Source organism: Marinobacter sp. (assembly GCF_034669625.1).
Classification (GTDB): domain Bacteria; phylum Pseudomonadota; class Gammaproteobacteria; order Pseudomonadales; family Oleiphilaceae; genus Marinobacter.
The window spans coordinates 1-57,671 of the sequence record NZ_JAXMOY010000008.1; the positions used below are offsets into that span (position 1 = coordinate 1).

At 54.6% G+C, this 57,671-nt stretch carries 45 protein-coding genes and 1 tRNA gene (1 of these 46 running past the window's edge); 31 read left to right on the forward strand and 15 right to left on the reverse strand.

Features of this window, described 5'->3' with window-relative positions:
- The coding region (fur, locus tag VOI14_RS08805) for a ferric iron uptake transcriptional regulator (protein ID WP_323751675.1) at window positions 1-385 on the forward strand (385 nt) is incomplete at its 5' end.
- A gap of 72 nt (window positions 386-457) precedes the next feature.
- Here the strand turns inward: fur and recN are convergent.
- Entirely contained in the window at window positions 458-2,137 is a 1,680-nt protein-coding gene (gene recN, locus VOI14_RS08810) for a DNA repair protein RecN (RefSeq protein ID WP_323751676.1), read from the reverse strand.
- Between the two features lie 259 nt (window positions 2,138-2,396).
- On the opposite strand from recN, the gene grpE reads away from it, so the two are divergent.
- The 7 genes from grpE (at window position 2,397) to greA (ending at window position 12,323) form a co-directional block, all read left to right on the forward strand.
- Complete coding sequence (grpE, locus tag VOI14_RS08815) at window positions 2,397-2,993, forward strand: nucleotide exchange factor GrpE (protein WP_323751677.1); 597 nt, start codon at window positions 2,397-2,399, stop codon at window positions 2,991-2,993.
- Window positions 2,994-3,085: 92 nt separating this feature from the next.
- Window positions 3,086-4,999 (forward strand): molecular chaperone DnaK, encoded by a 1,914-nt coding sequence (gene dnaK / locus VOI14_RS08820; protein ID WP_323751678.1) that lies wholly within the window; start codon window positions 3,086-3,088, stop codon window positions 4,997-4,999.
- A gap of 77 nt (window positions 5,000-5,076) precedes the next feature.
- Window positions 5,077-6,210: a molecular chaperone DnaJ gene (gene dnaJ / locus VOI14_RS08825; RefSeq protein ID WP_323751679.1), complete on the forward strand. Its 1,134-nt coding sequence runs from the start codon at window positions 5,077-5,079 to the stop codon at window positions 6,208-6,210.
- Window positions 6,211-6,221: 11 nt separating this feature from the next.
- Window positions 6,222-7,025: a 4-hydroxy-tetrahydrodipicolinate reductase gene (gene dapB, locus VOI14_RS08830; protein WP_323751680.1), complete on the forward strand. Its 804-nt coding sequence runs from the start codon at window positions 6,222-6,224 to the stop codon at window positions 7,023-7,025.
- Window positions 7,026-7,406: 381 nt separating this feature from the next.
- Window positions 7,407-8,537, forward strand: a complete 1,131-nt coding sequence (carA, locus tag VOI14_RS08835) for a glutamine-hydrolyzing carbamoyl-phosphate synthase small subunit (protein ID WP_323751681.1) — start codon at window positions 7,407-7,409, stop codon at window positions 8,535-8,537.
- An 80-nt stretch (window positions 8,538-8,617) separates the two neighbouring features.
- Complete coding sequence (gene carB, locus VOI14_RS08840) at window positions 8,618-11,836, forward strand: carbamoyl-phosphate synthase large subunit (protein WP_323751682.1); 3,219 nt, start codon at window positions 8,618-8,620, stop codon at window positions 11,834-11,836.
- Between the two features lie 4 nt (window positions 11,837-11,840).
- On the forward strand, window positions 11,841-12,323 hold the full coding sequence (greA, locus tag VOI14_RS08845; protein WP_323751683.1) for a transcription elongation factor GreA: 483 nt from the start codon (window positions 11,841-11,843) through the stop codon (window positions 12,321-12,323).
- Window positions 12,324-12,388: 65 nt separating this feature from the next.
- Here greA and yhbY read toward each other — a convergent pair whose 3' ends face one another.
- A complete protein-coding gene (yhbY, locus tag VOI14_RS08850) occupies window positions 12,389-12,697 on the reverse strand; it encodes a ribosome assembly RNA-binding protein YhbY (protein ID WP_133007431.1) in 309 nt (102 codons plus the stop codon).
- A gap of 276 nt (window positions 12,698-12,973) precedes the next feature.
- On the opposite strand from yhbY, the gene ftsH reads away from it, so the two are divergent.
- The 13 genes from ftsH to pnp all read left to right on the forward strand — a co-directional run bounded on the left by ftsH (window position 12,974) and on the right by pnp (window position 27,555).
- Window positions 12,974-14,917 (forward strand): ATP-dependent zinc metalloprotease FtsH, encoded by a 1,944-nt coding sequence (gene ftsH / locus VOI14_RS08855; protein ID WP_323751684.1) that lies wholly within the window; start codon window positions 12,974-12,976, stop codon window positions 14,915-14,917.
- A gap of 94 nt (window positions 14,918-15,011) precedes the next feature.
- The gene (folP, locus tag VOI14_RS08860) at window positions 15,012-15,842 is read left to right on the forward strand and encodes a dihydropteroate synthase (protein WP_323751685.1); all 831 of its coding nucleotides are present in this window, start codon (window positions 15,012-15,014) and stop codon (window positions 15,840-15,842) included.
- On the forward strand, window positions 15,842-17,185 hold the full coding sequence (glmM, locus tag VOI14_RS08865) for a phosphoglucosamine mutase (protein WP_323751686.1): 1,344 nt from the start codon (window positions 15,842-15,844) through the stop codon (window positions 17,183-17,185). Before folP ends, glmM begins: the two co-directional genes overlap by 1 nt.
- A gap of 81 nt (window positions 17,186-17,266) precedes the next feature.
- Entirely contained in the window at window positions 17,267-18,025 is a 759-nt protein-coding gene (tpiA, locus tag VOI14_RS08870) for a triose-phosphate isomerase (protein WP_323751687.1), read from the forward strand.
- A 24-nt stretch (window positions 18,026-18,049) separates the two neighbouring features.
- Entirely contained in the window at window positions 18,050-18,412 is a 363-nt protein-coding gene (secG, locus tag VOI14_RS08875; protein ID WP_323751688.1) for a preprotein translocase subunit SecG, read from the forward strand.
- A 9-nt stretch (window positions 18,413-18,421) separates the two neighbouring features.
- Window positions 18,422-18,506, forward strand: a tRNA-Leu gene (locus VOI14_RS08880).
- Between the two features lie 316 nt (window positions 18,507-18,822).
- A complete protein-coding gene (gene rimP, locus VOI14_RS08885; protein ID WP_323751689.1) occupies window positions 18,823-19,284 on the forward strand; it encodes a ribosome maturation factor RimP in 462 nt (153 codons plus the stop codon).
- Window positions 19,285-19,337: 53 nt separating this feature from the next.
- Window positions 19,338-20,831, forward strand: a complete 1,494-nt coding sequence (gene nusA, locus VOI14_RS08890; protein ID WP_323751690.1) for a transcription termination factor NusA — start codon at window positions 19,338-19,340, stop codon at window positions 20,829-20,831.
- A gap of 20 nt (window positions 20,832-20,851) precedes the next feature.
- Window positions 20,852-23,392, forward strand: a complete 2,541-nt coding sequence (infB, locus tag VOI14_RS08895) for a translation initiation factor IF-2 (protein WP_323751691.1) — start codon at window positions 20,852-20,854, stop codon at window positions 23,390-23,392.
- Window positions 23,392-23,823 carry a 30S ribosome-binding factor RbfA gene (gene rbfA, locus VOI14_RS08900; RefSeq protein WP_323751692.1) on the forward strand — a complete coding sequence of 144 codons (432 nt, stop codon included), beginning with the start codon at window positions 23,392-23,394 and terminating at the stop codon, window positions 23,821-23,823. Before infB ends, rbfA begins: the two co-directional genes overlap by 1 nt.
- On the forward strand, window positions 23,820-24,743 hold the full coding sequence (gene truB, locus VOI14_RS08905; protein WP_323751693.1) for a tRNA pseudouridine(55) synthase TruB: 924 nt from the start codon (window positions 23,820-23,822) through the stop codon (window positions 24,741-24,743). Before rbfA ends, truB begins: the two co-directional genes overlap by 4 nt.
- A 77-nt stretch (window positions 24,744-24,820) precedes the next feature.
- A complete protein-coding gene (rpsO, locus tag VOI14_RS08910; RefSeq protein ID WP_323751694.1) occupies window positions 24,821-25,090 on the forward strand; it encodes a 30S ribosomal protein S15 in 270 nt (89 codons plus the stop codon).
- A gap of 350 nt (window positions 25,091-25,440) precedes the next feature.
- On the forward strand, window positions 25,441-27,555 hold the full coding sequence (pnp, locus tag VOI14_RS08915; RefSeq protein WP_323751814.1) for a polyribonucleotide nucleotidyltransferase: 2,115 nt from the start codon (window positions 25,441-25,443) through the stop codon (window positions 27,553-27,555).
- Between the two features lie 117 nt (window positions 27,556-27,672).
- Here the strand turns inward: pnp and VOI14_RS08920 are convergent, their stop codons facing one another.
- The 3 genes from VOI14_RS08920 to VOI14_RS08930 form a co-directional block, all read right to left on the reverse strand.
- On the reverse strand, window positions 27,673-28,542 hold the full coding sequence (locus VOI14_RS08920) for an alpha/beta hydrolase (RefSeq protein WP_323751695.1): 870 nt from the start codon (window positions 28,540-28,542) through the stop codon (window positions 27,673-27,675).
- Window positions 28,512-30,377, reverse strand: a complete 1,866-nt coding sequence (locus VOI14_RS08925) for a DUF4105 domain-containing protein (protein ID WP_323751696.1) — start codon at window positions 30,375-30,377, stop codon at window positions 28,512-28,514. Before VOI14_RS08925 ends, VOI14_RS08920 begins: the two co-directional genes overlap by 31 nt.
- 83 nt (window positions 30,378-30,460) lie before the next feature.
- The gene (locus tag VOI14_RS08930; RefSeq protein ID WP_323751697.1) at window positions 30,461-30,925 is read right to left on the reverse strand and encodes a DUF3015 domain-containing protein; all 465 of its coding nucleotides are present in this window, start codon (window positions 30,923-30,925) and stop codon (window positions 30,461-30,463) included.
- A gap of 290 nt (window positions 30,926-31,215) precedes the next feature.
- On the opposite strand from VOI14_RS08930, the gene VOI14_RS08935 reads away from it, so the two are divergent.
- Window positions 31,216-31,662: a hypothetical protein gene (locus tag VOI14_RS08935; RefSeq protein ID WP_416361404.1), complete on the forward strand. Its 447-nt coding sequence runs from the start codon at window positions 31,216-31,218 to the stop codon at window positions 31,660-31,662.
- Window positions 31,663-31,725: 63 nt separating this feature from the next.
- Here the strand turns inward: VOI14_RS08935 and VOI14_RS08940 are convergent, their stop codons facing one another.
- The 6 genes from VOI14_RS08940 to VOI14_RS08965 all read right to left on the reverse strand — a co-directional run bounded on the left by VOI14_RS08940 (window position 31,726) and on the right by VOI14_RS08965 (window position 37,625).
- Window positions 31,726-32,427 (reverse strand): ABC transporter ATP-binding protein, encoded by a 702-nt coding sequence (locus tag VOI14_RS08940; RefSeq protein ID WP_323751699.1) that lies wholly within the window; start codon window positions 32,425-32,427, stop codon window positions 31,726-31,728.
- Window positions 32,428-32,436: 9 nt separating this feature from the next.
- A complete protein-coding gene (livG, locus tag VOI14_RS08945) occupies window positions 32,437-33,192 on the reverse strand; it encodes a high-affinity branched-chain amino acid ABC transporter ATP-binding protein LivG (RefSeq protein ID WP_323751700.1) in 756 nt (251 codons plus the stop codon).
- Window positions 33,193-33,197: 5 nt separating this feature from the next.
- The gene (locus VOI14_RS08950) at window positions 33,198-34,469 is read right to left on the reverse strand and encodes a high-affinity branched-chain amino acid ABC transporter permease LivM (RefSeq protein ID WP_323751701.1); all 1,272 of its coding nucleotides are present in this window, start codon (window positions 34,467-34,469) and stop codon (window positions 33,198-33,200) included.
- On the reverse strand, window positions 34,469-35,392 hold the full coding sequence (livH, locus tag VOI14_RS08955) for a high-affinity branched-chain amino acid ABC transporter permease LivH (protein ID WP_323751702.1): 924 nt from the start codon (window positions 35,390-35,392) through the stop codon (window positions 34,469-34,471). The genes VOI14_RS08950 and livH overlap by 1 nt, the downstream gene beginning before the upstream one ends.
- 96 nt (window positions 35,393-35,488) lie before the next feature.
- Window positions 35,489-36,601: a branched-chain amino acid ABC transporter substrate-binding protein gene (locus VOI14_RS08960; RefSeq protein WP_323751703.1), complete on the reverse strand. Its 1,113-nt coding sequence runs from the start codon at window positions 36,599-36,601 to the stop codon at window positions 35,489-35,491.
- A 112-nt stretch (window positions 36,602-36,713) separates the two neighbouring features.
- Window positions 36,714-37,625 carry a tetratricopeptide repeat protein gene (locus VOI14_RS08965; RefSeq protein ID WP_323751704.1) on the reverse strand — a complete coding sequence of 304 codons (912 nt, stop codon included), beginning with the start codon at window positions 37,623-37,625 and terminating at the stop codon, window positions 36,714-36,716.
- A 215-nt stretch (window positions 37,626-37,840) separates the two neighbouring features.
- Between VOI14_RS08965 and VOI14_RS08970 the strand changes: the two genes are divergently transcribed.
- Window positions 37,841-38,335, forward strand: coding sequence for a MarR family transcriptional regulator (locus VOI14_RS08970; RefSeq protein WP_323751705.1), 495 nt, complete (start codon window positions 37,841-37,843; stop codon window positions 38,333-38,335).
- A 140-nt stretch (window positions 38,336-38,475) separates the two neighbouring features.
- Here VOI14_RS08970 and lon read toward each other — a convergent pair whose 3' ends face one another.
- Window positions 38,476-40,926 (reverse strand): endopeptidase La, encoded by a 2,451-nt coding sequence (lon, locus tag VOI14_RS08975; RefSeq protein WP_323751706.1) that lies wholly within the window; start codon window positions 40,924-40,926, stop codon window positions 38,476-38,478.
- 134 nt (window positions 40,927-41,060) lie between these two features.
- Here lon and trxA point away from each other — a divergent pair, with 134 nt between their 5' ends.
- Entirely contained in the window at window positions 41,061-41,924 is an 864-nt protein-coding gene (gene trxA, locus VOI14_RS08980; RefSeq protein ID WP_323751707.1) for a thioredoxin, read from the forward strand.
- A gap of 68 nt (window positions 41,925-41,992) precedes the next feature.
- Here trxA and VOI14_RS08985 read toward each other — a convergent pair whose 3' ends face one another.
- Window positions 41,993-43,357 carry a lysine 2,3-aminomutase gene (locus tag VOI14_RS08985; RefSeq protein ID WP_323751708.1) on the reverse strand — a complete coding sequence of 455 codons (1,365 nt, stop codon included), beginning with the start codon at window positions 43,355-43,357 and terminating at the stop codon, window positions 41,993-41,995.
- Between the two features lie 666 nt (window positions 43,358-44,023).
- Between VOI14_RS08985 and aceE the strand changes: the two genes are divergently transcribed.
- Together aceE and aceF are read left to right on the forward strand one after the other, a co-directional pair.
- The gene (gene aceE / locus VOI14_RS08990; RefSeq protein ID WP_323751710.1) at window positions 44,024-46,687 is read left to right on the forward strand and encodes a pyruvate dehydrogenase (acetyl-transferring), homodimeric type; all 2,664 of its coding nucleotides are present in this window, start codon (window positions 44,024-44,026) and stop codon (window positions 46,685-46,687) included.
- Between the two features lie 10 nt (window positions 46,688-46,697).
- A complete protein-coding gene (gene aceF / locus VOI14_RS08995; RefSeq protein WP_323751711.1) occupies window positions 46,698-48,362 on the forward strand; it encodes a dihydrolipoyllysine-residue acetyltransferase in 1,665 nt (554 codons plus the stop codon).
- Between the two features lie 563 nt (window positions 48,363-48,925).
- Here aceF and VOI14_RS09000 read toward each other — a convergent pair.
- Window positions 48,926-50,065 carry a DcaP family trimeric outer membrane transporter gene (locus tag VOI14_RS09000; protein WP_323751712.1) on the reverse strand — a complete coding sequence of 380 codons (1,140 nt, stop codon included), beginning with the start codon at window positions 50,063-50,065 and terminating at the stop codon, window positions 48,926-48,928.
- Window positions 50,066-50,281: 216 nt separating this feature from the next.
- Here VOI14_RS09000 and VOI14_RS09005 point away from each other — a divergent pair, with 216 nt between their 5' ends.
- From VOI14_RS09005 to astB, 3 genes are all read left to right on the forward strand, one after another.
- Window positions 50,282-51,496 (forward strand): aspartate aminotransferase family protein, encoded by a 1,215-nt coding sequence (locus tag VOI14_RS09005; protein ID WP_323751713.1) that lies wholly within the window; start codon window positions 50,282-50,284, stop codon window positions 51,494-51,496.
- Between the two features lie 64 nt (window positions 51,497-51,560).
- Complete coding sequence (gene astA, locus VOI14_RS09010; RefSeq protein WP_323751714.1) at window positions 51,561-52,658, forward strand: arginine N-succinyltransferase; 1,098 nt, start codon at window positions 51,561-51,563, stop codon at window positions 52,656-52,658.
- Entirely contained in the window at window positions 52,639-53,979 is a 1,341-nt protein-coding gene (gene astB, locus VOI14_RS09015) for an N-succinylarginine dihydrolase (protein WP_323751715.1), read from the forward strand. Before astA ends, astB begins: the two co-directional genes overlap by 20 nt.
- Window positions 53,980-53,986: 7 nt before the next feature.
- Here the strand turns inward: astB and VOI14_RS09020 are convergent, their stop codons facing one another.
- Entirely contained in the window at window positions 53,987-54,607 is a 621-nt protein-coding gene (locus tag VOI14_RS09020; RefSeq protein ID WP_323751716.1) for a TetR/AcrR family transcriptional regulator, read from the reverse strand.
- A 166-nt stretch (window positions 54,608-54,773) separates the two neighbouring features.
- On the opposite strand from VOI14_RS09020, the gene VOI14_RS09025 reads away from it, so the two are divergent.
- Together VOI14_RS09025 and VOI14_RS09030 are read left to right on the forward strand one after the other, a co-directional pair.
- On the forward strand, window positions 54,774-55,865 hold the full coding sequence (locus VOI14_RS09025) for an efflux RND transporter periplasmic adaptor subunit (RefSeq protein WP_323751717.1): 1,092 nt from the start codon (window positions 54,774-54,776) through the stop codon (window positions 55,863-55,865).
- Window positions 55,865-57,671, forward strand: partial view of an efflux RND transporter permease subunit gene (locus tag VOI14_RS09030; RefSeq protein WP_323751718.1) — the 5' portion only. The gene runs 1,220 nt beyond the window's last position; only the first 1,807 of its 3,027 coding nucleotides appear in the window; the start codon lies at window positions 55,865-55,867; its stop codon lies off the right edge, out of view. The genes VOI14_RS09025 and VOI14_RS09030 overlap by 1 nt, the downstream gene beginning before the upstream one ends.

The following is a 57,671-nucleotide window of genomic DNA, read 5'->3' on the forward strand; positions in this document are numbered from 1 at the left end:
TCTTAAGGTAACTCTTCCGAGAGTTAAGATCTTCAATATCCTTGAGAATGCTAAAGAGCATCATTTGAGTGCCGAGGACGTCTATAAAAAATTGTTAGACCAAGGCGACGACGTGGGATTGGCAACCGTGTACCGGGTGCTGACTCAGTTCGAAACTGCTGGACTGGTTCTCAGGCACAATTTCGAAGGCGGTCATGCCGTGTTCGAGATGGCTGGAGAGGATCACCATGACCATATGGTGTGCACCCAGACTGGCGCGGTTGTCGAGTTTGTTGATGAAGTGATTGAAGAGCGTCAGAAGAAAATTGCCGCAGAGCATGGCTACGAAATCGTGGATCACAGTCTGATTTTGTACGTTAAGCCAATAAAATCTGGCGAAAAGTAAGTGCAATAAATAAAAAAGGGGCCGGTATATACGGGCCCCAAAAACTCTCGAAATCGAGAGGGGATTCTTTACTTAGTGATGGGTCGCCTGGCCCTTCACCACCATCTCTTTAGCATGCGCAATCGTTTGTTCTGTCATGTCTACGCCGCCCAGCATGCGGGCAACCTCATCAATTCTGCCTTGGTCGTTGAGCGCTTCGATGCGAGAGAACGTGGCCTCTTTCTCGGTAAACTTACTGACAAACAAGTGTTGATGGCTTTGAGCCGCGACTTGAGGCAGGTGGGTGACGCAGAGCACTTGGCCGTTGCTTCCTAGTGATCTCAGCAAGCGGCCAACCACTTCTGCGGTACCGCCGCCGATGCCCACATCCACTTCGTCGAATACCAGTGTCGGAGTGGTCGAGGTTTGAGCCACAACTACCTGAATGGCGAGGCTGATACGCGACAATTCGCCGCCGGATGCCACTTTCGCCAGTGGTCGTGCCGGTTGTCCGGGGTTGGCGCTGACCAGAAACTCAGTGTCTTCCAGGCCGTGCGGGGAAGGCTCAGCACCTTGGTTACGGTTCAAGTGAGTGACAAATTGCACGGACGGCATGCTCAGTTGTGCCAGTTCGTGGGCAATTCGATGGTCGAGCTCTGCGGCTGCCTGCTCGCGTTTGGCTGACAGTTGCTCGGCAACGGAGTCAAATTCGGTCTTTTGGGCTTCCAGTTCAGCTTCGAGCTGCTCAAGGCTGCCCGCACCGCTATCCAGTTCATCCAACTCGTCGCGCAGGCGTTGGTGCAGTTCGGGCAATTCGTCAGGTGCACTGCGGTGCTTGCGAGCCAGCTGATAGACCGCGCTTAAGCGCTCTTCCACCTCGGTTAACCTGGCGGGGTCCACTTCGTAATCATCAACAAACCGGCGCAGGTTATCGCCAGCTTCGGATATTTGGATCTGGGCTTCGTTGAGCATTTGTAGGGTGTCAGCAAGCTCCGGAACGTCAACCGGCAATTGCTCCAGCAGCTGCAGCGCCTGGCGGAGCATATTGGCTGCGCTGGACTCTTCCTCCGTGCATAGCTGAGCGGCCTGATGGCTGCAGTGCAAGATAGCGTCGGCCTGACTAAGCTGGGCTTGTTCCTGCTCCAGCGCTTCTTGCTCGCCGTCTTCCAATCCAAGCCGGTCCAGTTCTTCCACCTGATATCGCAGCAGTTGAAGCTTGGCTTCGGTTTCATCGGCGTTTTGTCGGCGCTGGTTAAGCTTTTGCTGTGTTTGGTGCCAGTTTTTCCAGGCACATTTGGTTTGCTCGGCCAGGTCTTCCGCCCCGGCGAATTCGTCTAGCAGTTTGCGGTGGGTGTCTTTTCGAAGCAGGGATTGGTGTTGGTGCTGGCTGTGGATATCCATCAGCAGCCCGCCCAGTTCTTTCAGTTGAGATAGCGGCGAGGGCTGACCGTTAATAAAGGCTTTGGAGCGGCCGTCTTTACTGATGGTGCGGCGCAGGATGCACTCGTTCTTTTCATCGAGGTCGTGGCTTTCCAGCCATTTTCCAGCATCGGGGATGTCGGAAATGTCGAAGCAAGCGGTGATGTCGGCGCGACTAGCACCGTGGCGCACGGCGCCTGCGTCTGCGCGGCCGCCCATGGCGAGGCCCAATGCATCCAGAACAATGGATTTGCCAGCGCCGGTTTCTCCGGTCAGTGCTGTCATGCCCTTGTTGAACTGTAGTTCAACGCGTTCGGCGATGGCGTAGTTGGAAACGGTAAGTTGTGTAAGCATGCCGATACCTCTGCTTGGGCCCCGGGAGGGCTTCAAAAATAATACTGTTCGCTTATACAGTTGCTGTGAATATATACAGTGATTTTGGGGTTTGCAAATTTCGACTGGTAAAAAATAGAAAGAATCCCTTGTTGAAAAGGTTGAATCTGATGGGCTGAACCCCATATCGGTTCGCAAAGCATATATTTCCTGCCGTTTTGATCGGTAGGCTCTATTCGCCGCGTGCCTTCGGGCGCTGGAAAACGTATTGGGAGTGATCATGAGTGCTGACGATAAGCGCAACGAGCAAGTAGAAGAGCAGGTTGAGGTAGATGAAGTTGCGGCCAACGCTGAGCAGGATGCTCAGGCTGAGACTGGTGAAGGTTCTGAGCTGGATGCGCTGAAAGCCCAGTTGCAGGAATATCAGGATCAGGCTTTACGTGCTCAGGCAGAGATGCAGAATGTTCGTCGCCGGGCAGAGCTGGACGTTGAAAAGGCGCACAAGTTCGCCTTGGAAAAGTTCGTGAAGGAGCTGTTGCCCGTTGCTGACAGCCTGGAAAAGGCGGTTGAGAGCACCGAAGGTCAGGAAGAATCTGGCGAGTTGGTCGCTTCGATTCGCCAGGGTGCGGAAATGACGCTGGGTTTGTTCCTCGGCAGTCTTAAAAAGTTCAACGTCGAGCAGCTGAACCCGGTTGGCGAGCCGTTTGACCCGCAGCAGCATGAAGCAATGTCGATGGTGCCAGCGCCTGACGCCGAGCCAAACAGTGTCGTGGCGGTTGTGCAGAAAGGTTATCTGCTGAACGGGCGTGTTGTTCGCCCGGCTATGGTTGTGGTGGCTAAGGCAGAAAGTGCACCAAAAATCGACGAGCAGGCTTGAAAAACTGAATAAAGCGCCAATATAGCGATTAAACAGAAGCAGCCGAAGTGGCAGCGCTTCGGGCAGATTTCAGCAAGATTTGGAGTGAATTTATGAGCAAGATTATCGGTATTGACTTGGGAACCACCAACTCCTGCGTGGCTGTAATGGACGGCGACAAGGTCAAGGTTATTGAAAACGCCGAGGGTGATCGCACCACCCCTTCCATCATCGCATACACCGATGACGGCGAAACGCTGGTTGGTCAGTCCGCCAAGCGTCAGGCGGTCACTAACCCGCACAACACTCTGTACGCCATCAAGCGTTTGATCGGTCGTCGTTTTGAAGACGACGTGGTACAGAAAGATATCAAGATGGTGCCGTACAAAATCGCCAAGGCCGACAACGGTGATGCTTGGGTTGATGTTAAGGGTCAGAAAATGGCTCCGCCTCAGGTTTCCGCAGAAATTCTGAAGAAAATGAAGAAAACTGCCGAAGACTATCTGGGCGAAACAGTGACTGCTGCTGTTATTACCGTTCCGGCTTACTTTAACGACAGCCAGCGTCAGGCAACCAAAGATGCCGGTAAGATTGCTGGTCTGGAAGTTAAGCGGATCATCAACGAGCCGACTGCGGCTGCTCTGGCCTACGGCATGGACAAGCAAAGTGGCGACCGTACTGTAGCCGTATATGACTTGGGTGGCGGTACCTTCGACCTGTCCATCATCGAAATTGCCGATGTAGACGGTGAGCACCAGTTCGAAGTGTTGGCCACGAACGGCGACACCTTCCTGGGTGGTGAAGACTTCGACTTGAAAGTCATCGAATACCTGGCAGACCAGTTCAAGAAAGACAGTGGTATCGACCTGCGTGGTGACTCCCTGGCTATGCAGCGCCTGAAAGAAGCTGCGGAGAAAGCCAAGATTGAATTGTCCAGCAGCCAGCAGACGGATGTGAACCTGCCGTATGTAACTGCAGATGCGTCTGGTCCTAAGCACATGAATGTCAAGCTGACCCGTGCCAAGCTGGAATCTCTGGTAGAAGACCTGGTTCAGCGCAGCCTTGAGCCGTGTAAAGTGGCTCTGAAAGACTCTGGTCTGAGCGCTTCTGAAATTGATGAAGTGATTCTGGTCGGTGGTCAGACCCGTATGCCGCTGGTTCAGGAAAAGGTTAAAGAGTTTTTCGGCAAAGAGCCGCGTAAAGACGTAAACCCTGACGAAGCTGTAGCTATGGGTGCTGCGATTCAGGGTGCGGTACTGTCTGGTGACGTGAAAGACGTTCTGCTGCTGGACGTAACTCCGCTGACCCTCGGTATCGAAACCATGGGTGGCGTAGCGACTCCGCTGATCGATAAGAACACCACGATCCCGACCAAGAAGTCTCAGACTTTCTCTACGGCGGACGACAACCAGACTGCGGTAACCATTCACGTAGTTCAGGGTGAGCGTAAGCAAGCGGCACAAAACAAGTCGCTGGGTCGCTTCGACTTGGCTGACATCCCGCCTGCACAGCGTGGTGTTCCGCAGATCGAAGTTACCTTCGACATTGATGCCAACGGTATTCTGAACGTATCAGCGAAAGACAAGGCGACTGGTAAAGAGCAGTCCATCGTGATCAAGGCCTCTTCTGGCTTGAACGATGATGAGATCGAAAAGATGGTCCAGGACGCTGAAGCCAACGCTGACGAAGATCGCAAGTTCGAAGAGCTGGTTCAGGCTCGCAACCAGGGCGACGGCATGGTTCACGCTGTTCGTAAAACCCTGAGCGAAGCTGGCGACAAGGTTAGCGATAGCGAGAAAGAATCTATCGAAGCCGCGATCAAGGATCTCGAGGAAGCGCTGACTGGCTCCGATAAGGATGCTATCGACGCCAAGACCCAGAAGCTGACCGAAGTGTCCTCTGAGCTGGCGCAAAAGATGTACGCGGATCAGGCTGAACAAGCCCCAGGCCAGGAAGGCGAAGAAGCTCAGGCAGCTGACGATGCCGTCGATGCCGAGTTCGAAGAAGTCAAAGACGACAAGAAGTAAATCCTAAGTACATCAGGTAGTTGGAAAGCGCGGGCCGATGTCCGCGTTTTCCGCGTTATAGCAACAGGATTTTAAGTATGGCCAAACGCGATTATTACGAAGTACTTGGGGTCTCCCGGGGCGCGGAAGATAAAGAAATCAAGCGGGCGTATCGTAAGCTCGCGATGAAATACCATCCCGACCGTAACCCGGATGATGCAGACGCCGACGACAAGTTCAAAGAGGCCAGCGAAGCCTACGAAGTGTTGATGGATGGCAACAAGCGCGCAGCCTATGACCAGTTTGGTCATGCTGGCGTCGACGGCCAGGCCGGTGGCGGCGGTGGCTTCGGCGGTGGTGGCAACTTCTCTGACATCTTCGGGGATGTGTTTGGTGACATTTTCGGCGGTGGCGGCGGTGGTCGCGCACGCAACACCCGCGGCTCCGACCTGCGTTACACGCTGGAGTTGGATCTGGAAGAGGCGGTCAAAGGCAAAGACGTCAAGATCACCATTCCCGGCCATAAAGAGTGTGACAGCTGTGACGGTAGCGGTGCAGAAAAAGGCTCTCGCCCCGAAACCTGTGGTACTTGTCAGGGTATGGGGCAGGTGCGGATGCAGCAGGGCTTCTTCACTGTTCAGCAGGCGTGTCCGGCGTGCCGTGGTTCCGGTCAGGTTATCAAAAACCCGTGTAAGTCTTGTCATGGACAAGGCCGCGTAAGGCAGGAGAAAACCCTGTCAGTGAAAGTGCCGCCGGGTGTTGATACTGGTGACCGCATTCGTTTGTCAGGTGAAGGTGAAATGGGCGTCGACGGTGGGCCTCCTGGAGATCTGTACGTTCAGGTCGCTGTTCGCGAACACTCGATTTTCACCCGCGATGGCCGCAACCTATACTGTGAAGTGCCCATCAGCATCGTAGATGCCGCTTTGGGTGGCGAGCTTGAAGTGCCGACACTGGATGGCCGTGTGAAGCTGAAAATCCCGGCTGAAACCCAGACCGGTAAGCTGTTCCGTCTACGCAACAAGGGTGTTAGCCCCGTGCGCGGCGGTCCGGCAGGCGATCTGCTATGTCGTGTGATAGTTGAAACGCCGGTTAATCTGACCAAGCGCCAGAAAGAATTGTTGGGCGAATTCCAGGCAACGCTGGATGAATCCAATGGTTCCGAGCATGCGCCGAAGAAAACCTCTTGGTTCGAGGGTGTGAAAAGTTTCTTTGATGAAATGAAATTCTGAGGACAGAGCAGATGCGGGTAGCAATCATCGGCGCCGCCGGGCGCATGGGTAAAGTGTTAATTGAAGCGGTGGATGGCACCGAAGGGCTGGAACTTGGCGCGGCAGTTGTCGAGCCGGATAGCAGCCTTATCGGTGCGGACGCCGGCGATATGACGGGTGTTGGCAAAACCGGCGTTAAGCTGGCCGCCAGCCTGGCGGATGTGAAGGACGACTTCGACGTATTGGTTGACTTCACCTTCCCGGATCTGACCCTCGAAAACGCCGAGTTCTGCAAAGACAACGGCAAAATGCTCGTGATCGGCACCACCGGCATGACCGACGCTGAAAAAGAGCAGCTTGCTCAAGCGGCCGAATCAGCTCCGGTCGTATTTGCGCCGAACATGAGCGTCGGCGTAAACGTAGTGCTTAACCTGTTGAAGACGGCGGCTGCGACACTGGGTGACGACTACGACGTGGAAATCATCGAAGCGCACCATCGCCACAAAAAAGACGCGCCCTCTGGAACCGCGCTGCGCATGGGCGAAGTTGTTGCTGACGCGCTGGGGCGTGACTTAAAAGAGTGTGCCGTCTACGGTCGTGAAGGCTTCACCGGCGAGCGCACCCGTAAAGAAATCGGCTTCGAAACTATTCGGGCTGGCGACGTGGTAGGCGATCACACCGTCCTGTTTGCCACTGAAGGTGAGCGCATCGAAGTGACCCACAAAGCCAGTAGCCGTATGACCTTCGCCAAAGGTGCCATGCGCGCCGCGTTGTGGCTGAAGGATAAGCCGGCCGGTTTGTACGATATGCAGGATGTGCTAAATCTGAAGGCTTGATCCTAAAATGTTTGACCAGCTAGCTCTGAGGCTGGGGTTCGCAGGTCCGCGTTCTGAAAATTTCGAAGGCCAGGGGTGGCCGGAGAGACGTGCATATGGATGTGTTTGTAGCGGTTTTCGGAATGCGGGCCTGTGAGCGCCGGCCGTTGTCGGGGTTTGTTGTGTTCGAGACCGCCTGCAGCAGGCCAGATAGTAATTCGAGATGGACAAAAAACGGCAGATTTCGTAGAATAAGCTGATTTTTTTGCACCAAGCGTACCTTTGAAAAGTTTCTAGAAAAGCGGGACCGAGCTAACACTCAGTCTCGCTTTTTTGCAACCTGACTTTGCGCTTGCGTTCCTGTTCGTGACGAACTTACGCCACTCGATGAGGATACAAGCCTTGAGCACACCAGCAATCCTTGCACTCGCAGACGGAAGCCTGTTTTACGGCACCGCCATCGGCGCAGACGGAGAAGCCAGCGGCGAAGTGGTATTTAATACCGCAATGACCGGCTATCAGGAAATCCTGACTGATCCGTCCTACTCGCGCCAGATCGTCACCTTGACGTATCCCCACATTGGTAACACCGGCGTTAACGAAGAAGACGTGGAATCTGACCGCGTACACGCCGCTGGCCTGATCATTCGAGACCTTCCGCTGGTCGCCAGCAGCTGGCGTAGTCAGGGTAGCCTCGAAGACTACCTGCGAAGCAACAATATTGTTGGCATTGCTGACATCGACACCCGCCGCCTGACTCGCATTCTTCGGGACAAAGGTTCCCAGAATGGAGCCATCCTGGCCGGCGAAAACGCCACAGCTGAGCGCGCACTTGAACTGGCAAAAGCTTTCCCTGGCCTTAAGGGCATGGACTTGGCCAAAGAAGTGACTTGCGAAAAATTGTATCAGTGGAATCAGTCCGAGTGGGATCTGGTCAGCGGATATGGTGAGCAAGCTGACGCCAAGTTCAAAGTGGTCGCTTGGGATTACGGCGTGAAGTACAACATCCTGCGCATGCTGGCTTCTCGTGGTTGTGACATTACCGTCGTGCCGGCCCAAACTCCGGCATCCGAAGTGCTGGCGATGAACCCGGACGGCATCTTCCTGTCGAACGGCCCTGGAGACCCAGAGCCATGCGACTACGCGATCAGCGCGATTAAAGACGTGTTGGAAACCGATATTCCGGTTTTCGGCATCTGCTTGGGTCACCAATTGCTGGCGCTGGCCAGTGGTGCCAAATCCATGAAAATGGGGCACGGCCATCACGGTGCCAACCACCCGGTACAAGACCTGGAAAAAGGCACGGTCATGATCACCAGCCAGAACCACGGTTTTGCGGTGGACGAGACGACCTTGCCTTCGACGGTTCAGGCGACCCACAAATCATTGTTTGACGGCACCCTGCAGGGCATTCGCCGGACTGATAAATCGGCGTACAGCTTCCAGGGTCACCCTGAAGCTAGCCCGGGTCCTCATGACGTGGCACCCCTGTTCGACGAGTTTATCCAGTTGATGGAAGGACGATCCGCCTAAAGGTGGATCACCACGGATAACGACAGGCGCCGCGTTCTGCGCTGCAAGAATTCAAAAGTTGCTGACAGGTTTACCGAGACATGCCAAAACGTACCGACATCAAAAGCATCCTGATCCTGGGCGCTGGCCCCATCGTGATCGGGCAGGCGTGCGAGTTCGACTACTCTGGAGCTCAGGCTTGTAAAGCCCTGCGTGAAGAGGGTTACCGGGTTATTCTGGTGAACTCCAACCCGGCTACCATCATGACCGACCCCGCCATGGCCGATGCCACCTACATCGAGCCGATCAACTGGAAAACGGTCGAAAAGATCATCGAGAAAGAAAAGCCTGACGCTTTGCTGCCAACCATGGGCGGCCAGACCGCGCTGAACTGCGCGTTGGATCTGGAAAAGTACGGTGTTCTTGAAAAGCACGGCGTCGAGATGATCGGTGCAAATGCCGATACCATCGATAAAGCCGAAGACCGTAACCGCTTCGATCAGGCGATGAAGAAAATCGGCCTTGAGTGCCCACGCGCCTCCATTGCCCATTCCATGGAAGAAGCCTGGGAAATCTCCAAAGAAATCGGTTTTCCCTGCATCATTCGTCCGTCTTTCACCATGGGCGGTTCCGGTGGTGGCATCGCGTACAACAAAGACGAATTTGAAGAAATCTGTACTCGTGGTTTGGACCTCTCCCCGACCAATGAGCTGCTGATCGATGAATCCCTGATCGGCTGGAAAGAGTACGAGATGGAAGTTGTTCGTGACAAAAACGACAACTGCATCATCGTCTGCGCCATCGAAAACTTCGATGCCATGGGCGTGCATACCGGTGATTCCATCACCGTTGCCCCGGCTCAGACTCTGACTGACAAAGAATACCAAATCATGCGGAACGCCTCGTTGGCGGTGCTGCGTGAGATCGGCGTTGAAACCGGTGGTTCCAACGTCCAGTTCGGCATTAACCCTGATACCGGCCGCATGGTCGTGATCGAGATGAACCCGCGTGTATCTCGTTCCTCGGCGCTGGCGTCGAAAGCAACGGGTTTCCCGATCGCCAAGGTTGCCGCCAAGCTGGCGGTTGGCTACACGCTCGATGAACTGCAGAACGAAATCACCGGTGGTGTCACGCCGGCTTCGTTTGAGCCGAGCATCGATTACGTGGTTACCAAGATCCCTCGCTTCACCTTCGAGAAGTTCCCGCAGGCTGACGCTCGACTGACCACACAGATGAAGTCGGTTGGCGAAGTAATGGCCATTGGTCGGACCTTCCAGGAGTCTATGCAGAAAGCGTTGCGCGGCTTGGAAGTAGGTTCGGAAGGCTTCGACGAGAAGCTGGAAGATCTGAACTCGGAGAACTCCCGCGAAACACTGACCACCGAGCTTAATGTGCCGGGCGCAGAGCGTGCGTGGTATATCGGTGATGCCTTCCGTGCCGGAATGACCGTTGAAGAAGTGTTCAGGCACACCAAGGTTGATCCTTGGTATCTGGTGCAGATTGAAGACCTCATCAAAGAAGAAAATGCTCTGAAGACTGCAGGCAAGGCGGATATCGATTACGCCACCTTGTTCCGTCTGAAGCGCAAAGGCTTCTCTGACGCACGATTGGCGAAGCTGCTCGGCATCTCTGAAGCCAGTATGCGTAAGCTGCGCCACGATCTGGGCGTACGTCCGGTTTATAAGCGTGTGGATACCTGTGCGGCCGAATTCGCGTCAGACACCGCATACATGTACTCCACTTACGAAGAAGAGTGTGAGGCAGACCCTTCCGATCGCGATAAGATCGTGGTTATTGGTGGTGGTCCTAACCGTATTGGTCAGGGCATCGAATTCGACTATTGCTGTGTTCACGCCGCGCTTGCGATGCGCGAAGACGGCTATGAAACCATCATGATCAACTGCAACCCGGAGACCGTGTCGACTGACTACGACACCTCGGATCGCTTGTACTTCGAGCCGATTACTCTGGAAGATGTGCTCGAGATTATTGCCGTTGAGAAGCCGAAAGGCGTGATTGTTCAGTACGGCGGTCAAACGCCGCTGAAGCTGGCGCGTGGCCTTGAAGCGGCAGGTGTACCGATTATCGGTACCAGCCCGGACGCCATCGACCGGGCGGAAGATCGTGAACGGTTCCAGCAGATGATCCAGCGTTTGGGTCTGAAGCAGCCTGAAAACGCCACCGTTCGCAGTCACGAAGAAGGCATTATTGCCGCTCGTGAAATTGGCTACCCGCTGGTCGTTCGCCCCTCCTATGTGTTGGGTGGACGTGCTATGGAGATCGTCTACGACGAGACCGAGTTGGTTCGCTATATGCAAAGCGCAGTGTTGGTGTCCAATGACAGCCCGGTGCTTCTGGATCACTTCCTGAACGCGGCTATCGAGGTGGACATCGACGCTATCTCCGACGGTACCGACGTAGTCATCGGTGGCATCATGCAACACATTGAGCAGGCGGGTATTCACTCCGGTGACTCCGCGTGTTCACTGCCGCCTTACAGCTTGCCTAAAGATGTCCAGGACGCGATGCGTGAAGCCGTCAAAAAGATGGCTATTGAGCTGGAAGTTATCGGTCTGATGAACGTTCAGTTGGCCTGGCAGGATGGCGAAATCTATGTAATCGAGGTGAATCCTCGGGCATCCCGTACCGTGCCGTTTGTGTCCAAAGCTATTGGCTTGTCTCTGGCGGCGGTTGCAGCCCGAGTCATGTCCGGCAAGACGTTGAAAGAGCTGGAATTCACGCAGGAAATCGTGCCGACCTACTACGCGGTGAAAGAGTCTGTCTTCCCGTTCAACAAGTTCCCGTCGGTTGACCCGATTCTTGGGCCGGAAATGAAATCGACTGGTGAGGTGATGGGGCTGGGTGACAGCTTCGATGAAGCTTTCGCCAAGGCGTCGTTGGCAATCGGTGACGTTCTGCCAACTGAAGGCACTGCCTTCATGTCAGTGAGAAATGTCGACAAGCCGGGTGCCATCGAGGTTGCTCGTGAGCTGATTGAAGCTGGCTTCAAGGTCATTGCAACAACCGGTACCGCAAAAGCGCTGGAGCAGGCGGGTATTACGGTTGCGCACGTCAACAAGGTTCGTGAGGGTCGCCCGCACATTGTTGACGCGATCAAGAACGGTGATGTGCAGTTGATTATCAACACCACCGAGGGCCGCAAGGCTATCTCTGATTCGTCGCAAATTCGTCAGTCGGCGTTGCAGAGCAAGGTGACCTATACAACGACTCTGGCAGGTGGCGAAGCCTACTGTCGAGCCATTAAGTTTGGTCCGGAGCGCGCAGTTCGCCGCCTCCAGGACTTGCACGCAGGGAAGTAACGATATGTCTAATGATAGAGTTCCTATGACCAAGCTGGGCGAAAGCCGCTTGCGTGAGGAGCTGAAAAAGCTGAAATCTGAAGATCGCCCGCGGGTGATTCAGGCTATTTCTGATGCTCGCGAACATGGCGACTTGAAAGAAAATGCCGAATACCATGCTGCTCGTGAGCAGCAGAGCTTCATTGAAGGTCGCATTCAGGAAATTGAAGGCAAGCTTTCGGTGGCTCAGGTGATCGACGTGACCACGATGGAAAACACCGGTAAGGTGATTTTCGGTACCACAGTCGAGTTGGTAAACATGGATACCGATGAAGAAGTGACCTACAAGATTGTTGGCGAAGATGAAGCCGACATCAAAGCAGGGAAACTTTCGGTATCCTCGCCGATTGCGCGGGCTCTGATCGGTAAAAGCGAGGGCGATGTGGTAGCAGTCCGCATTCCGTCCGGTACGGTTGAGTACGAAATTGCCGAGGTGCAGTACATCTAAGGTATTGCAGGCAAAGAAAAGCCGGCCAGAGTAAAGCTCTGGCCGGCTTTTTTATGGCTAAATACTTATTTGTTTCTGAGCAGGTTGGAAAGCTTTGGGTTTGGCTTTTTGGACCGGCGCAGAATAACAGCGATTTTGCCAATGGTTTGTACCAGTTCGGCTTTCGCGCTTTTGCACAGAGCCTCAATGGCCTCCTGGCGCGCTTCACGGTCCTGGGTGGCGACCTTGATCTTGATCAGCTCGTGATCGTTTAGGGCGCGATCCAGCTCGTCTTGGAGTCCTTCGGACAGGCCTTTGTCGCCGACAATGATCACGGGCTTCAGGTTGTGGGCGATGGCCCGGTATTCCCGGCGCTGTTCCGATGACAAACTCATGATGTATTCTCTTTATCAATGCTATTAACAAAAGGTCAGCGGCTTAAAAGCTGACAACGGCGTATAATAGAGTGATTGTAACAGATACATGCCTGCTACAAATGGCTGTAATCACTTACAGGTGTTGTTTGTCGTTTTAGTGGCGGGGAACGTTTTCCCGGAATCTGTGTCTTTTACGGATAGGCCGCTTCTGGTTTACGAGCGTACATTTGGTGTAAGGTGTTCGAAAAGGGTTGGTGGCCAGGCCGCGACTCTGCAATTCACAGGTGATGATCCTTGAACGATATGGCAAAAAATTTAGTTCTATGGCTAGTGATAGCCGCTGTGCTGCTGATGGTGTTCCAGAATTTCACGCCCACCACCAGCGGGCAACAAGTTAATTATTCCCAGTTTGTCGAAATGGTCCAGCAAGGACAGGTTCGTCAGGTGACGGTAGACGGACTGGAAATTCAAGGCATTCGTGGTGACGGCTCTCAGTTCCAGACAGTTCGTCCTCAAGTGCCCGACAACAAACTGATGGACGACTTTCTTGCGAATCAAGTTGAGGTAATCGGTAAAGAACCAGAGCGCCAGAGCCTGTGGACCCAGCTATTGGTGGCTGCATTCCCGATTCTGATTATCATCGCATTGTTCATGTTCTTCATGCGTCAGATGCAAGGCGGTGGCGGCGGCAAAGGCCCTATGTCCTTTGGTAAAAGCAAAGCCCGTCTGCTCAGTGAAGATCAGATCAAAACGACCTTTGGTGACGTGGCCGGTGTTGAAGAGGCCAAAGAAGACGTCAAAGAGTTGGTTGACTTCCTGCGTGACCCAAGTAAATTCCAGCGTCTGGGCGGCCGTATTCCTAAGGGCGTTCTGATGGTTGGCCCTCCGGGTACGGGTAAAACGCTGCTGGCCAAGGCCATCGCAGGCGAAGCCAAGGTGCCGTTCTTCTCTATCTCGGGTTCAGACTTCGTTGAGATGTTTGTCGGTGTGGGTGCGTCACGTGTTCGCGACATGTTCGAACAGGCGAAAAAGCAGAGCCCCTGCATTATCTTCATCGACGAGATCGATGCCGTTGGTCGCCATCGTGGCGCCGGCATGGGCGGCGGTCACGATGAGCGTGAACAGACGCTGAACCAGTTGTTGGTTGAAATGGACGGCTTTGAAGGTAACGAAGGCGTTATCGTAATTGCCGCGACCAACCGTCCTGACGTGCTGGACCCGGCGTTGTTGCGCCCGGGCCGTTTCGATCGTCAGGTAGTGGTTAGCTTGCCAGACATTAAGGGTCGCGAGCAGATCCTGAAAGTGCATATGAAGAAAGTGCCATTGGCAGACGGGATTGATCCGGAGGTGATCGCTCGCGGTACTCCAGGATTCTCTGGTGCCGACTTGGCGAACCTTGTGAATGAGGCTGCATTGTTTGCCGCGCGCCGTAACCTGCGCTTGGTCTCCATGGAAGAGCTGGAGCTGGCAAAAGATAAGATCATGATGGGCGCTGAGCGTAAGTCCATGGTGATGAATGAAAAAGAAAAGCTGAATACTGCCTATCACGAGGCGGGTCATGCGATTGTGGGCCGTGTGGTCCCCGAGCACGATCCGGTGTACAAAGTGAGCATTATTCCTCGTGGCCGAGCGCTGGGTGTGACTATGTTCCTCCCTGAAGAGGATAAGTACAGTCATTCTAAACGGTACTTGATCAGTTCGATTTGTAGCTTGTTTGGTGGACGTATCGCTGAAGAGCTCACGTTGGGTGTTGATGGCGTAACAACCGGTGCATCGAACGACATTGAGCGTGCTACCAGCCTTGCACGCAATATGGTCACTCGTTGGGGCTTGTCCGATAAGTTAGGGCCGTTGCAGTATGACACAGACAGCGAAGAGCCGTTCTTGGGTCGCTCAGCTGGCCAGTCCCATACGGTGTATTCGCCTGAGACGGCGCAGCGCATTGATGAGGAAGTGCGGAACATCGTTGACACCTGCTACGAGACTGCCAAGCAGATTCTGGTCGAGAATCGTGAAAAACTAGACATGATGGCTCATGCTTTGATGAAGTATGAAACGATCGATCGCTTCCAGATTGACGACATCATGGAAGGGCGTGATCCTCGCCCCCCGAAAAACTGGGGTGACAATGGACCGTCGGCTGGCGGAAAGCCGGAAAGTGCCGAGCCAGCACCTGAGCCCAAAGATTCGGGTGACGATAGTCAGCCTGAAGTAGGGCGTCCGGCTGGCGAGCACTGATTCGCGCTGAAGCTCTAAGTAATATCCGACGCCGCCCTTCTACTGGGCGGCGTTTGTTTTTGTCCTGTCGGAAGATCTATCCGGAACCTGCGCTATGAATGTTAACTTTGCTGGCCGCCAACTAAGTCTGTCTGAATGTCATGTCATGGGCATTCTGAATGTCACGCCTGATTCTTTCTCGGATGGCGGTCGGTTCAACAATGTTGGTGCCGCTGTGCTTCGTGCGAAGCAAATGGTTGCTGACGGAGCCACCTTTGTTGACGTGGGCGGCGAGTCGACCCGGCCGGGCGCCGCGCCGGTTTCTACGCAGCAAGAGTTGGATCGGGTTTGCCCGGTAGTCGAGGCGATTGCTCGCGAGTTAGATGTGGTGGTTTCGGTGGATACCAGTAACCCGGTGGTCATGTCGGAGACGATTAAAGTCGGCGCCGGTTTGATCAATGATGTTCGGGCCCTTCAGCGGGAGGGTGCGCCAGAGGTGATCGCTCAGGCCGGTGTGCCGGTCTGTTTGATGCACATTCAGGGTGAGCCGGATACCATGCAGGATTCGCCGTTTTACCGGAATGTGCGCAGGGAAGTGAGTTCGTTTTTGACCGAGCGCGTACGTGTGGCGGAAGCCGCCGGTGTACTGCCAGAGAATATTATCCTCGATCCGGGATTCGGCTTTGGCAAAACGGTTGAACATAATGTTCAGCTGTTGGCGGGCCTGGAGCATATGCATATGCTTGGTCATCCGCTGTTGATCGGCATCTCCAGAAAATCGATGCTCGGAGTCATCACGGGCCGGGATGTTAATGAAAGGTTGTCTGCCAGCCTCGCAGCCGCGACAATATCGGCCATGAAAGGCGCGAGCATTCTTCGGGTGCATGACGTCAGGGAAACTGTAGACGCCGTTAAAGTGGTTGCGGCGGTTAAGGAGGCAATGTGATGTCCCAGCGGAAATATTTTGGCACCGACGGTATTCGAGGTCGCGTGGGTGAGCAGCCGATCACGCCAGAGTTCATGCTCCACCTTGGGTGGGCAGCGGGTCAGGCGTTTAAGAAAGCGGGCCAGCGCAACAGTGTCTTGATTGGCAAGGATACTCGGTTGTCTGGCTACATGTTTGAATCTGCTTTGGAGGCGGGGCTTTCTGCAGCTGGGGTAGATGTGAAGTTGCTGGGTCCCATGCCTACGCCGGCGATTGCTTATCTGACGCGCACCTTTCGTGCATCGGCGGGAATTGTGATTAGTGCCTCTCATAACCCGCACCACGATAACGGTATCAAGTTCTTCTCTGCTGCGGGAACCAAGCTGGATGATGCTCTGGAATCCGAGATCGAGCGCTGGCTGGATAGGCCGATTGAAGTCTGTGAGCCAAAAGAGTTGGGCAAGGTAAGTCGGATTGACGACGCGCCTGGACGCTATGTCGAATTCTGTAAGAGTACTGTCCCCAACGAATTTACGTTGGAGGGGCTGCATGTCGTGCTTGATTGCGCGCACGGGGCCACCTATCACGTCGCGCCAAAGGTGTTTCGCGAGCTGGGTGCCAGGTTAACGGTCATTGGCGCCGAGCCGGACGGTTTGAATATCAACCTGAACGTGGGTTCCACGCATCTGGAAAGCTTGAAGCAAACTGTCGTCGAGGCCAGTGCTGATTTGGGTATTGCTTTCGATGGCGATGGCGACCGGGTGCTGATGGTCGATCGGGATGGCTCGGAAGTGGATGGTGATGAGTTGCTTTACATTCTGGCTTCCCGGCGCCGAGCAGAGGGGCGTCTGGACGGCGGTGTGGTTGGCACGCTGATGACGAATCTGGGTGTTGAGTTAGCGCTGAAAGAGCTGGATATACCGTTCGAGCGGGCCAAGGTAGGCGATCGTTATGTCATGGAGCGCTTGCTGGCGAATAACTGGCTGGTCGGTGGCGAAGGCTCTGGGCACATGGTGATCCGGGATTGTATTGGCACCGGCGATGGTGTGGTGTCTGCCTTACAGGTGCTGTTGGCGATTGGCAATTCAGGTAAAACATTAGCAGAGCTGCGCAGTGGCATGAGCAAGCTCCCGCAAACCATGATCAACGTAAAGGTTGCGCAGCGCTTCGACCCGCTTAGTCGGGAAGATATTGCTGATGCAATGCGTCAGGCAGAAGAGGAGTTGGGAGATTCCGGCCGGATTCTCTTGCGCGCGTCGGGTACCGAGCCGTTGATTCGTGTTATGGCTGAGGGTAAGGATGCAGCCGAAATTACGCGGGTCGCTGAGAGCCTGGCAGAAGTGGTTGAGCGGTCAACCAGCTGATTCAAAACGGGGCGGTTGTGCAGACGAAATCTCTGCTGTATAGTTCGCCCTCGCTTACGCTCAGGACGTTTGAGAGTTCATATGCGCCGTAAAATTGTAGCTGGAAACTGGAAGATGAACGGGTCGAAAGAACTCGTGCAGCAACTGGTTGGCGTAATTTGTGATCGTGCGGTCGGGCTGGTTGATGCTGCTGAAGTGGTTGTTATTCCACCGGCGCCTTATGTGTCGCTGGTTCAGCGGCAGGCCGATGGTAAGCTTGCTCTGGGTGTACAGAATGTCAGTGAATGGCAGTCTGGTGCTTATACCGGAGAAGTGTCAGCTGAAATGGCGAAAGACTTGGGCTGCGGCTATGTGCTTGTAGGGCATTCCGAGCGGCGTCAGCTTTTTGGTGAATGTGATGTTGTGGCGGCCCGTAAGGTTGGTCGCGTGCTCGAAAGCGGTTTGACCGCGGTGCTCTGTGTAGGTGAAACGCTGGAGCAGCGTGAAGCCGGTGACGCCGAGCAAGTGGTTGCCGGGCAGGTCAAAAGTGGTTTGGCCAGTGTTGCGGGTGATCAGTGGGCAGGAATTGTAGTCGCTTATGAGCCAGTATGGGCCATAGGTACGGGCAAAACAGCCACGGCTGAAGATGCTCAGGCAATGCACGCGGAAATTCGAAGCGTCCTGAAAGGTATGGGTGCGCCCGCGGAAGAGATTTCGGTACTTTACGGCGGTAGTGTAAAAGCGGATAATGCTGCCGCTCTGTTTTCAGAGCCCGATATCGATGGTGGTCTTATAGGTGGTGCTTCCCTTAAGGCTGAAGAATTTATTAGTATCTGTCGGTCATTCCCGGCGGGTAGCTAAGCTCAAACGAATACGAGAGTCTGTATGGATTGGATGGAAACACTTGTAGTTGTTGTTCACGTCGTTATCGCCGTGGCGCTGGTGGGTGTCGTCCTGATTCAGCAGGGCAAGGGCGCGGATGCCGGTGCAGCCTTTGGTGGCGGTGCATCCCAGACGGTATTTGGTAGTCAGGGTAGCGGCAGTTTTCTGACCCGTGTAACCACCTTGATGGCGATTGTGTTTTTTGTAACAAGTTTCTCGCTGGCTATTTTTGCCAAGCAGCGTGCTGAAGTGGCCGGTGAAGCTGGCATCCCGATGCTTCAGGAGTCCTCTGCTGAGCACGTTCCAGCTATGGGTGAAGGCGAAAATAGCGAGACGAAAGAAGACGAGCTCCCTGAGTTCGAGTAAAGAGTTTTTGCCCAGGTGGTGAAATTGGTAGACACGCCATCTTGAGGGGGTGGTAGCGAGAGCTGTGCCGGTTCGAGTCCGGCCCTGGGCACCAATTTTTAATAAAGACGGCTTGGTTTATCCAGGCCGTCTTTGTTTGGTCAGTCCTTGACCGCTCCGCTTCGTATCTCTATACTTCGGCGGATATTGGAGTCGGTGATTCGTCCTGACTTCCAGGCAGGCCAGGTGTCTGTCGGCAGATAGCCGTTTTGGGTTTGGCTTTCTGCGAATTCTTGCAACAAAAAGCCCCGATCTCAGGGGCTTTTTGATTAAGGGGCCTGGCGCAAGGGCCCTAGTGCATAAAAGGGCTGATCAACAGCCCTTTTTTTGTTTTTGTACATTGAAAATTCTCAAGACGGAGGCGGCGACACTTGTCAGCCAAGCTTAAACAACTCGAAGACATACTGCGCCCGGTAGTAGAAGGGCTCGGATATGAATTTTGGGGTATCGAATTTCGTTCCCGTGGCTATCAGTCGATGCTTCGGGTTTTTATCGATGACGCCGAAAACGGCATTGGCATTGAAGACTGCGAAAAAGTGAGTCGGCAAGTCAGTGGCGTAATGGATGTGGAAGACCCCATCCAGAGTGAATATACGCTGGAGGTTTCATCCCCGGGGATGGATCGCCCGTTGTTTCGTCTTGAGCATTATCAGGCACATGTTGGGCATAAAGTTCAGCTCAAGCTCCGTATGGCTTTTGAGGGGCGCAGAAAATTCCAAGGCCTGATCAAGGGTGTGGAAGGTGATGAGGTTGTTATCGTGGTGGATGATCACGAGTACCTGTTGCCGTTCGACAGTATTGATAAAGCCAATATCGTTCCGGTTTTTGAATAAGTGTATTCAAGAATTCTTAGATGTATTGATTATTTTGAAGGCAGGGCAATCGCATGAGTAAAGAGATCTTGCTGGTAGTGGAGACCGTCTCGAACGAGAAGGGCGTCGACAAGGACGTAATTTTTGAGGCCATCGAGCTTGCGCTCGCCACTGCTGCCAAAAAGCGTTATGAAGATGAAGAGGCGGATATCCGCGTTTCCATCGATCGCCGTACCGGCGAATATGAAACTTTCCGCCGCTGGTTGGTGGTAGACAACGACGCGGTTCCCGCATTGGGCACCGAGCTGACCATGCAGGAAGCGGAAGAAATTGATTCCTCGCTTCAGCCAGGTGATATGTACGAAGAGCAGACTGAATCTGTGGCTTTTGGTCGTATCGGTGCACAGGCTGCAAAGCAGATTATCTTCCAGAAAGTGCGCGAAGCAGAGCGCTCCAAAATTGTTGATAGCTACCGCGATCGCGTAGGCGAACTGGTTTCGGGCACGGTCAAGAAGGTAACCCGGGATAACGTGATCGTGGATCTGGGCAGCAACGCCGAAGCCCTGTTGCCTCGTGAACATCTGATCGCTCGTGAAACCTTCCGCATGGGGGATCGCGTGCGAGCCCTGCTGCTGGAAATTCGCGTTGATCATCGTGGTCCGCAATTGATTCTGAGCCGTTCCGACGCCCAGATGCTGGTTGAATTGTTCCGCATCGAAGTGCCCGAGATTGCTGAAGAGCTGATCGAGATCCGTGGCGCTGCCCGTGATCCCGGTTCACGAGCCAAGATTGCCGTGAAAACCAACGACCGCCGTATTGATCCGGTTGGTGCGTGTGTGGGTATGCGTGGTTCGCGAGTTCAGGCCGTTTCTAACGAGTTGGGCGGTGAGCGTGTCGATATCGTGCTTTGGGACGATAACCCGGCACAGCTGGTCATCAATGCCATGGCGCCTGCTGAAGTTGCTTCGATTGTGATGGACGAAGATCGCCATACCATGGATGTTGCGGTTGCTGAAGACAATCTGGCCCAGGCCATCGGTCGAAACGGGCAGAATGTCCGTTTGGCGACGGAGCTGACTGGCTGGACTCTGAATGTGATGACTGAAGAAGAAGCTGGCGAGCGTCAAGAGCAAGAGCTTGGTCGCCTGCTGGATCACTTTACTCAGCATCTAGATGTTGACGAAGAGTTTGCAAGTGTACTGATCGACGAAGGTTTCTCCTCCATTGAAGAAGTCGCATACGTGCCGATGGAAGAAATGTTGGCCATCGACGGTCTGGATGAAGACACCGTGACGGAACTTCGCAAGCGTGCCAAAGATGCCTTGTTGAATCAGGCATTGGCCAGTGAAGAAGCCCTTGAAGGATCAGAGCCTGCCGAAGACCTCCTGGAAATGGACGGCATGGAGCGAGCACTGGCATTTAAGCTCGCCGGTATGGGCGTTCGTACGATGGAAGATCTCGCGGAGCAGTCAGTTGATGACCTGCTTGAGATCGAAGGTATAGATGAAGAGCGTGCAGGTCAGTTGATTATGACGGCACGTGCACCCTGGTTTGAAGACCAGGCCTGATTCGGGAGAGGAGGACCAGTATGAGTGATGTAACGGTAAAACAACTGGCCGCAGATGTAGGCGCTCCCGTGGATCGTTTGCTGAAGCAGATCGTTGAAGCTGGGCTTAAAGCCCGGAGCGAAAACGATGCTGTGTCTAGCGATGAGAAACAGCAGTTGCTGGATTATCTGAGAAAGAACCACGGCGATGACGAAGCAGAGCCGCGGAAGATCACGCTCAAGCGCAAGACAACGACCACGTTGAAAGCGGGTAAAGCCAAGACAGTTAATGTGGAAGTGCGCAAGCGTCGTACTTATATCAAGCGTGCTGAACTGCAGCCTGAGCCGGAAGCCGAAGCGCCGAAGCAGGAAGAGCCAGTAGAGCAGCCGGTAGCGCAAGAGCCGGTTCCACAAGACGCGCCGCAAGTGGCTGCCGAGCAGGCGCCAGTTCAACCTGAAGCTGAAGCGCCGAAGGAACAGGCCGAAGCTGCAGAGGCGCCTAAAGCGCCTGAAACTAAAGAGCCGGAACCGGTCGTTGAAACTGCGCCTGAGGACATTCCGATGCCTCCGCCAGAAGAAGATGGTCGGGATCGCAAGCCGAAGAAGAAGAAAGAGAAAGTGCGTGAGCGCGGAGATGATGATGACGGCAAGCCGAAGAAGAAGCAGGCTGGCCATCGCGGTCCACGTAGCCGTCCAGAGGAGCCTCTGGTGATTTCCGAGGATGACGATTCCGTTCCTCGCAAACAGCTACGGGCCAAAAAGAAAACGAAAGAAAAGCGTCATGCTTTCGAGAGGCCAACCAAGCCCATGGTAAGAGAAGTACAGATTCCAGAAACGATCACTGTTGGTGATCTCGCCCAGCGTATGGCTGTTAAGTCCGCTGATGTCATCAAGACCCTGATGGGTATGGGCGTGATGGCCACCATCAACCAGCCTCTGGATCAGGAGACTGCGGTCCTGGTGACGGAAGAATTGGGTCACAAGCCAGTAAGTATCAGTGATGATGCACTTGAAGAAGAAGTGCTGAACACCATCACAGATCAGGACGAAGGTAAGGAGCTGATTAAGCGTGCTCCGGTTGTGAGCGTCATGGGTCACGTTGACCACGGTAAGACCTCGCTGCTTGACTACATTCGTCGCACAAAAGTAGCCGCTGGCGAATCAGGTGGTATTACACAGCACATTGGTGCTTACCACGTTGAAACCGACCACGGCATGGTGTCCTTCCTGGATACTCCGGGTCACGCCGCCTTTACAGCGATGCGTGCTCGTGGTGCCCAGTGCACCGATATCGTCATCCTGGTTGTGGCGGCCGATGACGGCGTTATGCCGCAGACTAAAGAAGCGGTAGAGCACGCCAAGTCGGCGGGCGTTCCTTTGGTTGTCGCCATCAACAAGATGGACAAAGAAGAAGCAGACCCAGATCGCATCAAAACCGAACTGTCAGCTCTGGACGTTATTCCGGAAGACTGGGGCGGTGATGTTCAGTTCGTGCCGGTTTCCGCTCATACCGGTTCTGGTATCGACAACCTTTTGGAAGCGGTATTGCTGCAGGCCGAAGTCCTTGAGCTGGAAGCTTCTCCGGATGCGTCTGCCAAAGGTGTTGTTGTTGAATCCAGCCTTGAGCGTGGTCGTGGTTCGGTTGCGACCGTTCTGGTTCAGAACGGTACTCTGCGCCAAGGTGAGATGGTTGTTGCCGGTTCCTTCTTCGGTAAGGTTCGCGCCATGACCAACGAAGCTGGCAAGCCCGTTAAGTCGGCAGGCCCTTCAATCCCGGTTGAGATTCTGGGTCTGAACGGTACTCCGGATGCCGGTGATGAGTTCTACGCTGTGTCCGACGAGAAGAAGGCCAAAGAGTTGGCTGAGCATCGTCAGACGCGTGAGCGTGAGAACCGTCTGCAGCGCCAGCAAGCTGCCAAGCTTGAGAACATGTTCGAAAACATGGGCAAGGATGAGGTTAAAACTCTCAACGTTGTTCTGAAGACGGACGTGCGCGGTACCCTTGAGGCGATTACCAAGGCCTTGCGTGATATGGGTAACGACGAAGTTCAGGTCAAGGTGGTCTCTTCCGGCGTAGGCGGCATCGCTGAAACCGATATCAGCCTGGCTATGGCCACTAATGCGGTTATCTTCGGCTTCAACGTTCGTGCCGATACTGCGGCTAAGCGACTGGTCGAGAAAGAAGGTCTGGATCTTCGTTACTACAGCATCATCTATAACATGCTGGACGATGTTAAAGCGGCTCTGACGGGCATGCTGAAACCAGAATTCCGCGAAGATATCGTGGGTATCGCCGATGTGCGTGACGTGTTCCGCTCGCCGAAGTTCGGTCAGGTTGCCGGCTGCATGGTTACCGAGGGCAATGTCCACCGCAACAAGCCGATTCGCGTACTGCGTGACAACGTGGTGATCTTTGAAGGCGAGCTGGAATCTCTGCGCCGCTTCAAGGATGACGTGCAGGAGGTCCGTAACGGTATGGAGTGTGGTATCGGCGTTAAGGGTTACGATGTGAAAGTGGGCGACCAGATCGAAGTCTTCGATCGCGTTCGCGTTGAACGTCAGCTCGAGTCTACGGGGGCCTGATGGCACGGGATTACAGCCGCATAGATCGCATTGGCGATCAGATGCAACGTGAGCTGGCCCAGATCATCCAGCGTGAGGTGAAAGACCCTCGCGTTGGCATGATCACGGTGAACGATGTCAAAGTCAGCCGTGACTTGGGCTATGCAGACATCTACGTTTCGCTGTTGTCGACCGATGAACTGACAGAGCAATCTCCTGAAGTTCAGGAGTCTCTGAAGGTGCTGAACAAGGCATCCGGTTTTTTGCGAGGCCATGTGGGACGGGCGATGAAATTGCGTGTCGTACCCATGCTGCGCTTCCACTTCGACAGTTTGCTTGGCCATAGCCGTAAGCTGGATCAGCTGATCCGCCAAGCTGTGGGCGACCAGCCTGCCGTTGTTCGGGATGACAACGACGAATCTGATATGGACAGTTCGGAGCGTGACGCTTGAGTCGAAGACGTAAAGGTCGTGACGTAAATGGCATTCTGGTGATCGATAAGCCCCAGGGTGTCACCTCTAACGGTATTCTTCAGCAGATCAAGCGCCTCTATGGGGCCGCGAAAGCAGGTCATACCGGTGCACTTGATCCCCTGGCCACTGGCGTACTGCCTTTGTGTTTCGGTGAGGCCACCAAGTTTTCCCAGACGATGTTGGACAGTGACAAAGCCTATATCACGACGGCTCGTTTAGGTGTTCGCACAGAGACTGGGGATTCGGAAGGCGCTGTTGTTGAAGAAAAACCGGTTCCCTCTTTGACGGAAGCCGAGGTGGAGGCCGTTCTGGAAAACTTCCGGGGCGATATCCAGCAGGTTCCGTCCATGTATTCTGCGCTCAAGCATCAGGGCAAGCCTCTGTATGAGTATGCTCGTGAAGGCATTGAAATCGAGCGTCCGGCGCGGCCTGTTACCATTTATGAACTGAAGCTGTTGGCGGTTCGTGACAACGAACTTGATCTGGCGGTAACCTGCACCAAGGGTACGTACATCCGCTCATTAGTCGAGGATATCGGCGAACAGTTGGGGTGCGGTGCTCACGTGGTGGCTTTGCGCCGCACTTTGGCAGCGGGTTACACCCTTGAAAACGTTCAGAATGTCGAAATGCTGGAAGCCATGCGTGAGCGCGGCGAGAGTCTTGATGGGTTGTTGTTACCCCCGGAAAGCGCATTGACCATGTTCCCGGAACACCGGCTTTCAGGCCCTGCGTTGGTGTCGATATTGAACGGCCAACCAGTTAGAATATCTGGTCAGCCCTTTGAAGGTTTCGTGCGTGTTTACGGCGATCATTCTTTTGTCGGGTTGGTTGAAGCACAACCGGAAGATGAAGACACCGTGCTGGTGCCTCGTCGACTGGTCAAGAACAACGACAGATAAGCTGTCGCTGTTTAGCCGGGCTGTAGAGATGCGCGGTTCGGCCGGATTTATCAGCATCGCAAACAATGAGGTGTAATATGGCACTTTCTGCCAGTGAGAAAGCTCAAATCGTTACTGATTTTCAGCAAGCTGAAAGCGACACCGGTTCCCCTGAAGTTCAGGTGGCTCTGTTGACCGCTAACATCAACAAGCTGCAGGATCACTTTAAGGCCAACAAGCAGGATCACCATTCCCGCCGTGGTCTTATCCGTATGGTAAACCAGCGTCGTAAGCTGCTGGACTATCTGAAGCGTAAAAATGCTGACCGTTACCTTGAGTTGATCAAGCGTTTGGGTCTGCGTCGCTAATCGGATTTAGTGACCTGAAGGCTGGCCCGGGGATTCCCGTGGCCAGCCGAGTTTTCTCCCCCGCTGTCTGTGTTTGTCGGTGAGACAGCCAGATGGCCATCTGCTGCAGTTGATTTGTCCGTGACACCAAAGGATTTTCCCTGTCGTAATGGAAAGCCGATATTGAAAGCAGGTTGTCGAAAAGCCGGGGCATAGCCGGGTTTTTGCGACAGCCTGTTAGCTTTCAGACGGGTTGCCTTTTGGTTCACAGTTCAGGCTGCTGCGGCATAAATGGAAAACACGGGCTATGATGAATCATTCAGTCATTAGCCACGTATTAAACAGTTGAAAAGCAGGAGTAAATTGTGGATCTGCAACCACGTACGAAAACATTTGAAATGGGTGGACACACCTTCACATTGGAAACCGGCCGCGTTGCTCGTCAAGCAACGGGTTCTGTTGTTGTTACCTGTGGTGATACCTCCGTTCTGGGAACCGTTGTTGGTGTTCGTGAAGCGAAGCCGGGTCAGCCTTTCTTTCCGCTGACCGTCAACTACTCCGAGAAGACATACGCTGCGGGCAAAATCCCCGGTGGCTTCTTCAAGCGTGAAGGTCGTCCTTCCGAGAAAGAAACTCTGACGTCGCGTCTGATCGACCGTCCGATCCGTCCTTTGTTCCCGACTGGCTACATGAACGAAGTGCAGTTGATCCTGACGGTTATGTCGACCGACAAGAAGCAGGATCCGGATATTGCAGCCATGCTGGCCGCTTCTGCTGCCTTGGCTATTTCTGGTATTCCTTTTGACGGCCCTATCGGTGCTGCCCGCGTTGGTTTCACCAACGACAAAGGCTACTTCCTGAACCCGTCTTTTGAAGATCTGGAAACCTCTCTTCTGGACATGGTTGTTGCAGGTACTGACGAAGCGGTCCTGATGGTTGAATCCGAAGCCAAAGGCCTGTCTGAAGATCAGATGCTGGGTGGCGTTCTGTATGCTCACCAGGAAATGCAGACTGCGATCAATGCGATCAAAGAGTTTGCTGCTGAGAACGGCAAGCCACGTTGGGATTGGCAGCCAGAGCCGGAAGACACCGGACTGCTGGACGCGATCAAAGCGGACTTCGTTGGTCAGATCGAAGAAGCGTATGCGATTCACGACAAGATGGCTCGCTACGCGCGTTTGGGCGAAATCAAAGCCGCTGCAGTTGATAAGCTGGCTGGTGAAGAAGAAGGCCAGCCTTCCGCTGATCTGGTGAAGAAGTACTTCGGCAAAGTCGAGAAGACGGTTGTTCGTCAGCAAGTTATCGATGGCAAGCCGCGTATCGACGGCCGTGATAACAAGACCGTTCGTCCGATCGAAGTGGAAGTGGGCATTCTGCCTTCTGTTCACGGTTCTGCGCTGTTCACCCGTGGTGAAACTCAGGCGATCGTTACTACGACTCTGGGCACCACCCGTGACGTTCAGACCATCGACGCACTGGAAGGCGAGCGTAAAGACCCGTTCATGTTCCACTACAACTTCCCTCCGTACTCTGTCGGTGAAGCCGGCCGTGTAGGTACTCCGGGTCGTCGTGAAGTGGGCCACGGTCGTTTGGCCAAGCGTGGTGTGTTGGCGGTTATGCCGACCATCGAAGAATTCCCGTACGCCATCCGTTCTGTTTCCGAGATTACGGAATCTAACGGTTCCAGCTCCATGGCTTCCGTTTGTGGTTCCAGCCTCGCGCTGATGGACGCCGGTGTTCCGATCAAGGCGCCGGTTGCCGGTATCGCTATGGGTCTGGTTAAGGAAGGCGAGAAGTTCGCTATTCTGACCGACATTCTGGGTGACGAAGATCACTTGGGCGATATGGACTTCAAGGTTGCTGGTACCAAAGAAGGTATCACGGCTCTGCAGATGGATATCAAGATCAACGGTATCACTGACGAGATCATGGAACTCGCTCTGGAGCAGGCACAGGCTGCGCGTTTGCACATCCTAGACGAGATGAACAAGGTTATCTCTGAGCCGCGTTCCAAGCTGTCTGATCGTGCACCGAGCATCACCACCATCAAGATCCATCCGGACAAGATCCGTGACGTGATCGGTAAGGGCGGTTCTGTGATCCGTTCTATCTGCGATGAGACCGGTGCGTCTATCGATCTGGATGATGACGGTAATGTGAAAATCTACGCGGACAACGGTGAAGCAGCTCAGGCGGCGATGAATCGTGTTAAGGAAATCACCGCTGAGATCGAAGTGGGCGCTATCTACAAGGGCCGTGTTGAGCGGATTGTGGACTTCGGTGCGTTTGTGAACATTCTGCCTGGCAAGGATGGTCTGGTGCACATTTCCCAGATCTCTGATCGCCGTATCGAGAACGTGACTGACGAGCTGAGCGAAGGTCAGGAAGTTCTGGTTAAGGTTCTGGATGTGGACAATCGTGGCCGCGTTAAGCTGTCCATGAAGGAAGTTAAGGAAGGCGAGCAGGCAACTGAATTCGCTGACTAAGATTTCTTAGTTTGTCTTGAGAAAACCCGCCTTTTGGCGGGTTTTTTCGTTTCTGGCTATTACTCAACCACGCACGGACCTTAGTCAGTGGCTTCGAAACAAACGATAGCTTCGAAACTAGAGGCTCTCTCCCATAAACTCCAGAGCCGCCTCACGGTATGCAGGAATCACGAATGTGGCTGCATGGGGGGTATCCGTCCGGAGGAATTCTTTTGGTTGTTCAGCGGCATCATAGAGTCTTATGCCGTGGTGGAACGGGATGATGCCGTCGCGGGCGCTGTGGATGATCATGATAGGGACCGGTGAGATGGCGGGTATTCGGTCTACGCCTTCGTACTCTTCGGGGATGGTCCAGCTCAGGGGATATTGGAACGGCCAGGTTAGCCAGAAGGTGTCGAGTTTTTCCCGGGCGATGTAGCGGAAGCCGGAGAAAGTGCCATCAAGGATTACGCCGTTCAGTTCAGGTTGTTCATTACGTTGTACCCATTCGCTGGCAAGGGCGGTCCCGAGTGCGCCGCCGAGGCTTTGGCCGAGGATGAAGAGTGGCTGACCGGTATGGCGTTCGGCTAGCCAGCGTAGACCGGTTTCCACGTCGTGCAGGGCGCCTTCGATGTCTGGGGCTCCGGTGGATTGGCCGTAGCCGCGGTAGTCTAGGGTGAAAAGGTTGTAGCCTTCCGGCGGTAGCCAGGCGATGTTGAGTATGTGAGCACTCACGTTTTGGGCATTGCCGTGTAGGTAGTAGATGGTGCCTTTGGCGGGTTCGTCAGTGTGCGCGGGGAGCCACCAGCCGTGGAGGGTTTCTCCGTCTTCGGTGTTTAGAAAAACGTCTTGGTATTCCAAGTTAAGCCGGTCCGGGGTGATGTAGGTGGTGTTGTCCGGATAGAAGAAAACACTGCTGCAACCGGTGTGCAGCAGTGCCAGAAATGCCAAGAGAACGGTGGTGAGCGCTTTGGTGCTCAGAAGTATGCGTGGATGCCGGCCTGCCATGTGCTTTGGTACCTGTCGAAGTGGTCTTCTCGGTTGAATTCGGTGAATAGGCTGAATTCGCGGCCAATGTGGTAGTTGGCTTTCAGGTATAGCTGGTCCTGCCGATGTTGGCTGCTGACGATCCAGGCTTTGGTTTTCACGCCGCCGAGAAGGCTGAAGCGGCTGCTTTGGTGCAATAAGCCCAGGTCTGCGCCGGGGGCGAAGTCGTAGCCGCGGCGGATGTCGTCGTCGATTTCCAGATCGGCGGTGGCGATGGCGAACGCTTGGCTGTTGTCTCCAAGGCTCCAGCTTCCGCCGGCTCCACCTTCCAGGTACGGCGCCAATACTCTGTCTGTTTCCGTGTCTGTCCGGCGGCCGCCGAAGCCTACTTGCCAGGAGGTAGGGGAGAAGAACTGGTTGCGGGGGCTCAGGGAGCGAATTTCCACACCGGTAATCTGTTCGACCTGAAGCTCGTCGTTGCCATGGTAGAGCCGTGCGTCCAAGCGGAGGAACTGGAGTTGGGCGCCGGTTCGGTAGCCTTCCGGTGGATCGACAATGTCGTGGTAAGCAGGGCGGAGGGTTAGTTGGGTGAATTCCTCGTGGGCCATCTGGCCGGAGCCGACGCTCAGTCTGAAGGTGTCGTGGCCTTGGTCATCCCGTACGGCGGGTTCCGCCACCGGGGGGATGGATTCAGCGTTTTCGATGCGACTGCGGGTAACCAGTAATTGGTGCGATAGCGGTGCTGCAAACTCGCGGGGCCAGTTGTCGGCTTCGCTTTGGTAGCGAACGTAGTCGTAGGTGGCATCGAGCAAGCGAGCTTTTTCGCCGGAACGCAGGTTTTGGACTTCCGGGGCATCCAGCTGCACGAAGCCGTTGGCGATCGCAGCGGCAATGGTTTGGTGCTGGTCGGGCAGGGAGTCGAGGTGGTGACTAACGGCGGTAGCCGCTGACGGCCGGTAATGAATGCTCTCAACCAGATTTTTATCGCGCACCCAGCGTACTGTGTCGGAAGGAATTGCGTGAGTACTTACTTCGGCCAGAAGGTCTGTTCCAGGCCGTGCCACGTCAATGAGTGCGAGCAGGCGGTAGGCACAGTTTTCGTCGAAGAAGTAGTAGTCGAAGTTCTTGTCCTGAATTTCCCAAGTGTGGGCCAGCATGGTGTCGACTTCTGGCTGGCTTAGATTCAGGGTGTATTCCCACAAGTCCCGGTGTTCGATGTCGTTGTACAGGCGGATCATTTCGTAATAGGGCTTGATCGCCGTAATGCCCGGGTAGCCGCCGAAAATGCCTCGATAGGCAAACAGCAGCTCGCTGTCGTGCTCGGCGGCATCGGCGGCGTAAGAAATGGTGTTGGCCAGCAGCAGGTCGGTTTCGTTGTCATCCTGCGGTGGGTCGAGTCTCAGGAAGGTGTGGCCAAACATCGAAGAGGGGCTGTTTAGGTAAGACGCGGCAAACACCAGCGTGACTTTTTCGGTATTCAGGGTGCCGGCCCAGTCTTCATACGCCGGGCAGCTCACCGGTTCATTGGGCAGGTCAAGCTGTTGTCGTAACCAGGCATCTCGGGCAGGGAAGCGGCAGCGCGCGTGGTCATTACCTTCACCGGGTTGTTGGATCGCTTCGAGAGTGGCGGAAAGCTCTGCCTTCGGATTGGTTTTACCATCTTCGCTTAGGAAAAACCCCGGATCATCGGCCTGACTGGTGTGGCCCGAACCCCAGCTGTTTTCATGATAGTGGCCAAGCGTGAGCCAAACGGGATGTTCGTGCAGCTTGTGGGGATTGGAAGCAAAGGCAGTTTGGGTTGCCAAGGTGCCAGCAAGCCATAATACAGCCTGCCCAGTGCGCAAGAGGTAGCCCATGGGTGTTTGGTACATCCGGTTGGAGTGAAGAAAACGATAGTGCGCCATCCGTGGCGCAGGTTCAATCCTTCGGGGCTTGGCGATCAGGCCGCCACGTATTTGCTCAAAGACTCGTTCTGCTCGAGCAGGGCTACGATAGCGTCTACCGCTTCGCCAGAAGTGGTTTCGGAGTTCGGGAAGATGGCTGCGAAGTTATCCTGAAGTACCTGGCGGAAATCAGCGCGATCCACGTCTTCTACGCCAAGAAGAACGGCGAGTGTGTCCAGGTTTTCTCCAGTACCGCGAGACATGTCACGGGCAACTTTATCGATGTTGCTATCCATGTACATGGCCATGGATTGGACAGACTGGTTGGTAGAGCAGCCCAAGGTACCGGTTGTCATGCCAAAAGTCTGGTTACCGAAGGTTCCGTTGGTAGTGGCTGCCAGCACGTGTGGAGCAATGCCGGATTGGCCCTTCCAGATCATGGCCCCAACGCCACAGCCGGGCTGAGCGAATGCCATAGAAGATGCACCTAGAAGAATTGCACCTGCGATTAGTTTTTTCATTATCCACTCCTTGTGTGGTTTTTTCTCGTCACAAAGCGCCTAAACGTAAGGCTAATTATCTTTTAGTTGAGAACGGTCCGTGGGGTGGGCCCAGCTTGTAAACCGCTCACGTAAGTATAGACAAGATTGCAAAAACGCAAAGTGTACGAAGCACTTAGGTCCGATCTTTTGAATAGTTGCTTATTGCAAATTCGTTTAAATGATCCAAGGTTATATTAAGTTGTCATAAGAAGGTGAGTTGCGTATAGTTTCGCCCGCCACGATGGCGACCTTCAATGACACATGGAGACATGATTGTGAAAAAATTACTTATTGCTTCAAGCCTAGTAATGGCCGGCGCGTTGACCGGTTGTAGCTCCCTGAACACCAGTGCACCTTCTCTGCCTCTGACTGGTAGCGTTGCTACTGACGTTAAAGCTGACATCGAAGTTGGCGAAAAAATTACTGGCGAATCTTCCGTTACTCAGCTGTTTGGTCTGCTGACTCTGGGCGCTCAAAGCGAATACGCTGACGGTGTTGCCTACGGTGCTAACGGTGGCGGTTCTCTGCTTTCTTTGGGTGGCGCTTCTTTGACTGAAAAAGTGAAATCCGCAGCAGCCTACAACGCCATTACCGAGTCCGGTGCTGATGTGATCGTAGCTCCTCGCTACACCATCAAGCAGGAAGGCTATGGCTTCTTTGGCACCATCGACGTAAAAGTTGAAGGTTACAAAGGTACAATCCGAAGCATTAAGTAAGCTTTGTGATTAGCAAAAAAGTCGGAACAGGGTAGCCTGCTCCGGCTTTTTTATGGGCGCATGTCAGCCCCCCAGATAAGCCTCCCGAACCTCTGGGTTGTTCAGCAAGTTCTTGCCTGTATCGTGCAGTCGGATTTTCCCGGTTTCGAGCACGTATCCCCGGTCCGCCAAGTTCAATGCCTGATGAGCATTCTGCTCAACGAGAAACACCGTGATGCCTTCGTCTCGCAAGTGGCCGATGATCTCGAAGATCTGTTGGATGATGATCGGCGCCAAGCCCAGAGAAGGCTCGTCTAAAATGATCATGTTGGGCTTGCTCATCAGTGCCCGGCCGATGGCTAACATCTGTTGCTCACCACCAGACATGGTGCCGGCGCGTTGGTTCTCGCGTTCTTTGAGTCTGGGGAACAGCTCGTAGACGTGGTCCTGGCTTGAACGAATTTCCTCCTTGGTGTTGAAGAACCCGCCCATATGCAGGTTTTCTTCCACCGTCAGACCAGAGAACACTCGCCGGCCTTCCGGTACGATCGCAATACCGGAGCGCATGATGTTGGACGTGGCATCGTGAGTGATGTCTTTACCTTCCAAAATAATACGCCCCGAACTGGCTTGCGGGTTGCCGCATACTGTCATCAGCAGGGTGGTTTTTCCGGCACCGTTGGCGCCAATCAGCGAGACGATTTCCCCTTTGTTCACTTCAACAGAGACACCGTGCAATGCCTCGATTTTGCCGTAATGCGTATGAACGTTTTCCAGTACTAGCATGGTTCTTCCTCAGGCCTCGCCCAGATAAGCTTTGATCACGTCATCGTTTTGACGGACTTCGGCCGGTGTGCCACTGGCCAGAGGGCGGCCCTGATTGATGACGGCAATTCGGTCGGAAATGTCCATCACGAGGCTCATGTCGTGCTCTATCAGTAGCACTGAAACGTTGTAATCCTCTTTCAGACTCATGATTAGCTGGTTGAGCTCTTTGGTCTCCGCCGGGTTGAGGCCTGCGGCAGGCTCGTCGAGCATCAGCAGTTTAGGTTCCGTGACCATGCAGCGAGCAATCTCGAGGCGGCGTTGTTGTCCGTAGGCGAGGTTGCCGGCTTCTCGGTTAGACAGTTCCAACAGCCCAACCCGCTCGAGCCAATACGCTGCCTTGTCCAGAGAACGCTGTTCCCGCGACCGATAGTTCGGGGTTTTGATCAAGCCGGACAATAGGTTCGTGTTCAGATGGCGGTGTTGAGCGACCAACAGGTTCTCAGCCACCGACATCTGATTGAATAGCCGAACGTGCTGAAACGTGCGCACCATGCCGAGCCGTGAGATCTTGTAGTCCGGCTTGCCCTGCACTTCCTTACCTTCAAAAAGAATCTTGCCGCCGGTGGGCTTGTAGAATCCGCTAAGGCAGTTGAAGACGGTGGTTTTCCCTGCGCCATTAGGGCCAATCACCGAGACGATTTCATGGTTCTGAACGTCCAGATTTACGCCGTCCACGGCCAGCAGTCCGCCGAAGCGCATGGACAGATCTTGTACTTCTAGCATACCTGTCACTCCTGCCGTTTCAGTGCAATGGGAATTCGACGCATGGGCATCAGACCTTGTGGACGCCACACCATCATCAGGACCATGGCGGCCCCGAAGACTAACATTCGGAAGTCTGAGAACTCTCGCGCGAGTTCCGGCAGGATGGTGACAGCAATCGCCGCAAGGATGACGCCGATCTGGGAGCCCATGCCGCCAAGCACAACTATCGCCAGAATGATGGCGGACTCCAGAAAGACAAAGGATTCTGGGCTGATAAAGCCTTGTTTGGAAGCGAAGACGGTACCGGCAAAACCCGCAAAGAACGCTCCGATGGTGAACGCAGAGAGTTTGACCGCTGTGCGGCTCAGGCCGAGGGAGCGGGCTGCAATTTCATCTTCCCGAAGGGCTTCCCAAGCCCGGCCAACAGGCATGCGCATCAGCCGGCGGATAACCAGAGCCGTAATCACCGCAAGGACCAGCGCAATTAAGTACAGGAAAATAACCTTGTGCTCACCGCTGTATGCGATGCCGAAGGTTTCATGGAAGGAAGTATTGCCTTCCTCTTTTACTCTGCGTCCGAATTCCATGCCGAACAATGTCGGGTCCGGAATGCCGCCGATACCGTTGGGACCGCCGGTAACGGCGGTCCAGTTGTTCAGAAGAATACGGATAATCTCGCCGAACCCCAGCGTCACGATGGCCAGGTAATCGCCCCGGAGTCGCAACACCGGAAAACCGAGCACCATGCCAAAGGTCGCGGCCAACAGGGCGCCGACGGGCAATGCCATCCAGAAGGTGAATCCGAAGTATTGGTAAAGCAGGGCAAAGGTATAGGCCCCCACCGCATAGAAAGCGACGTAGCCAAGGTCGAGCAGGCCGGCAAGGCCGACTACCACGTTCAAGCCGAGAGCCAGCATGATGTAAATAAGCACCAGTGTTGCCAGATCCACCGACCCCCGCGACACAACGAACGGCCAGAATAAGGCCAGCACGATAATGCCGGTCAGTACCCAGGCTTCCACCTTCGCCCGTTTCGCATCGGGCATGGGTTCGCGACCACTGAATGGATTCAGTTTGGGTAGTTTGCCAAGGCTGCCCATGATGTTGTCACGGAACAACTGGAAGAAAAACACGATGCCGGCGGCGAAAAATATCGAGACGATGGTGGTGGGAGTCGCACCTTCAAGCCCGATTTGCGTGCCTTGAGCTACCAGGTTCAGGCCGAGGATAGGGTAAGCGATAACGACGGTAACGATCGCACAGAACAACGCATGTTTTAAGTTGTGTGTTGCCATCAGATTTTCTCAACCTCCGGTTTGCCAAGCAGGCCGGTGGGTTTGAACAGCAGAATCAGTATCAGCAAACTGAACGAAACAACGTCTTTGTATTCACCGCTTAAGTAGCCAGAGGTCATGCTCTCCGATACGCCGAGAATCAGGCCGCCCAACATGGCACCGGGAATGCTGCCGATGCCGCCCAATACCGCTGCCGTGAAGGCTTTCAGACCGGCGATGAAGCCGAATAGTGGGTCTACCGAGCCGTAGTACATGCCCAGCAACAAACCCGCAACCGCCGCCAGCGAGGCACCGATCACAAAGGTCGCGGAAATGATCCGGTTGGTGTCTATGCCCAGTAGGTTAGCCATACCCAAATCCTGGGAGACGGCCCGGCAGGCCCGCCCGATACGTGAGCGTGAGATAAACAGAGAGAGTAGGGTCATGCAGATAAGCGTGGTGATAAAAATGGTGAGCTGCATATAAGAGAGTGAAAGCTGGAAGCTTTCAGGAGGACCAAAGCGAAAGCTGCCGTCGATCAGTGCAGGAAAGCCAATGTTGCGCGAGCCTTGGGCCAGATGGACGTAGTTTTGCAGGAAGATCGACATGCCAATGGCGGAGATGAGCGGAATCAGCCGGTGTCGACCGCGTACCGGACGGTAGGCAACTCGTTCAACGGCCCAGCCCATGGAGCTGGATACGATCACCGCGCAAATCAGCGCAACCAGCAAAATCACGGGTAACCAGGCAACACCGAGGGTGGCAAGTCCGGTAATGGCGATAAGCGCTGTGTAAGCGCCGATCATGTAGATTTCGCCGTGGGCGAAGTTGATCATGCCGATAATGCCGTAAACCATCGTGTAGCCGATGGCGATCAGGGCGTAAGTGCTCCCGATCGTAAGCCCGTTAACGAGCTGTTGGGAAAAATATAGGAGATCTTGCATGCTGGGGGAGCTCCGAATGCATACGGCCAGAAAAGCACCTTCCCCCGGATCGCGGCTGGAAGGTGCTCTCACTCATACCTCGGTAGAGGATTTGGCTTACTGTGCCGGAGTCTTGCTGCCGTCAGAGTGCCATTCGTAGACCACAAATTCGAAGGACTTCAGATCCCCGGCTTTGTCGTATTGAACGGTACCGATTGGCGTTTCAAAGCTGTTGGCGCGCAGGGCGGCGGCAACGTCAAACGGATCTTTGGAATCGGCTTGCTTGATGCCTTCAACAATCAGCTGAACGGCTGTGTAAGAAGGCAGAACGAAGGGGCCTGATGGATCTTCGCCCTTGTCTTTGAATGCCTTGACCAGTTCTTGGTTTTCGGCCTTTTCATCAAAGCTCGGCGGTAGGGTGACCAGTAGGCCTTCTGCGGCTTCGCCAGCGATGGTGTTGATGTCTTTGTTGCCAACACCTTCAGGGCCCATGAACTTCGCCGTGACGTCAGTCTGACGAGCCTGACGTAAGATCAGTCCCAGTTCCGGGTGGTAGCCGCCGTAGTAGACGAAGTCCACGTCGGCTTGCTTTATTTTGGTGACCAAAGAGGAGAAGTCTTTGTCACCGGCCGTGATGCCTTCGAACATGGCGACTTCGATGCCGGCATCGTTCAGGGTGTCACGAACCGCGGTGGCGATACCTTCCCCGTACTGCTGTTTATCGTGGACAACTGCAACCCGCTCCGGTTTCTGGCTGGCGATGTAGTTACCCGCGACCGGGCCTTGCATGCTATCCAGACCGATCGTACGGAAGACCAGTTCATAACCGCGTTCAGTGATTTCCGGGCTGGTGGATGCCGGGGTAATCATCAGAATGCCTTCGTCCTCATAGATATCGGAGGCTGGCTGGGTCGAGCTTGAACACAGGTGACCAATAACGTACTGAACCCCTTCGTTGACCAAGCGGTTGGCAACGGTGACGGCCTGCTTGGGGTCGCATACGTCATCGACTTCAACGGCAACCAGATCTTCGCCCATCACACCGCCGGCGGCGTTGATGCGCTCGATGGCCATGCGTGCACCCGAGAACTGCATGTCACCATACTGGGCGACCGGGCCGGTCATTGGGCCTGCAATGCCTACTTTAATATCTGCAGTAGCGTGGCCGGCGGCCATCAAGGCTATGGATGCACTTACAGCGGTAGCGAGTTTCTTTGCGGAAATTTCCATTGTGTTTTTTCCTGTGTGTCAGGGTTATTCTTATGTTCACAATGAGTTAAGAAACACCACAGCCCAGGCCTTGTCAAGCAAATGCGCGGATAGCCGCTCTTCTGTCGCGAGTTTATGCGTCTTCCGAGTCGTCGCGATCGATAAAGACCAGATTCTTAAAGTTTTCGTGTTCGTGTAATTGCTCAAAGCTTGGGTCAACGGAAGCATCGTCTCGATAGGCTTCGGAGATCTCGATGGCTTTGGCAAGGTTGGCGACGGCATCTTCCCAGCGGCCAATTTCGGCAAACGCACAAGCCAGTTGATACAGAGCGTGACCATTGTCTGGTGCCAGCTTAAGAGCGCGGTTGCAAAGGCTGATGGCCCAAAGCGGTTCTTGTATCTCCAGGACTGCATCGGCTTTATAGCTCAGAGCCTCAACATCGTCGGGTCGCAGTTCCAGAATCTGGTCGTAGGTATTGATCTTGTTCTGTTGCGAGGTTTCCTGACTGGCTTTAAGCCAGAGCGCGTGCACTTCGTTGGTCAGCTCGATTTCTGCCTGGTTCTGGTGAATGATCTCGGACTTTTGCTGAAGCTGTACTTCGATCGCTTTCAGGCGCTTCTCGTATTCCACCACCAGTTCGTTCACCCGCTCTTCGGCGAGGCCAGTGAGCTGATGGCGCATGTCGCGAATCGAGTTCCAGCCGATAACAACAAGGATGGATGTGGCGCCGGCAATCAGATAGAAGAAGTAGGTAACCGTGTCGGCGGCATAAGACATGGATTTGTCGGCCACGGACAGTTCTTTCTCAACCACTTTTTCGATCAGCTCAGCGCGAGTGTTTTGCATGTCTTGGCGAAGCGCTTTGGTTTCGTCGAGCAAGTAGAGCTCGACGAAGGGGGTATACATGGGTTTTTCGAGCGTTTTGATGCTTTCTTCCACGTCTTCGGCTGTGAGCTCTTTATCCGGCCCGAGCTCTTGCCCCTGCGCATGGAGGTGTCCGGCGAAAATAAGGGCGAGTGTGAAAACGAGGTAGTGCCTGATCATTAAAGGTGTCCGCTTTTTATCAGTGGGTGGAACAATAATAGTGCGTGACCTTAGCACAGTGCCTGCTAGAAATAATGTCACGCGGCGAGGCTCGGCTCTTTATTTTACGTGCAGGGCGACGCATTCGCTGAGCTAGGTAAAATTCACACTTGCATCGGAGAGTTCGAAGACCTCTAATAGTTAGAGGTATAAATAAACGGCTTTGGAGTCAAGTTTTGGATAGTTACGAGCAGGTGTTGGTAGCGCTTCGGCGGGTTATCCGGGCAACGGATTTGCATTCCAAGCGGTTGAGTAAGCATGCCGGGTTGACCGGGCCTCAGTTGCTGATTATGCGCACCATTCGCGACTTGGGTGAGGTGACGATCGGTACGATTGCGGAGAATGTCAGCCTTAGTCAGGCGACGGTAACGACCATTCTCGACCGCCTCGAACACCGTAAGTTGGTTTATCGTGTGCGCAGCACCAAGGATAAGCGGAAGGTGCATGCGCATTTGACGGAAGAGGGCGCTGAGCTTTTAGCCCGTGCTCCGAATCCTTTGCAGGAAGATTTCATCGAGAAATTCCAGAGTCTGGCGGAGTGGGAGCAGACGATGATTTTGTCGTCATTGCAACGCGTGGCTCATATGATGGATGCCGATGATATTGATGCTTCGCCCGTTCTGACGGTGGGGTCTGTTTTGAAGGATGATGGGTGGAAGGAGAAGGGCTGAGGTTGGCAGCCTGAAACGGCGTGCTGGCACTGGGTGGGGCGTGTGTTTTCTTTGGAAAGATAACTCGCTTTGCTCAGACATCTTTTCCGTCAGATAACACACGCCCCCACCCAGCGTCGACCAGGCTATTGGGTTTTAGGTCAATGCACGCTCGACCCGCTCTTGGGCTTGTTGCCGAAGCACACCTGAAATACGTCGGTGTAGTTCTTGGCAAAGTTCACCGTTAGCCCTTCCTTGAGATAATCCGGTAACTCTTCGTAATCTCCCCGGTTTGCTTCGGGCAGGATCAGGTTGCTGATCTTCTGTCTCCTTGCCGCAATCACCTTCTCTCGTATCCCGCCAACCGGCAGTACTTGGCCTGTCAGCGTCAGTTCGCCGGTCATAGCCAGATTCTGCTGTGGGGCTTCCCTGCGTGCGATGGACAGTAAGGCGGTTGCCATGGTGACGCCGGCACTGGGGCCGTCTTTCGGTGTTGCGCCTTCTGGCACGTGCAGGTGCACGAAAGACTTCTCGAAGAAGGTCGGGTCTCCTTTGAAGCGCTTAAGGTTAGACGCGACGTAGCTGTAGGCAATCTCGGCCGACTCGCGCATGACATCACCCAATTGACCGGTCAGTTTGAAGCCCCGGTGGTGGGTGTGAACGCGGGAAGCTTCGATGCTCAGGGTCGCCCCGCCCATAGCGGTCCAGGCGAGCCCGGTGACGACGCCAGTGCCTTTCAGGGATTTTTCTTTTCGGAAGGCCGGCTGGCCGAGATAGGTGGTCAGGTCGCTTACACCTACTTTCACTGGCTCGTCCGGGGTTTCCAGCAGCTTCACGATGCCTTTTCGAATGATTTTGTGCAGCAGTTTTTCCAGGCTGCGGACACCTGCTTCTCGGGCATATCCTTCAATGACCTGACGCACCGCGGCATCGGAAATGTTGAGCTGCTTTTTCAGTAAGCCGGCGCGCTTGAGCAGGCGAGGAATCAGGTAATGCTTGGCAATGGCGAGTTTTTCTTCGCTGATGTAACCGGACAGTCGGATCACGTCCATCCGGTCCAGCAGTGGCCGAGGGATGGTGTCGAGTTGGTTGGCGGTGCAGATGAACAGCACTTTGGACAGGTCCATGCGCACATCAAGGTAGTGGTCCAAAAACTCTTTGTTTTGTTCCGGGTCCAGGGTTTCCAGCAGCGCGGATGCCGGGTCGCCCTGGAAGGAGGAGCCGATTTTGTCGATCTCATCCAGCATGATGACGGGGTTGGCGACTTTTGTGTCTTTGAGTGCTTGCACAAATTTGCCCGGCATCGCGCCGATGTAAGTGCGGCGGTGACCTTTGATCTCGGCTTCGTCACGCATGCCGCCGACACTGAAGCGATAGAATTCGCGGCCGAGGGCATCTGCCACAGAGTGGCCAATTGATGTCTTGCCCACACCCGGCGGGCCAACCAGCAAGAGGATGGAGCCACTCATTTCGCCTTTGAAAGAGCCTTCAGCAAGGAACTCGATGATGCGGTCTTTAACATCGTTGAGGCCATCGTGGTCCCGGTCCAATATCTTTCGCGCAGCAGCGAGATCGAAATGGTCTTCGGAGTATTCGCCCCACGGCACTTGCGTGAGCCAGTCGAGGTAATTGCGGGTGACGCCGTATTCCGGCGAGCCTTGCTCCAGAATCTGCAATTTCTGAATTTCCTCGTCGAAGCGTTCTTGCACCGCTTCCGGCGGGTTCAGTTTGGTCATCCGCGCTTCGAAGCGCTCTGCATCGGCGGTCTTGTCGTCTTTGGCGATGCCGAGTTCGCGCTGAATGACTTTCAGTTGCTCGCGCAGGAAGAATTCACGCTGGTGCTTTTGCACCTTTTCGTTCACTTCCTCGTTGATTTCGGACTGCAGGCGAGCGACTTCCAGCTCTTTGCGCATGAGCAGAAGCACCCGCTCCATGCGGCGAAGCAGCGGAACCGTATCCAGAACTTCCTGCAGCTCCTGCCCGGGTGCGCTGGTCATGGACGCGCCGAAGTCGGCCAGTGGCGAGCTGTCATCCGGGCCGAAGCGCGAGAGGTACTGTTTTACGTCTTCGCCATAGAGTGGATTTGTGCGCAGCAGTTCCTTGATGGCACCAATGATGGCGAGGGTGTAAGCCTTAAGCTCGTCGGCCGGCTCTTCCGGCTCTTCCGGGTATTCGACTTCCACCAGATAGGGCGGACGGCGGCGCAGCCATTGCACGACCTTGAAACGGTGCAGGCCCTGAGCAATGAATTGGACTTTGCCGTTGTCGTGCTGGGCTTGATGGACCCGAACGGCGCAGCCCATTAATTCCAGTTCGTCGCTGGCAGGCACGCCTGAGTCACTCTCGGTGTCCTCAACAAAGCAAATGCCCAGCATTTTATGATCGGTTTCCGCCACCCGTTTCAGCGTTTCCTGCCAAGGATCTTCGTTGACCATCACCGGCTGCACCTGTGCCGGAAAGAATGGCCGGTTGGTGACAGGCAGCACATACATTCTTTGCGGCCGGGCTTGTTGTGGCAGCGCGAGGGCCTTGTTGTTTTCTTCTTTACCGATGTATTCGGTCACGTCTTCTTCAAATTCGTCCAGGGAGTCTTTGCGGTTTTCGTCGTTCATACCGTTCGCTCTAAAGGCGTGAGTGTTTACTATCCTATGTAACGGCGATGGTGAGATTTTCAAGTTGGCTTGATTTTTTATTGTTTGGCCCCCATTACCAAGGCCATCAAACATCCTTTTGACCGGGTTACTTTATGACTGCTTCACCCTATATCTTCGATGCCACCATGGACAACTTTCCGCAAGAGGTAATGGAAGCCTCTGCCAAAACGCCCATCCTGGTGGATGTTTGGGCGGACTGGTGCGCGCCGTGCAAGCAGCTGATGCCGATACTGGAAAAGCTGGCGGACGAATATCAGGGCAACTTCCTGCTGGCCAAAGTGAATGCTGATGAGCAGCAAGAATTGACGTCTTCTTTGGGTGTGCGCAGTTTACCGACCGTTATTCTTGTGAAAGATGGCCAGGCTGTAGACGGATTTAATGGCGCCCAGCCGGAAAGTGAAATCCGCAAAGTGCTGGAGAAGCACGTTGAGCTGCCGGCAGAAGACCCTTACGAAAAAGCCCACGCGCTTTGGGAAGCGGGGGATTTGGACGGTGCTCTGGCGATTCTGACGGAGATGAATCAGAAGGACCCGGAAAACCTGAACGTACTGATCGATCTGGCCCAGCTAAAAGCCGAACAGGGCGATCTCGAAACGGCCGAACAAGTGCTCGAAAGTCTGCCACCGGAAGAGAAGCTGCAGACCAAGGCCAAACAGCTGGCAGCTCGGATCAAGTTTCTAAAGCAGTCCAGTGAACTGCCTGCTCTTGAAGGTTTGGAGCAAGCATTGAAAGCCAATCCCCAGGATCCGGAAGCCCTGCACCAGTTAGCGCTGCACAAAGTGCTGCAGGAGGAGAACGCAGAGGCGATGGATTTGTTGATCCGGCTCATGCAGGCGGACAGCACTTATAAAGACGGTGTGGCCAAGTCGACGTTGGTGGAGTTGTTTGAGAAGCTGGGCAATAACAATGCGGATGTACGGACGTATCGGAGAAAGTTGTATACGTTGATGCATTGAGGTCGCATAGTAAAAAGGCCAGATGAATTCCTTCATCTGGCCTTTTTTATCTACTTCAGGCAACGGCCTTAGCCATTCCCTTTCTGCATCTGTTCAAACTCATCTTCAAAAAAGAACTTTTCCTCTCCGAAGGCAGGCTCCAGCTCATGCAGCCAGGTGGCTGTTTCGCTGTACTTGGCGAAGAACGGGCGCTGTACCCAATCCGGGTTGCGGCCTTGCAGGAAGCGCAGCACGAAAACCTTTTCGCCTTTGATTTCGGCAATGCCCTGGATTTCTACTTTGCCGGGGCCGGCACTCATGCTGGGGCCTCGTGCGGTACGGGCTAGGCCGGAGACCTTCTTCATGGCTTCGCGGTAGATGTTGTAGGCTTCCGCTAGCGGCACTTCAAAGTAGTTCTTGGCGCCGGTGTCCCGCTCTACGAACATGTAGTAGGGGATGATGCCCAGCTTCACTTCTTTCTTCCACAGCTTGGCCCAGGCGTCGGCATCGTCGTTGACGTGCTTGATGAGCGGACCTTGCGCGCGGATTTCCGCACCGGTGGCGCGGATGCGGCGAATGGCTTCTTCCGCGATGTCGGTGGTGATTTCCTGCCAGTGGTTGTAGTGCGCCATGATGGCTACGTGCTTGCCGGCATCAACCAATTTGGCGAACAGCTCTATTAGCTCGTCCGCATCCTTGTCGGTTACGAAGCGGTAGGGCCAGAAGGTCAGGGCCTTGGTACCGATTCGAATGGTCTGGATGTGGTCGAATTCCGGCTGAAGCAGTGGCTCCAGGTACTGGGCCAGGCTCTTGGTTTTCATAACCATGGGGTCGCCGCCGGTTACCAGCAGATCGGTCACTTCGGTGTGTTCCTGCAGGTAGCCGTGAAGCTTCTCGGCTTCGGTGCTGGACATCTTCAGGTCTTTGTCGCCGACAAACTGCGCCCAGCGGAAGCAGAAGGTGCAGTATGAGTGACAGGTCTGGCCTTGGGCTGGGAAGAACAGCACAGTTTCACGGTATTTGTGCTGTACGCCGTCCAGCACTTCGCCGTCCAGCTCCGGCATGTTCATTTCCATTTGGCCGGCTGGGTGCGGGTTCAGGTCGTCGCGGATTTGCTTGGCAACGGCCTGGATTTCTTTCTTGTCTGCGCCGTCCCGGTGCAGTTGAGCCATCTGCTCGTAATGCTCGTCCTTCAGCATACCCTTTTGCGGGAACACTAACTGGTAGATGGGGTCGTTTGGAACTTTGTCCCAGTTGATCAACTCGTTGATGACGTATTCGTTGACGCGGAAGGGCAACACGCTGGCCACAACCTTCATCTCAAACAGGGTTTCCTCTGGCAGGCCCTGGATGGCTTCAATTTTGTCGAGCTGGCGGTCAGTAAACACCTTAAACCGGCGCTCTTCGAATTCCTGCACCGGAATGCGGTTAGGAAAGGTGACGATGGAGTTCATAGATCGCCCTCTGTTGGGTAATAAAAATAAAAAAGAAGGCTAAAGCACCTTCGCAGTTGCCTAAAAAACGGGCCGAAAATTATACAGAATTTTGAAATTATTTTCAGGTCTAATTAATTCGTGAGTGGGATTTGGTTGCTTACAATGGGGTGGCGTTGGAGTGGAAGCCTGTGGTTGCGCGGTGTTGCAAGGCGCGCGCGATCATTGGGGGGAGGGAAAGTATTTAGTGATGCGAAGGTTTGTGGCCGGATTGAAGGTGTCAGACCTTGGTCGGGGGTGTGTTGTTTTAGTGAGGCGACTTGGTCATTATTACGTAAATATAGAGAAAATAGGCTGGAATTTAGGTGTATTCCTACTTTTTTTGATCTGGATTTGCTTATTTTTTAGTAAAAGAACGTAAATTATGGCTGGGAATGGCGCTTCGGTGCCAAGATCGCTTCAAGGCAGTTTTAAGAGCTTGCTGAAAGGTTTTTAGCAAACGGCCTGCACAGGAAAAAAATGAAAGCTGTTCTATGCTTGAGGGAAGTCGTGCAGGCCGCTCAGCATTTTTCGCAAGCTGATATTTCAAGAATAAAACTGCCTGTTATCGCAGTTTTCCAATTTCGCATCGTGTCTGGCTGCTGATCGTGGCGCACGTTGCACCCGTTAAGTTCAGGGGAGGGTTAAATGTACCAAGACGATGATCCCATTGAGACCAGAGAATGGTTGGATGCGCTGGAATCTCTGATCGAGAATGAAGGCATAGACCGAGTGAAATACATCCTGGAGCGTCTTTCTGAACGCGCCAGTCGCGATGGCGCTGAGTTGCCGTATTCCATCACTACTCCGTTTCGCAACAGCATTCCGGTGACGCAGGAAGCTCGCATGCCCGGTGACCTGTTCATGGAGCGTAGGATTCGCTCACTCATCCGTTGGAATGCCATGGCCATGGTCGTGCGTGCCAACAAGCGCCCGGGCGATCTGGGTGGCCACATCTCTACATTCTCCTCCGCCGCCACATTGTATGACGTGGGTTTTAACTATTTCTTCCACGGTGGTGATGAAAACCGGGACTCGGACTTAGTGTATTTCCAGGGGCATGCGTCACCGGGTATTTATGCCCGTTCTTTTCTGGAAGGTCGCTTTACCGAAGAGCAGTTGGACAAATATCGCGAAGAAACCGGTGGTGACGGCTTGTCTTCCTATCCGCACCCTTGGTTGATGCCAGACTACTGGCAATTCCCGACCGTCTCGATGGGGCTGGGGCCGATCCAGTCCATCTACCAAGCACATGTGATGAAGTATTTGCACAGTCGCGAGTTGATCGACATGGGTGACCGGAAGGTGTGGAGCTTCCTGGGCGATGGCGAGTGTGACGAGCCTGAAACCCTGGGTTGCATCTCCAAAGCTGGCCGCGAAAAGCTGGATAACCTGATCTTCGTGGTGAACTGCAACCTGCAGCGCCTGGATGGCCCGGTTCGGGGTAATGGCAAGATCATGCAGGAACTGGAAGGTGTCTTCCGGGGTGCCGGCTGGAACGTCATTAAAGTCGTTTGGGGTCGTATGTGGGATCCGCTGTTTGAGCAAGATGAAGACGGCGTCATGCAGCGGGCGATGGACGAGGTTTGCGACGGTGACCTGCAGAACTACGCGTTCAAAGGCCCGTCGGCAACCCGCAAAGAGTTTTTCGGGAAATATCCGGAGCTGGCCAAACTGGTTGAGAATCTGTCGGATGAAGACATCGCTAAGCTGAATCGGGGCGGCCATGACCCTTACAAAGTGTACGCAGCTTATCACCGGGCGGTGAACCAGAATAACGGCCGACCGACCGTGATTCTGGCTCACACTATCAAAGGATACGGCTTTGGCGCCGCGGGTGAAGCGCAGAACACCGCTCACTCGCTTAAAAAGCTGGATCTGGATACGCTCAAGGCGTTCCGCGACCGCTTCGGGGTGCCACTGAAAGACGACGAACTGGAAGATGTGCCTTATTACCGTCCGGCACCTGATAGTCCTGAGCTGGTGTATATGAAGAAGAAACGCCAAGATCTGGGCGGCTTCTACCCGAAACGTAACAAAGACTGTCAGCCTCTGCAGATACCCGATCTGGATATTTTCAAAGCGGTATTGGAAGGCTCTGGTGACCGTGAAATTTCCACGACCATGGCCTTTGTGCGTCTGCTGGGTGCCTTGGTCAAAGACAAGCGTGTCGGCAAGCGTGTGGTGCCGATTGTGCCTGACGAAGCCCGTACCTTTGGTATGGAAGGCATGTTCCGCCAGCTAGGTATCTACACGTCTGAAGGGCAGAAGTATGTGCCTCAGGATCGTGATCAGATCATGTATTACCGTGAAGCCAAACAGGGCCAGATCCTGCAGGAAGGCATCAACGAAGCCGGTGCTATGGCAACCTGGATGGCCGCGGCGACGTCCTATAGCAACAACAGCTTCCCGCTGATTCCGTTCTACGTGTTCTATTCTATGTTCGGTTTCCAGCGTATTGGTGACCTGGCATGGGCCTCAGGCGATATGCAGGCTCGCGGCTTCCTGATTGGTGGCACTGCAGGGCGAACCACGCTGAACGGTGAAGGTTTGCAGCACCAAGACGGCCACAGTCATGTATTGGCCAACACCATCCCGAACTGTAAAGCCTATGACCCGGCCTACGGATACGAGATGGCCGTGGTGATCCATCACGGCATGAAGGAAATGTTTGAAGAAGATCACAACGTTTTCTACTACCTGACCGTGGAAAACGAGAACTACGCGCAGCCTGCAATGCCGGAGGGATGTGAAGAAGGCATCATCAAAGGCATGTATCTGTTCGAATCTGTTGAGGCCAAGGGTAAGAAAAAGGCCGCGCGGGTTCAGCTGATGGGCGCAGGTGCCATCCTCAACGAAGTGCGCGAAGCGGCTCAGTTGTTGAAGGAAGACTGGGGCGTGGCGTCGGATGTCTGGAGTGTAACCAGCTACAACGAACTGGCCCGCGACGGTCAGCACGTAGAGCGCTGGAATGCTCTGCACCCGGATGACAAGCCGCGTAAGGCGTACGTTACTCAGTGCCTGGAAAAGCAGAAAGGTCCGGTGATTTCATCGACCGACTACATCAAACTGCATTCTGAGCAGTTGCGGGCTTATATCCCGGCTACTTACATGACGTTGGGCACCGATGGCTTTGGTCGAAGTGATACCCGTGAGAAGCTTCGTAACTTCTTTGAAGTAGACCGTTACTACGTCACGGTTGATGCGTTGGCAGCTCTGGCTAAAGATGGCGAAATCGACCAGAAGCAGGTTCTCGAAGCGATGCGCAAGTACGGTATCGATCGCAACAAACCGAACCCGGCGCACAGCTAAGGAGTCCGCTATGAGTGAACAGGAAATTAAGGTTCCCGACCTCGGCGGTGCTGATGAAGTCGAAGTGATCGAAATCATCGCCAGCGAAGGGGATACAGTACAGGAAGAAGATCCGATTCTGACGGTTGAAACTGACAAGGCGACGGTGGAATTGCCATCGCCCGCAGCCGGCAAGATCAGCAAGATCACCGCCAAAGTCGGTGACAAGATCAAAGAGGGTGACGTGGTCGGCATGCTGGTCGCTAGTGATGACTCGGGCGACTCGGAAGATAATTCCGAGAGCGCAGAGGAAGACAGCGAAGCCAAAGCTGACGAGAAATCGGAAGTTAAAGCCGAGGACAGCAAGCCAGCGCCGAAAAAACAGTCCGGTGGCTCTCGCACTGAACGGGTGAAGGTGCCGTCGCTTGACGGCATGGAAGATATCCCGGTCATCGAGATTAACGTCTCCGAGGGTGACACCGTGGGCGGAGACGACCCGCTGGTTACGGTGGAATCGGACAAGGCCACCATGGAGATTCCATCTCCCTTTGCCGGCAAGGTCAGTAAAATACTGGTCAAAGAAGGCGACAAACTGTCCGAGGGCGATGATCTTCTGGATCTGGTTGTTGAAGACGAAGGTGGTGAATCGGAAGAGTCTGCGAGTACCGATGAGAAGGCTCAATCCGAGGATACAGGCCGTCAGTCCGAGGCTCGGTCCGGCGCTAAACCTGAAAAACAGGAAGAGAGCCCGGCCCAAAGCGCAACCTACGCACCTCCAGCGCCAGGCACTAAGGTGCATGCTGGCCCGGCGGTTCGGAAGCTGGCCCGCGAGTTGGGCGCGGACCTCACCCGAGTCAAGGGCACGGGGCCGAAGAATCGTATCTTGAAAGACGATGTGCACGACTATGTGAAGAGCCAGTTGCAGCAGGTTCAGCAGGGTTCCTCAGTGAGTGGCGGTAGCGGTATTCCAGCGGTCAAACTGCCGGACTTCAGCAAGTTCGGTGAGGTTGAGCGGGAAGGAATGTCTCGTATGATGTTCGCCACTGCGAACAACATGCAGCGCAGCTGGCTGAACGTGCCGCACGTGACTCAGTTTGACGATGCCGACATCACCGAAATGGAAGCCTTCCGGAAAGCGCAAAAAGCAGCCGGTGAAAAGCGTGGCGTGAAGATGACGCCGCTGCCGTTCCTGTTGAAAGCCTGTGCTGCTGCACTGGCTGAGCTGCCCCAGTTCAACGTGTCGTTGGATATGGAGCGCAAAGAGGTGGTGCGGAAAAAGTACATTCACATCGGCATTGCGGTGGATACCCCGCACGGTTTGATGGTACCGGTGATCCGGGACGTCGATCAAAAAGGCTTGTGGGAATTGGCGGCAGAAAGCGCTGAGCTGGCGCAGAAGGCAAGAGATAAGCAGCTCAAGCCGGCTGAAATGCAGGGCGCTTGCTTCACCATCACCAGTCTGGGTGGTATCGGTGGTACGGCCTTCACGCCAATCGTGAATACACCGGAGGTCGCGATTCTGGGTGTCTCCAAAGCGGCTATGAAGCCGGTGTGGGACGGCAGTGCGTTCCAGCCACGCTTGATGCTGCCGCTGTCGTTGTCATACGACCACCGGGCGGTGAACGGCGCGGATGCTGCGCGATTCACCAGTGTGCTCACGCAGCTGCTTGGGGATATTCGGACCCTGTTGCTGTAGTCTGCGCCTTTTGCCGCTTCAATCCGTCTCGGTTGAAGCGGCAAGTCCCGGCAGGACGCTTCGCGTTTGGTGGGCAGTAAAATCATGGCCAACAAAGCGAACTCCAGTGGGGAAGATCTTCGTTATCTGACCGCTGGTTAGTGAGAGTACAAAAAACCGGGCTACCTTTTGGGGCGCCCGGTTTTTTTGTACCTGGTCAATTAGTTCGCGAAAAACATCCCGTCGAAGTAGTTATGCAGATCTTGCATGGCATGGGCCTCTGCAGGCTGGGTCAGTTCAAACAGCAGACTGTTGTCTTTAGCTAGTTTCATGATGACACCTCGTGAAGTTTCAGCAAATTGAACCGGGCAGGGGCACCGCCGACTGCCTTCAAGAGAGTATCTGCATTAGCTGTGCCAGTTTTGTTTTGTGATAACTGCATGAATTCAAAGGCAGGCTGATGAATGGGGCCGGCGGGAAAATGAAATGTTGGGCCTGCATGGGGCACGTTGCACCAAACCAGAACGAAAAAACCCCGGCGGATGCCGGGGTCAAAGAAGAGTTAACGTCTAAAGGAGCATTTCTTAGAAATTGTACTGTGCTGCAAACAGCAGGCGGTTTGCATCACCGTCAGAGCCATCAACGTTTTCACGCTTCAGGAACTGATATTCAACGCCCATCATCACGTTCTTGACTGGGGTCCATTTGTAATTAGCCATGATTGCAGAGTTACTTTCACTCTGGCCGCCGATACCCGTCAGGCCAGCGGACGCTGCGTCATCTTCGGCGTCGTCCCAGTCCACCTCAACCAGGCCGTAGCCGATGTTGATGCTGCGGCCACCGCCAAGGTTAATGCCGGCGCCAACAGAACCGCCGTATCCTGCAATCGTTTCTACGTCGCCACTACCGTCAACATAGGCGCTGGCTGCGCCGAAGTTGTCGCCAGAGCGATACAGGTAGCTGTTTGCGCCATCGCTGTAGGAGAGTGTGCCCTGCAGCGAGATCATGTCAGTGACCATCATTTTGGCGGCAACGAAGGTGGCAAAGCCAAAGGAGCTCTCATCGTTAGAGCCCGTGTCGTAGCCTACCTGATGGGCGAGAAGTGCCGCAGAGTAGCTTAGGCCATCATTGGAATCTTCAATCCGGGCAGTGAAAGCCGGCATGCTGTCCTTTTCGTCAACCGCGGTACCTGACAGGATAGAGCTATTAGGTTGTTCGAGCGCAATGGACAGCGGGCCGGATGTATAACGTGCCTGCGCTGTGCGCGCCTGATAGCCTGCCAGGCCTGGAAGTGAGTCAAAATCCAGAGTCGAGGTGTTGCCCACGAAGCTGCTGAAGTTCGACCAGGTTTGCCCCATCAGCACACCATTGTAGCTACCGAATGCGTGGCGTAGACGGAGATTCCCTCCCCGGAAGTCACCTTCAACGGTAATGGCGACACCCTCAGGCGTAACCGTTTTGACGCCCAAGCGGCTCTGAACAGCATCAGCGCCAAAATGACCATCTTTGCCGTCGTCTGTTGCAAGGCCGTCGTATGAGCCGGAGCGGGTGCTTAGAGATTGATCGTTATCGATGTCGTAGCTGGCGTTCAGGCGTCCATAACCATAGACGCTCACGTCGTAATCGCCGGCACTAAAGTTGAATGCCTGAGCCTGAGAAGCCAGTCCCAGCACTGTTACAGCTGCCGTCGCACGAATCGCCATTCGCAATTTGTTGTTCTGCATTGTTGTCTCCACATATTTGTTTTTGTCGGACCACAGTCAACTTAGCGGTGGTTTTGTAATATTTCAAACAAAAAGGCAATCTGGTAGACCAACGTCTAATTAGATGCAAATGGCATCTTGTGTCCACGTCTCGAAACAGGCTGTTCTTATACGTACAGAGGCGTATTATGATCGGATTCAACCTGTCACTTAGTAATGAGTCACTGAGAGAAATTCATGAACAAAGAACCTGTTTCCCGCGAATTATTTGACGAAGTAATGGTGCCCAACTACGCCCCCGGAAATATCATCCCGGTGCGAGGTGAGGGCTCCCGCGTTTGGGATCAGGAAGGGCGAGAGTTTTTGGATCTCCAGGGCGGCATTGCGGTCACCAGTCTGGGCCATGCCCATCCGGGGCTGCTCGGGGCATTGCAGGAACAGTCAGAGAAGATCTGGCACCTGTCCAACGTCATGACTAACGAGCCAGCCCTGCGTTTGGCCAAAACCTTGTGTGATCATACGTTCGCTGAGCGCGTGTTCTTTGCGAATTCCGGTGCCGAAGCCAATGAAGCAGCCTTCAAGCTGGCCCGTCGATATGCCTGGGATAACTTCGGTCCGGAAAAGCACGAAATTATTTCGTTCAAAGGTGCCTTCCATGGCCGTACGTTGTTTACCGTAAGCGTGGGTGGCCAGCAAAAGTATCTGGAAGGCTTTGAGCCAGCGCCAGGTGGCATTCACCATGCAGATTTCAACAATCTTGATTCGGTAAAAGCGCTCATTTCCAAAGGGAAGACCTGTGCGGTGGTGATCGAGCCTATTCAGGGTGAAAGCGGTGTGGTGCCGGCGGATCTTGAGTTTCTGAAGGGCTTGCGTCAGCTCTGTGATGACAACGACGCGTTATTGGTCTTTGATGAAGTGCAGACCGGTGTGGGGCGAACCGGGCATTTGTACGCCTATGAAATGTTCGGTGTCATTCCGGACATTCTGACCAGTGCAAAAGGCTTGGGTGGGGGCTTCCCCGTTGCGGCCATGCTGACAACCGCGAAGATTGGTGCCAGTCTGGCTGTGGGCACCCACGGCAGCACCTATGGCGGTAATGCTCTGGCCTGTGCGGTGGCGCAGAAAGTGATCGACACGGTCAGCCAGCCCGAGATCCTTAAAGGCGTGAATGAGCGTTCTGAAAAGTTGCGTCAGGGGATGGAGGCAATCGGTGAACGCTATGGAGTTTTCGCCGAAGTACGCGGTGCCGGCTTACTGCTTGGCTGTGTGCTCACAGACCAGTGGATGGGGCGGGCGAAAGACTTTTTGGCGGCAGGGCTGGAAGAAGGCGTGATGGTTCTGATGGCGGGTGCAGACGTTGTGCGTTTGGCGCCGTCGCTGATCATTCCTGAAACCGATATTGAAGAGGCGCTTTCGCGTTTCGAAGCGGCAGTGCAAAAGTTGGCGAAATAACAAGAAACTGGTGGCTTGACGCCTGGGCCGCCCACACTCTGAAACAGCAGAGGGAGGGAGCAGTATGCTGATTGTTCGGCCGCTGCAATCAACGGATCTCGAAGATCTGTATGCCATGGCTCAAAGTGCCGGCAAGGGGCTGACCACCCTGCCGGCCGATCGGAAATTGCTTCAACGTAAAATCGATTGGGCAACAGGCTCTTTCAGCAAACGATGTCAGCCGGAAGAGGCGCTGTATCTGTTTGCGTTAGAGGATACCGAATCCAAACGTATGGTGGGTATCAGCGGCATCGAAGCCCGGGTAGGGCTGGATGAGGTGTTCTATAACTACCGTCTGAGCCTTACGGTCAACGCTTCCCGTGAGTTGGGCGTGCACGTCCGCACGCCCACCCTTCATCTTTCCAGTGACATGACCGACACCACTGAAATTTGCTCGCTGTTGCTGGCAGATGGTTATCAGGGTGATGGTAATGGTTTGTTGCTGTCCCGCAGCCGTTTCATGTTTTTGGATGATTTCCGCGAGTTATTTTCGGACAAAGTGTTTGCTGAAATGCGGGGAGTGTCTGATCAGGATGGGCAAAGCCCGCTCTGGAACGCGTTGGGCAGCAAGTTCTTCGACATGGAGTTTGCCGAAGCTGATCGCCTGTCCGGGCTGGGTAACAAGTCTTTTATTGCCGAGCTGATGCCCCAGTACCCCATTTATCTGTCGTTGTTGCCGGATTCAGCCAGAGCTGTGATCAGCCAGGTGCACGACAACACTCGTCCGGCATTAAAAATGCTGGAAGCCGAAGGGTTCAATTTTAATGGCCTGGTCGACATCTTCGATGGAGGGCCCGTGGTCGAAGCTTTTGTGCACACGATACGAACGGTGCGGGATTCCCTGAACAGGGAAGTGGTTGTGGACAACTCACCCATTGATCTCGATGTACCTGCCGAACACCGTGTCATGGTGTCCAATCGTTCGTTCAGTAACTTCCGGCTGACCACGCTACCGATGCACTGTGTCGGGCAGGACACCGTGAGCATTCCGAAGGCGATGGCAGATGCCTTGTATTTAAAGGATGGCGACACCGCCCGCTTGGCTCCCCTTAAAGACGGCGGCCTGTCTCCTATTCATTTAGAAGACTCGATAGGGCATAACGATGGCAAAACACGCGGTTGAGGCTAATTTTGATGGGCTGGTGGGTCCTACCCACAACTACGCGGGGCTGTCTTGGGGGAATGTTGCGTCCAAGTCGAATGTGAATGCGGTCTCTAACCCAAAGCAGGCGGCCTTACAGGGCTTGGCAAAGATGAAGGCGCTGGCCGATCGAGGCTATACGCAAGGTGTTTTGCCTCCCCACGAGCGGCCCCATTTGCCGACCTTGCGCGCTTTGGGCTTCGATGGCGGTGATGAGGAGGTTCTTCAGGCTGCGGTAAAGCATGCCCCAACGATTCTGGCCGCGGTGTCGTCGGCATCCACGATGTGGACGGCAAACGCAGCGACGGTTTCACCCAGTGCCGATACGGCTGATCAGCGGGTTCATTTCACGCCTGCCAACCTCAGTGCCAAATTCCATCGTTCCATCGAACACGCGGTTACCGGCCGGGCCTTGAAAGCGATCTTTCGTGATGAACAGCATTTCGCTCATCATCCCGCATTACCTTCGGTCAGCCACTTTGGCGATGAAGGTGCCGCAAACCATACCCGTCTCTGTGGTTACTACGGAAAGCCGGGCGTTGAATTGTTCGTCTATGGGCAGGAAGCGTTTAATCAACAAGCGCCGGCTCCGGTAACGTTCCCGGCGCGCCAGACGCTGGAAGCTTCTCAGGCGATAGCGCGGTTGCACGGCTTGGCCGATCGCAACCTCGTGTTTGCGCAACAAAACCCGGCGGCGATTGATGCCGGCGTGTTTCATAACGATGTGATCGCGGTGGGGAATGGCAATTGTCTGTTCTACCATGAAATGGCGTTTCTGGATGAGGAGCGGGTCCTGGCTGATATTCGTGAACGACTGACCGGGACAGAACTGCAAGCCATCAAGGTGTCGGGGCAGCAGCTGCCTCTGGAAGATGCTGTGTCTTCGTACCTGTTCAATAGTCAGTTGCTGAATGGTTCAGACGGCATGCTGTTAGTCGTGCCAGGCGAGTGTCGGGAGATTGCTTCGGTTAGCCGATATCTGGATGAGCTGGTGGCGTCAGACGGTCCCATCAACTCGGTCGAAGTGATGGACGTTAAGCAGTCCATGCGTAACGGCGGTGGGCCGGCCTGTCTGCGTTTGCGGGTGGTGCTCAATGACGAGGAGCGACACGCAATCAATCAAGGTGTTGTGTTAACCGACGAGCTGTATCAGCGGCTAACAAACTGGGTAGAAACCCATTATCGTGACCGGCTGGTTCAGCAAGATCTAGCGGATCCGGCGTTGCTGAATGAAGTTCGGCAGGCGCTCGACGAGCTCACCGGGATTCTTCAGCTCGGCCCCATCTACGATTTTCAGCGTTAACGGCGGTTCATTGCTTCGCTATCGAGTGAGACAGCATGTCCATGGTGTGCTGGATCAGCGTGTCGGAAGGCATGCTTTCCCCTTCGCAGAGCATGATCACGCCGTGTAAGGCGCCGCGCAAATAGAGGGCGGTCTGAGTGGGGTCGCTAATTCGCTCTTTGTTCATGGTTCCGTCTTCCAGCCCTTTCTGGAGGGCCGCCACCATAAGCCCAATCAGTTCATCCCGGGAGCCCAGCATGGCACAGGCCTGGGATTCGTCCACGTCGGCAATCACGGTGGATGCTTTGGTGAGTGCCGCAAAGTAATCCGGTTCTTCCCGATAAAACTGGTAGTAGGCATCCCCCATCGCGCGAATCTGGGCCAATCCGGTGTCGGTTGAGCGATGAGAGGCTTTGAAACGCTCTACTAGGTTTTTCCCCGCCCGCTGCATGATCCCCATCTGAATGGCTGCTTTATCTTTAAAGTACACATACAACAGCGCCCGGCTCAGGCTGGCGGTGCGGGCAATGTCGTCCATGGAGGTGCGATCGTAGCCCTTTTCTGAAAAGACGGCTTCGGCCGCATCCAGGATGGCGTCGTATCTTGCCTGTTTTTCTTTTTCCCGGCGTGATTTCAACGGCTCATTCATGGTGTGCGGTTTCCTCGGAGTGTGGCTGCGTGGTGGACAATTGTGGATGAAAACCTATTATTGACAAATTGTCAAAGAGTGACATCATGTCGTTATAATAGGGCTGCTTGTAACTAACCGATCGGCAAGCCCATCAACAATCATTCAGGGAAAGGGCTGTCTGTTCATGTCTCCCATTAAACGATCTCTCCCATATACCGTTCTCGCGCTCGTACTGGTGTCGCTGTCTTTAACGGGATGCCGTGGCGGAAGCAACGAATCTTCAAAAACCGCGGATGCGGATGCGGTTTCGGTTCGCGTTGCGGATGTGACCGGGGGGCAGGTGGAGGAAATCCCGTTGCGCTTCTCCGGCATTGTTCGTGCCGCCCAGCGCGCTACGCTCACGTTTCAGGTCAGCGGTACGTTAAAAGAGCGTCCCGTAGAGCTGGGGCAGATGGTGAAACCGGGTGATGCGCTGGCCAAGCTCTACAACCCTGCGCTGCAGCCGGCTCAGGATTCTGCAGAGGCCAAACTGCAAGAACTGAAAACCCAGTTCAATCAGGCCCAGCGGGAATGGGAGCGTTCCGTGCGTCTGCATAAGCGTGGCGTGGTTTCAGAACAAAATCTGGAGCAGCTTGCTGCGCGCAGGGATTCCCTGAGAGCTAGCATGGCCACGGCACAAGCCGCTCTCTCAGAAGCGACACATCTCCTCGAAGAAAGTGTCTTGAAGGCTCCGTTTGCCGGACAAGTGGAAGCCTTGCTGGTTGAGCGGGATGAGTTCGTCTCGGCCGGCCAGCCGGTGATGCGCTTGTCGTCACCTCTGGGGCGAGAAGTTGAGTTGCGGGTGCCCGCGCACTTGCTGAGTCACGTGCGTGTGGGCATGGAGTTGCCCGTCTGGCAGGTGCAGGATCGTAACCGCGCTCCTGAATCCGGCACTGTTATTGAAATTGCTCAGGGCAGCTCCATTCGAGGAGAACTGCATCCGGTATTGGTGAGCTTGCCACCGAATTCGCTGTCATCCGGCGAGCCGGTGGAGGTGGGCATTACGCCGGTTCGGGAATCTGCGGTTACCGTTCCGATGCTGGCAGTTGTGCGCGATGCCACCGGTACCAGCGTGTATCGAGTCAGCAATAATGTGGCGCGCCGTGTGCCGGTTAAAATAGACCGGGTAATTGGTGAGCGCGTAATGGTGCATTCCGGTGAACTCATGCCCGGGGATCAAGTGGTGTATGCCGGTATGACACGCCTGGTGGATGGCGACACCGTGGAGGTGCGCTGATGACGCGTAGTCTTCTTAATTATCAGCGCTTGCTGGGCATGGTGGTGACCATGCTTTGCCTGTTAGGGATTGCGGCCTACAGCACCATGCCCCGTCAGGAAGATCCTTCCTTTCCTTACCGGGCCGGTATGATTGCTGTGAATTATCCGGGGGCCAGTGCGGAAGCGGTTGAACGGCTGGTACTGAGGCCGTTGACCGATGAGTTGCGCCAAGTCGAAGAGGTCGACTTCAGCCAGGGCACTGCGCGTACCGGTGTTGCCTTGGCTCGAATCAAACTACTTGACCGTATCTACGATACCGATGCGGCGTGGGACCGTGTGCGTCAGGCGATGGAGCGCGCCAAACAGGATTTCCCCGATGGCGTTGGTCAGATGACTCTGGACGATCGGCTCATTGATATTCCGGCCGTGGTGCTTGCGGTGGGCGGCTCTCCATCCGTGACCGACCTGTCAGAAGCAGCGGAGCGCCTGAAACAAAACCTTTCGGATATTCCGGGTGTTTCGCGCATTGAACTTGAAGGCGATGTGGATGAGCAGATTACTTTGGCTCTGGACGACGCGGCACTGTTCCGCCTAGGTATTTCACCTCAGCGGGTACTGCAAACTCTGTCTCAGCGTAACCAAACCACGCCCGGTGGGTTTGTGGTGGTTGATGGCAAGCGTCTGTCTGTTTTACCGAATTCGGAATTCACTGACATTGAAGCTATTCGGGCCACGCCCATTGAATTGCCTGATGGCTCGCAGGTTCCTCTGGCCGCGGCGGCTGATGTGTGGCGCGGACCGGTTGAGCCGCGCCAGCCGGAAACCTGGTTCGATGGCGAACGCGTTGTCTTGGTGTCGCTCATCATGGAAGAGGGCAATACCGACGCCATTCGCTTCGGTGAGCGAATTCGCAACCGGCTGAGCGAGGTTCGACCGGACTTCGAGCCCTACGAGCTTCGGGAAATGTTTTTCCAACCGGACAAAGTCTCAGACCGGCTGGATAATCTGGCGTGGAGTCTGGTGTTCTCGGTGTTGATTATCGTAGCCGTGGTGTTTACCGGCATGGGGATTCGAATGGGCCTGCTGGTTGCGTCCATCTTGCCAATGGTTGCGATGATCAGTGTCGGGTTGTATGACCTCGGCGGCGGGGTGCTGCACCAGATCGCTGTGATTGGCATGGTGATTTCGCTCGGTATTCTCATCGACAACGCCATCGTGATTGTGGAAAGCATTCAGGGTCATCTGGATGCCGGTATGCGCAGGCTGGATGCGCTACGGCAGGCAGTCGGTGAGTTGGCCGGGCCACTCGGTGCGTCCACCGGTACCACGCTGGCGGCTTTCGCACCGTTGTTGATGGCCAAGGGCGGCGCTGCTGATTTCACACGCGGTGTCCCGGTCATGATCATGCTCACGCTTTCGGTCAGTTACCTGCTGGCGATCTCGGCAGTGCCGTTGCTGGCGACTCGTTTTCTTAAAGCACGCAACAAGGTAGGGACGGATCGACTGGTCGGATTCGCCCGCTTCCTCGGTGGATTAGTGTATCGGCACCCGAGCAAGCTGATTGTATCGGGTGTCGTGCTTGTCGCTATCAGTGTGGGTTTAACGCCATTAATGGCGCAGCAATTCTTCCCGAATGCTGACCGGCCGCGGGTGGTGGTGGAAATGTACATGCCTGAAGGCACCGATCAGGCCCGGACTGCGGAAGTAGCGGAAAGCCTCGAACGTGCCATCCGCACGCAGCCTGAAGCGCTGGAAGTGCACCGCTTTGTGGGTTTCACCGGCCCCAGTTTCTACTACAACCTGCAGCGAGCTCCGCAATCGCCGA

Excerpts from the sequence above, each read along its gene's own strand:
- VOI14_RS08935 (WP_416361404.1), top strand. The coding sequence starts at position 31,216 with ATGATTGTGAAAAAATTACTTATTGCTTCAAGCCTAGTAATGGCCGGC.
- VOI14_RS08985 (WP_323751708.1), bottom strand. The coding sequence starts at position 43,357 with ATGAACTCCATCGTCACCTTTCCTAACCGCATTCCGGTGCAGGAATTC.
- folP (WP_323751685.1), top strand. The coding sequence starts at position 15,012 with ATGAATGTTAACTTTGCTGGCCGCCAACTAAGTCTGTCTGAATGTCAT.
- VOI14_RS09000 (WP_323751712.1), bottom strand. The coding sequence starts at position 50,065 with ATGCAGAACAACAAATTGCGAATGGCGATTCGTGCGACGGCAGCTGTA.
- VOI14_RS09025 (WP_323751717.1), top strand. The coding sequence starts at position 54,774 with ATGTCTCCCATTAAACGATCTCTCCCATATACCGTTCTCGCGCTCGTA.
- VOI14_RS09020 (WP_323751716.1), bottom strand. The coding sequence starts at position 54,607 with ATGAATGAGCCGTTGAAATCACGCCGGGAAAAAGAAAAACAGGCAAGA.
- VOI14_RS08940 (WP_323751699.1), bottom strand. The coding sequence starts at position 32,427 with ATGCTAGTACTGGAAAACGTTCATACGCATTACGGCAAAATCGAGGCA.
- carB (WP_323751682.1), top strand. The coding sequence starts at position 8,618 with ATGCCAAAACGTACCGACATCAAAAGCATCCTGATCCTGGGCGCTGGC.
- VOI14_RS08965 (WP_323751704.1), bottom strand. The coding sequence starts at position 37,625 with ATGATCAGGCACTACCTCGTTTTCACACTCGCCCTTATTTTCGCCGGA.
- VOI14_RS09005 (WP_323751713.1), top strand. The coding sequence starts at position 50,282 with ATGAACAAAGAACCTGTTTCCCGCGAATTATTTGACGAAGTAATGGTG.
- rbfA (WP_323751692.1), top strand. The coding sequence starts at position 23,392 with ATGGCACGGGATTACAGCCGCATAGATCGCATTGGCGATCAGATGCAA.
- aceE (WP_323751710.1), top strand. The coding sequence starts at position 44,024 with ATGTACCAAGACGATGATCCCATTGAGACCAGAGAATGGTTGGATGCG.
- greA (WP_323751683.1), top strand. The coding sequence starts at position 11,841 with ATGTCTAATGATAGAGTTCCTATGACCAAGCTGGGCGAAAGCCGCTTG.
- infB (WP_323751691.1), top strand. The coding sequence starts at position 20,852 with ATGAGTGATGTAACGGTAAAACAACTGGCCGCAGATGTAGGCGCTCCC.
- nusA (WP_323751690.1), top strand. The coding sequence starts at position 19,338 with ATGAGTAAAGAGATCTTGCTGGTAGTGGAGACCGTCTCGAACGAGAAG.
- astA (WP_323751714.1), top strand. The coding sequence starts at position 51,561 with ATGCTGATTGTTCGGCCGCTGCAATCAACGGATCTCGAAGATCTGTAT.
- tpiA (WP_323751687.1), top strand. The coding sequence starts at position 17,267 with ATGCGCCGTAAAATTGTAGCTGGAAACTGGAAGATGAACGGGTCGAAA.
- recN (WP_323751676.1), bottom strand. The coding sequence starts at position 2,137 with ATGCTTACACAACTTACCGTTTCCAACTACGCCATCGCCGAACGCGTT.
- VOI14_RS08920 (WP_323751695.1), bottom strand. The coding sequence starts at position 28,542 with ATGGCAGGCCGGCATCCACGCATACTTCTGAGCACCAAAGCGCTCACC.
- VOI14_RS08925 (WP_323751696.1), bottom strand. The coding sequence starts at position 30,377 with ATGGGCTACCTCTTGCGCACTGGGCAGGCTGTATTATGGCTTGCTGGC.
- dnaJ (WP_323751679.1), top strand. The coding sequence starts at position 5,077 with ATGGCCAAACGCGATTATTACGAAGTACTTGGGGTCTCCCGGGGCGCG.
- lon (WP_323751706.1), bottom strand. The coding sequence starts at position 40,926 with ATGAACGACGAAAACCGCAAAGACTCCCTGGACGAATTTGAAGAAGAC.
- grpE (WP_323751677.1), top strand. The coding sequence starts at position 2,397 with ATGAGTGCTGACGATAAGCGCAACGAGCAAGTAGAAGAGCAGGTTGAG.
- dapB (WP_323751680.1), top strand. The coding sequence starts at position 6,222 with ATGCGGGTAGCAATCATCGGCGCCGCCGGGCGCATGGGTAAAGTGTTA.
- dnaK (WP_323751678.1), top strand. The coding sequence starts at position 3,086 with ATGAGCAAGATTATCGGTATTGACTTGGGAACCACCAACTCCTGCGTG.
- yhbY (WP_133007431.1), bottom strand. The coding sequence starts at position 12,697 with ATGAGTTTGTCATCGGAACAGCGCCGGGAATACCGGGCCATCGCCCAC.
- astB (WP_323751715.1), top strand. The coding sequence starts at position 52,639 with ATGGCAAAACACGCGGTTGAGGCTAATTTTGATGGGCTGGTGGGTCCT.
- livH (WP_323751702.1), bottom strand. The coding sequence starts at position 35,392 with ATGCAAGATCTCCTATATTTTTCCCAACAGCTCGTTAACGGGCTTACG.
- glmM (WP_323751686.1), top strand. The coding sequence starts at position 15,842 with ATGTCCCAGCGGAAATATTTTGGCACCGACGGTATTCGAGGTCGCGTG.
- livG (WP_323751700.1), bottom strand. The coding sequence starts at position 33,192 with ATGCTAGAAGTACAAGATCTGTCCATGCGCTTCGGCGGACTGCTGGCC.
- rpsO (WP_323751694.1), top strand. The coding sequence starts at position 24,821 with ATGGCACTTTCTGCCAGTGAGAAAGCTCAAATCGTTACTGATTTTCAG.
- secG (WP_323751688.1), top strand. The coding sequence starts at position 18,050 with ATGGATTGGATGGAAACACTTGTAGTTGTTGTTCACGTCGTTATCGCC.
- VOI14_RS08950 (WP_323751701.1), bottom strand. The coding sequence starts at position 34,469 with ATGGCAACACACAACTTAAAACATGCGTTGTTCTGTGCGATCGTTACC.
- VOI14_RS08930 (WP_323751697.1), bottom strand. The coding sequence starts at position 30,925 with ATGAAAAAACTAATCGCAGGTGCAATTCTTCTAGGTGCATCTTCTATG.
- trxA (WP_323751707.1), top strand. The coding sequence starts at position 41,061 with ATGACTGCTTCACCCTATATCTTCGATGCCACCATGGACAACTTTCCG.
- aceF (WP_323751711.1), top strand. The coding sequence starts at position 46,698 with ATGAGTGAACAGGAAATTAAGGTTCCCGACCTCGGCGGTGCTGATGAA.
- VOI14_RS08960 (WP_323751703.1), bottom strand. The coding sequence starts at position 36,601 with ATGGAAATTTCCGCAAAGAAACTCGCTACCGCTGTAAGTGCATCCATA.